This is a genomic window from Streptococcus sp. HMSC057G03 (genome assembly GCF_001808745.1).
Taxonomy (GTDB): Bacteria; Bacillota; Bacilli; order Lactobacillales; family Streptococcaceae; genus Streptococcus; species Streptococcus parasanguinis_Z.
In genome coordinates this window covers 1-51,360 of sequence record NZ_KV794423.1, presented here as the reverse complement: position 1 = coordinate 51,360, position 51,360 = coordinate 1, and the positions used below count along the sequence as shown (strand labels likewise).

Genomic DNA, 51,360 nt, shown 5'->3' with positions numbered 1-51,360 from the left:
CAGCGGAAAGTTTTTGTATTTTCTTGATTCATTCTAAAAATAGGAACTCATTTTTACTTACTTTTAGAATCGATTAACTTATTTTACTTTTAAATAGTTTGTCTCATTCTAAAGTTAACCGGTAAAGACTGGTTAGTTTTTTTGCTTGTCCTTGTGCTCTTGTTAGAAAAATGGCGGTGCTCCAAAAAGGAGGAACATTATCTTTTTTGCAAATACTGGAATTCATTTATGGAAAACAGGATTTCTGGTATGATAGTCGTAATTTCGAATAGGGAGGTTGGAGTCGCCATGAGTGATTTGAATCAGATAGTTGAATTTATTAAAGAAATCGAGAAATTAAAGTCAGTAACAAGGTTTAATAGAACTCTTGATGGACGGTTTGAAAATAGTGCCGAGCATTCCTGGCAGGGTGCGATAGCTGCGATGGTTCTGCAAGATTATTATCCCGAAAAATTGAATATGGAAAAGGTCATGTTTCTGTTATTGATTCATGATTTAGGTGAGGTTTATGCTGGAGATACTTGGGTGTTTGATGATGAAAAAAAGCTTCATTCTCATGATAGAGAGTTAGCATCTATAGAAAAAACAATGAGCCTCCTTCCAGAAGCAACCTATTTGAATATGAAAAATTCGTGGTTGGAGTTTGAAAAAGGGCAGAGTCCTGAGGCAAGATATGCAAGAGTGATTGACGCATTGGTACCACTGATTAATCACTTGGAAGTGTCAGAAGTCAATTATAATCCTGATCATATCCGTTCAGAGATGGTATTAGAAAAGAAAAAGTTCATAAAAAGTGAATCGGAAGAATTATGGAAACTGACAGAAGAGTTGGTTCAGGAAAGTGTGGAAAAGGGCTTATATTCATAAGATCCCCTGGCCATCAGTAGGAACCTTCAACCCAAGAGGAAGCCACCTGTTTTCACGGGTGGTTTTGACTGGCTTGATCTGTGGTATAATGGAACCAGATAATTTACACCCTTTGAAAGGGAAAAGGTTAGATTGTATGATTAAGTTGATTGCAACAGATATGGATGGAACCTTATTAGATGAGCGAGGAGAGGTAGATCTTCCGCGCCTGGAAAGGCTATTGGACCACTTGGATCAAAAAGGGATTCGCTTTGTCATTGCGACGGGAAATGAAATCCATCGCATGCGCCAGCTCTTGGGTCCTTTGGTCAAACGGGTGACTCTAGTCGTCGCCAACGGAGCTCGGATTTTTGAAGATGATCAGATGATTCTAGGAAAATTCTGGGATCGAGAACTAGTAGAGGCGGTTCTTGCTTATTTTAAGGGGCGGGAAATTTCAGACCAGCTGGTTGTGTCAGCTGTCAATGGTGGCTTTGTCAAGGAAGGAACGGTCTTTACAGAAGTTGAGAAATTCATGCAGCCAGAAGTGATTGAAGCCTTGTACAAGCGGATGAAGTTTGTTCCGGAATTGACAGCAGATCTATTTGATCAGGTGCTTAAAATGAGCTTGGTGGTAGGCTTGGATCGTCTTGATCAAGTGAGCCAGGAAGTCCAACAAGCTTTTGGAGATCAGCTCATGGCGGTTTCGAGCGGTTTTGGCAGCATGGATCTCTTACAAGCTGGCATTCACAAGGCTTGGGGACTGGCTCAATTAATGGAGATGTGGCAGCTTAACGCCAGCCAGGTCATGGCCTTTGGTGATAGTGGAAACGACATCGAAATGCTTGAAATGGCAGGTCACTCCTATGCTGTAGCCAATGCAGAAGAAGCTGTCAAAGCTGTTGCCAAACACCTAGCACCGAGCCATCAAGAAGGTGGTGTCTACCAGGTGATCGAAGAGTATCTAGGATTGACCCCCTGGGAACAAGTGAAGGGAGAGAAATAGATGGCGGTACAACTGTTAGAAGACTGGCTCTTAAAGGAGCAGGAGAAAATCATAACAACCTATCGGGAACTCAATCAAGCCCCTCTGAAGGAGCCTGGTTTGATCTTTATCGGAGACTCCATCGTAGAGTATTTTCCCATTCATGAACTATTACAAAGTCCCAAGCACATGGTCAATCGAGGAGTGCGAGGCTATAAGACGGGTCTTCTTCGTGAGCATCTAGACGCCCATGTCTTTGGAACGGCGGTGGATCAGATCTTTCTCTTGATCGGGACCAATGATATCGGAAAAGAAATTCCTCAAAAGGAAACCCTAGACAATGTAGAAGCGGTCTTACAAGCAATTATGCGAGATTTTCCGCTGACCCACATCAACCTGATCTCGGTTTTACCGGTGAGTCAAGAAGAGCGCTACAAACAAAAGGTCTATGTGCAGACCAATGAAAAAATTCAGTCCCTCAACCAGGCCTATCGCGAATTGGCTCAGGCCTACCACCAGGTCAGCTATGTCGATGTGTATTCGTCTTTATTGGATGAAAAGGGGCAGTTGGCAGAAGCCTATACGACAGATGGCCTCCATTTAAGTGTGGCTGGTTACCGAGTTCTAGCCCAAGCTCTGCAGGAGACATTATAGAGACAAAATAGGGAGCGAAAAAGCCCAACTAGACAAATCTTCAAAGAAAAATTTCAGATTGAAGATAAAGTCTTCTTAAAAACTTTCCTTAGGTGAGTACGGACGTCAGCGAACTTCTTTGAAGTTCCATGACTTAGTTTTGGACCTAAGGTTCCAAAACTCCCGAGTGCTAGAAACAATAGTGTTTCTAGCACTTTTCTCACGGCGGAAAGTTTCAGGAAATATTTGAATGGTTCTTATAATTGAAATCAATTCTATTTCTTTTTAGATTTCTTTAGATGATTTTTTGTAAAAACAGATTGTCTACCTTCCTCTATTTCCAAGAGGAAATTTTTTTGTCTTTTTGGTTGACAAATGTAAATCTTAGGAGTAGAATAGCATCATAAGATTTACAAATGTAGATTTAGAAAGGAGAAGCCATGCAAATTTCCAATGCGGAATGGCGCATCATGAAAATTATCTGGATGGAAGGCAAGCAGACCAGCAGGGATTTGATCGCCGTCTTGTCCGAGCGCTTTGACTGGTCCAAGTCGACCATCAAGACCCTCTTGACGCGCTTGGTTGAAAAGGGCTGTCTGACCAGAGAAAAATCTGGCAAAGCCTTTGTCTACTCGGCTTTGTTGAAGCAGGACCAGAGTTTAGACTTGGTGGTTGAGGAGGTGAAAGACAAGGTTTGCTCAAAAAGAATTGTCCAGGTGCTTGAAAACTTGATTCAGGAGAGTGACTTTACGCTTGCAGATCTTAATCAGCTGCAGCAGGTCCTGGAAGAAAAGAAAGCAGAGGCTGTCGCAACAGTCCGCTGCAATTGTATGTAATAGAAAGAAGGAAATTCCATGTTTGGATTGTTAATTAGTATTGTTTGTTTACTTTTGGTTGCTTTTATTGCTTGGTGGTTCTTTGCAGAGCATGAAAAGGTAAGCGGCCACGCTCGTCAGAAATCAGGTTATCAAGAAATTGAAGTCGAAGTCATGGGGGGCTATTCGCCTGAAACCATTGTCCTGAAAAAAAATGTTCCAGCCCGGATCATCTTTAATCGCAAGGATCCATCTTCATGTCTGGCTCAAGTGATCTTTCCAGATTTTGGCGTTCATGAAGATTTGCCTTTAGGTGAAAAACATGTCATTGAAATTACGCCAGAAAAAGCGGGCGAATATGGGTATTCATGTGGAATGAACATGATGCATGGTCAAATGATTGTGGAATAAAGGAGTAGGTATGGTAGAAAAACAAAAAGCAGTTGTGGAAAACGGAGTGCAAAAGATCCGTATTACAGCAGAAAAGGGCTATAGTCCCAAAGAATTTCAACTTCAAAAAGGGATCCCTGCTGAAATCACCTTCCATCGGGTCAATCCTTCCGGCTGTTACAAGGAAATTTTGTTTGAAGATCAGGGGATTTTAGAGCCTTTGGAAGTCGGTGTGGATAAGGTGATATCCTTTACCCCGACAGAAACAGGGGACTTCGAGTTTTCATGTGGAATGAAGATGCAAAAGGGTTCCTACACGGTTGTGGAAAAACGCCGTCGTGTCTTAGGTTTACTGGGTCGCTTTTGGATTACTAGTATCTTTACTCTTCCTTTATTGATCTTGATGATCGGGATGATGGCAGGATTTGTATCCCATTCAGTCAGTCACTGGGGGACTTTTCTAGCGACAACACCGATCATGTTGGTAGCAGGAGTTCCTTTTATCAAGAGTGCCTGGGCCTCATTTAAGAAGCACCATTCCAATATGGATACCTTGGTAGCTCTTGGAACCCTGGTAGCCTATGTCTATAGTGTATTTGCCCTTTTTACTGGTCAGCCAGTATACTTTGAGGCTGCGGGTTTTATCATCTTCTTTATCCTTTTAGGACAAGTCTTTGAGGAACGGATGCGTAACAATGCCTCCGAGGCTGTGGAAAAGTTGTTGGATTTGCAGGCAAAAACGGCTCAAGTTCTCCGTGATGGGAACTATGTCGAGGTGGCGGCAGAAGATATCCAAATTGATGACTTGATTCGGGTCCGTCCTGGGGAAAAGATTGCGGTTGATGGGACGATTGTAGAAGGAAGTACGACCATTGATGAGTCGATGGTGACAGGTGAAAGCTTGCCTGTAGAAAAATCAGTTGGTGATGCAGTTATCGGCTCCACTATCAACAGCAATGGGACCATTCTCTTTAAGGCTGAAAAAGTCGGTAGTGAGACCCTCTTATCTCAAATTGTGGACTTTGTCAAAATGGCCCAATCCAGTCGTGCTCCCATTCAAGATTTGACGGATAAGATTTCAGGTATCTTTGTTCCAGTGGTGACGATTTTGGCCATTGCGACTTTCTGGGTTTGGTCCGTGCTTCTGGGCGCGTCGCTTCAAGAGGCCATGCTCTATGCAGTCTCTGTCCTCATTATTGCCTGTCCTTGTGCCCTTGGTTTAGCAACCCCAACAGCCCTGATGGTCGGAACCGGCCGTAGTGCCAAGATGGGGGTTCTGATTAAAAATGGAACAGTTCTTCAAGAAGTGCAAAAGATTCAAACCGTTGTGTTTGATAAGACAGGGACTATTACCATTGGCCAACCACTTGTAACCGATGTTGTAGGAGATGAAGCGCGTGTCTTGACACTGGCTGCTAGTCTTGAAACTTTTTCAGAACATCCACTAGCCCAAGCGGTGTTATCCCAAGCAGAAGAAAAAGGTTTGGTGTTATCCCCTGTGGAAAACTTCCAAGCGATTGAAGGAAAAGGGGTCCAAGGTCAGATCGACCAGCAGTTGGTGACCTTGGGAAATGGCAAACTTCATGACGGGACAGCGATGGATCCGGAGCTTGAAAAACGGATGGTAGAGTTGCAAGAGCAGGCCAAAACAGTGATCAGTTTGTCTGTGGATGGGCAAGTGATTGGCTTGATTGCCATTCAAGATGCTCCGAAGGCCAGCTCAAAAGAAGCGATCAAAAAGCTCAAAGAACGGGGCTTGAAAACGGTCATGTTAACGGGGGATAATGAACGGGTGGCCCAAGCTATTGCTAAGCAAGTGGGAATTGACACCGTCATTGCTGATGTCCTTCCTCAAGAAAAAGCTAGCGCCATCCAAAAACTGCAAGAAACTAGCAAGGTCGCCTTTGTTGGAGATGGGATCAATGATGCTCCAGCTCTCTCGATCGCGGATGTGGGGATCGCTATGGGATCTGGAACGGATATTGCGATTGAGTCCGGTGGCATCGTGCTCACGCAAAATGATTTGCTTGGCGTTGTGCGCGCCTTTGACATGAGTCAAAAGACCTTCCGCAGGATCTTACTCAATCTCTTCTGGGCCTCTATCTACAATATCCTTGGGATTCCAATTGCTGCTGGAGTCTTTGTAGGACTGGGATTGACCCTCAATCCAGAACTAGCAGGTCTTGCTATGGCCCTTAGTTCTTTGTCTGTTTTGACTAGCTCGCTGCTTCTCAATGTCGCGAAAATAGATTAACGAAAATAAGAAGTGGTACAGAATTCTGTATCACTCTTTTTCTCTTTTCCTTAGAGCGACGAGGGAAAAGAGGGAGTATGAAATTATAGTAAAATACCCTATTGTAGGATAGTTTGTGAAATTTTCTCAAAAAAGAGCATCTGTTATGGAATAGGGATTGAGCATCTCTGAGCAGATTCTTATACATGTGCATCTCTTTGTGATAAATTAATACTGTAATCGTTTTGTAAATCGTTTTCATGAGAAATGTCAGAAAAAACTCATTTTCAAAACGAAACCTGATCGCAAAGATGAAGTAGAAGCGCTATGCTACATTTTTAAAGGATCAAAATAGATTTAAAGGAGAGTTAGAATGACTCAAGGGAAAATTACTGCATCTGCAGCAATGCTTAACGTATTGAAAACATGGGGCGTAGATACCATCTACGGGATCCCATCAGGAACACTTAGCTCACTCATGGACGCTTTGGCTGAAGACAAAGATATCCGTTTCTTGCAAGTTCGCCACGAAGAAACAGGTGCTCTTGCAGCGGTTATGCAAGCTAAATTTGGTGGCTCTATCGGGGTTGCAGTTGGTTCAGGTGGACCTGGTGCAACTCACTTGATCAACGGTGTTTACGATGCAGCGATGGATAACACTCCATTCCTTGCTATCCTTGGATCACGTCCAGTTAACGAATTGAACATGGATGCCTTCCAAGAATTGAACCAAAACCCAATGTACAACGGTATCGCTGTTTACAACAAACGTGTAGCTTATGCAGAACAATTGCCAAAAGTGATCGACGAAGCTTGCCGTGCTGCCGTTTCTAAAAAGGGTCCAGCTGTCGTTGAAATTCCAGTAAACTTCGGTTTCCAAGAAATCGACGAAAACTCATACTATGGATCAGGTTCATACGAGCGTTCATTCATCGCTCCTGCCTTGAACGAAGTGGAAATCGATAAAGCTGTTGAAATCTTGAACAATGCTGAACGCCCAGTGATCTACGCTGGTTTCGGTGGAGTTGGTGCGGGTGATGTGATCACTGAATTGTCTCGTAAAATTAAAGCACCAATCATTACAACTGGTAAAAACTTCGAGGCCTTCGAATGGAACTACGAAGGTTTGACAGGTTCTGCATACCGTGTTGGTTGGAAACCAGCCAACGAAGTGGTCTTTGAAGCAGACACTGTTCTTTTCCTTGGTTCAAACTTCCCATTTGCTGAAGTTTACGAAGCCTTCAAGAACACTGAAAAATTCATCCAAGTCGATATCGACCCTTACAAACTTGGTAAACGTCATGCCCTAGACGCTTCAATTCTTGGTGATGCAGGTCAAGCAGCGAAAGCAATCCTTGATAAAGTGAATCCAGTTGAATCTACTCCATGGTGGCGTGCAAACGTGAAGAACAACCAAAACTGGCGTGATTACATGAACAAACTCGAAGGTAAAACTGAGGGTGAATTGCAATTGTATCAAGTTTACAATGCTATTAACAAATACGCTGACGAAGATGCTATCTACTCAATCGACGTCGGTGACACTACTCAAACATCTACTCGTCACCTTCACATGACACCTAAGAACATGTGGCGTACATCTCCACTCTTTGCGACAATGGGGATCGCCCTTCCTGGTGGTATTGCTGCTAAGAAAGACAATCCAGATCGCCAAGTATGGAACATCATGGGTGACGGTGCATTCAACATGTGCTACCCAGACGTTATCACAAACGTTCAATACGATCTTCCAGTTATCAACGTTGTCTTCTCAAATGGTAAATATGCCTTCATCAAGGACAAATACGAAGACACAAACAAACACTTGTTTGGTTGTGACTTCCCTAATGCTGACTATGCGAAAATCGCTGAAGCTCAAGGAGCTATTGGATTTACAGTTGACCGTATCGAAGACATCGACGCAGTCGTTGCAGAAGCTGTTAAATTGAACAAAGAAGGTAAGACAGTCGTGATCGATGCTCGCATCACTCAACACCGTCCACTTCCAGTAGAAGTTCTTGAGTTGGATCCAAAACAACACTCAGAAGAAGCTATCAAAGCCTTCAAGGAAAAATACGAAGCAGAAGAACTCGTACCATTCCGCCTCTTCTTGGAAGAAGAAGGGTTGCAATCACGCGCAATCAAATAATCCTGCTCGTCGAAAATCAAATGTAAACTGCGTTATCTTCACCTTGCCGTACTCCAGTACTGCCTGCGGTTCGATGCCTTGTTTATTCTTTGATTTTCTTAGAGCAGAACTTAAAAAGATCGGAGCAATCCGGTCTTTTTGTGGAGGATAAGAAATGAATTTAAATCAATTAGATATTATCGTTTCAGATGTTACCCAAGTTTGTGCTAGCTTGGAGCGTATTTTGGATAAAAAAGCCGATTATGTTGACGACAGTTTTGCTCAGTTCACGATTGGCAGTCATTGTCTCATGTTGTCTCAAAATCATTTGATTCCTTTGGAAGATTTTCAGTCAGGAATCATTCTTCATATCGAGGTTGAGGATCTAAATCAGAACTACCAACGGTTGAAAGAACTTGGTATCCAGGTTTTAAACGGTCCAGTTGTAACCGATTGGGGAACCGAAAGCCTGCTAGTTAAAGGCCCAGCTGGTTTAGTGATTGATTTTTATCGTATGAAATAGGACGCGTGATCATTTAACGTCAACCTTAGCTATTCTTAAAACAGAATTTGAGAAAATGAACTATTTAAAAGATCGGAGTCATCCGGTCTTTTTATGTTCCCAAGTGTAGGAGTTACCTTAGAATAGGTTCAGTTTTTCATAGGATCTTGTAGGATTTTTTGGAAAGAGAAGGGTATAATAGAACTATCAAATCAAGTGAGGTGGGGAGATGACCGACAAACTTCAATTTCCAGATGGTTTCCTTTGGGGTGGAGCGACGGCTGCTAACCAGTGTGAGGGAGCTTATACTGAAGATGGCCGTGGCTTGGCCAATGTGGATGTGGTGCCGATTGGGCCTGATCGTCACGCCATTATTACGGGTCAGAAAAAGATGTTCGATTTTGAAGAGGGCTATTTTTATCCGGCTAAGGATGGCATTGATATGTACCATCGCTACAAGGAAGACATTGCCCTCTTTGGGGAAATGGGCTTTAAAACCTATCGTTTGTCCATTGCCTGGTCTCGGATTTTCCCAAAAGGAGATGAACTAGAGCCAAACGAAGCAGGTCTACAGTTCTATGAAAACCTCTTTAAGGGGTGCCATAAGTATGGCATTGAACCCTTGGTGACCATTACCCACTTTGACTGTCCCATGCATTTGATTACCGAGTATGGAGGTTGGCGCAGTCGTAAGATGTTGGAATGTTATGAACGTCTCTGCCGGACCCTCTTCACTCGCTACAAGGGCTTGGTCAAATACTGGCTAACCTTTAATGAGATCAATATGATCCTTCATGCGCCTTTTATGGGAGCAGGTCTCTGCTTTGAAGAAGGGGAGAATGAGGAGCAGGTCAAATACCAGGCGGCTCACCATGAGTTGGTCGCTTCAGCCATTGCTACCAAGCTAGCCCATGAGATTGATCCCAACAATAAGGTGGGCTGTATGTTGGCAGCTGGGCAAAACTATCCGCATACCTGTGCTCCGCGAGATGTCTGGGCTGGTCTAGAAGAAGACCGCAAGAACTATTTCTTTATCGATGTGCAGGCGCGTGGGGAATACCCTAACTATGCCAAGAAAGAGTGGGAGCGTCAGGGGATCACGGTCGAGATGACGGAACAGGACCTTCAATTGTTGAAAGACCATACAGTTGACTTTATTTCCTTCTCCTACTATGCCAGTCGGGTCGCTTCAGGGGATCCAGCTGAAAGGGAAAAAACAGCGGGCAATATCTTTGCCTCTCTGAAGAATCCCTACCTAGAAAGCTCAGAATGGGGTTGGCAGATTGACCCTCTTGGTCTCCGCATTACGCTGAACACCATCTGGGATCGTTATCAAAAACCTCTCTTTATCGTAGAAAATGGACTAGGTGCCGTTGATACCCCAAATGAAGCCGGGGAGATTGAGGATGACTACCGGATTGATTACCTGGCTGCCCACATCAAGGCCATGCGGGAGGCCATCCATGAAGATGGTGTTGTCCTCTGGGGCTATACGACTTGGGGCTGTATTGACCTCGTCTCTGCCGGGACAGGAGAAATGAAGAAGCGCTACGGTTTTATCTATGTCGACCGGGACAACGAAGGCAAGGGAAGCTTGGCCCGCTCACGTAAGAAATCCTTCTATTGGTACAAAGAAGTCATTGCGACCAATGGGGCTTCTGTTGAATAAAAGTTTTCGGTACTTGCTGGCCGACTTTCTCCTCTCAACGAAAAAGCTTAGAATCCCAACCACAAGCTGGGGTCCTAAGCTTTTTGTATGTAGTTTAGCCAAGTCATTACGGATTTACTGGTCGTAATCTAAGACATTGTTCTCGATGACAAACTTAGATTCAGCGGAAATGTTGGCTGCTCCTAGTTGCAACTGAGAACTTCCGTCTGGCTTCATGATGTGCCACTGACCGTCCTTGTGGCAAAGATAGCCTGAAATGTGACGTTATCACTCTTGTCTCGAATAGGTAGAACAAATGCTTGATCAGTATTCTCTAAAAGGATTTCTTCCTTTTTTTCAAAGTTATAGATATAAAATTGCCCAGCTCTTTGCCCCAAACCATGAAGTTCATCGACTTTTTGCCAGTTCTCAAACTTATTCCGAACAAGGGATTCATTATAAATCTTGTTGAAGGTTTCGTTGCGTTTCTTCGTTTCTTCCTCGTCTAGTGTTTTCTGAAACTCTGCAACCTTTTTAGTCGTTTGAATGGTTTGTCTGTTTTGCTCCCTGATTTGCTGGCGGTGGATGACTCGCATCATTCTTGCAGCAACGCCCAGGATGACGAGAACGGATACAAGGCTGATTTTAGTTTTAGCATGATTTTTCATAGATGAGTCTCCCTATTCTATCATTGGTCCTATTATACCTTTTGAAAGAAAGGATCGTCAAGTTCATCTTGTGATGACCTAACATGCAGATTTGCAGGGGTACTATAGGATTTTATCAGATTTTCATTGACGAAGGTCCCTTTATTTGATAGGCTAGAGGAATAGAAATGATTTGGAGTTCAAAGGAAAAAGGAGTGAGGCAAGTGGCACGGGTTTTATTAATCGAGGATAATAATGATATCCAAGAAATTTTATACAGTCTCTTAGGTGAAGAACATGAGGTCCTTCAGGCTTTTTCAGGTACAGAAGGGCTGCGGGTCTTCCAGCAAGAAGCCATTGATTTGGTCCTTCTCGATATCATGCTTCCTGGGAAAAATGGGGATCAGGTCCTGGAGGAGATCCGTTTGCAGGGTCAGGTGCCAGTCATCATGATGACCGCTCTTGGAGACAAACACCTCATTAGCCAGTATCTCCTTGCAGGTGCTAATGATTATATCGTCAAGCCCTTTAATCTGGACGAAGTGGCAGCTCGGGTAACGGTGCAGCTGAGAAATAACAACACTCCGGCACAGGAACCTCCATCATCGAAAAAGCTGACTTTTAAAAATCTGGTCCTGAACCCAGAAACCTTTGAACTGGAATCTGGAGAACAGACGCTTCGCTTGGGCAAAAAAGAATTTCAAATTTTTGAGACCTTACTGGCGCATCCAAAGAAGATTTTTACCAAGGAAGAGTTGTATGAAGCAGTCTGGGAAGAAGTTTATCTGCCTGGAGACAATACGCTCAATGCCCAGTTGAGCAACCTCCGAAAGAAAATTGCTCAGCTCGATCCAGATGAGGACTATATTGAAACCGTCTGGGGCTTGGGAGTTCGCTTGAAAGGAGACAAGTAATGTGGGGATTGGTTCTAGTTCTAGTCGTCCTTGTCCTTCTCTTGGGACTAGGTTACCTTCGCCTACTCTCTGCCCTCAAAGATTTGCAGGAGCAAATTCAAAAGAAGCTCCAAAATGGGAGTGGGGTACGGTTGACCTCTCAGGTCTCAAAAAAAGAATTGGTCGCCTTGACCAAGCAGGTCAGTGATCTGTTTGAACAGATCGAGCGGACCAATCGGATTGCCTTTCAAGAGAAGAAAACCTTGGATATGGCCATCAGTAATATTGCTCACGATATCCGGACGCCTTTGACCATTGCTTCGGGCTATACCCAACAAATCATCAAAGGAGGGACGCAGGAAGAGGAAAAGCTGAAGAAAATTGCTTCCAATCTTCAAGTCGTCTCCAAACGCTTGGAATCTCTCTTGGAGTACAGACGCTTGATGGAGGGAGCCATCCTGCCTCGGATTTCAGACGTTCATCTCAGCCAAGTGCTAACCCAGCAGTTATTCCAGTATTATGATAGCTTGTCTGAGGCGGGGATTGCCTTAGAGGTAGAGCTAGAAGAGCATCTCCATTATGCTACCGATCCTGAGCTTTGGGAGCGCCTCTTGCAAAATATGCTCAGCAATGTCCTCAAGCATGGAAAGGAGCAGGCCCGTTTGACCTTGACCTCAGACGCGGACACGATTCGAGTCGAGCTGCGCAATATTGTGCAACAACCGATCCAGCACTTAGACCAATTGGCTAGTCGATTCTACTCTGAAAATCTCTCGGATACAGAAGAGTCATCTGGCTTGGGTCTCTATATCATTCAAAATTTTGTAGAGATCTTAGGCGGGGACTTGCAACTGGCAACGGAGGCAGACTGGTTTATCTTGACCATTACACTAAGAAAAAAGGCTTGAGCACTGCTCAAGTCTTTTTGTTATAAATCTTTGTGTTTAAAAGTAGCCAGTCCTAGGAAGCCGAAAACAAGGATGAATCCAAGGGCGATCGAGAGGGTGTTGGTTGTTGCTGTTGTGCTCTGTACCATGGAATATTGGAATTCCAAGTTTAGATAGTGGAGAATATCAATATCTTTAAGGAAGAGCGCAGGAAGGCTTAAGAGGATATTTCCAATGAAGTAGCCAACGAAGGCTAGGGTGATGGATTGGCTGGCATAAAGAAGGAAGGAAATGATGCTGACCCAAGCCAAGGTGGAAAGGAACTGAATCAGCACGGTCAGTCCAAAATGAGCAAGGAAGTGCTCTGGCATGGTGCCAAGTCCATTGTAGAGCGTCGCGATCAAGAAGACGAGACCATAAGAAACAAGAAATTGGAAGAGAGCAATGGTCAGAACAACGGCGCTTTTGGCAAAGTAGTAACTGGTGCGCGAAACGCCATAGGCCAGACTATTCTTGTATAAGTTTTGCGTTAAGTCTGTTCCCAGGACCAAGGTGATGACAATAATGGTAAAGAGGATAGTCACACTGATGCTGGAAGAGTAGTTGGTCAAAGCTTTAAAGCCTGTCCAAACTTCGGTCGCTTGGGGCAATTTGGATTCCGTATTGACGCCGACGTGGCCAGTAGCTCCAAAGATGACTCCAGACAGGATGTTGAGAACGAGAATGGCTTCTGTAATCCAAAAACCTTTGGAGCGAAAAAGTCTGTAAAAATCTGCTTGAATGGTATGCAACATGATAAATCTCCTAAATGAAATATGTGGGATAGGTAATAGAGGAAGACGGTGATTGGACTAGTCTACCAAGTCCGTAAAGAATTTTTCCAGATCTTGGCGGGCATAGTAGATTTCGTCCACGTCAATATCGGCTTGAACGAGGGCTTTGACAATGACTTTAATATCGTGAGTCTGTCCGAAGATATGGATTTCTCCATCCTTATCGATGACCTTGATGCGGTGATGGAGTTGATCCTGGATCAGTTGACTGGCAAGGGCTAGCTGACTTGTCTTGAGGATGATGTAGTCTTCTCCTTGTTCTTCGAATTCAGCCTTGCTAATTTCTTTGATCAGGCGTCCTTGGTCGACAATGCCAAAGCGATTGGCAACCAGATAGAGTTCGGAGAGGATGTGACTGGAAATGAGGATGGTCATGCCGAGTTCATCATTGAGGCGTTTGATCATCTGACGGAATTCCTTGATTCCGACTGGATCAAGGCCATTGATGGGTTCGTCCAGAATAAGGAAATCTGGCTTAGCAATGAGAGCAATCGCAATTCCCAACCGTTGTTTCATCCCGAGTGAAAAATCACGGAATTTCTTCTTACCCGTATTATTCAGGCCAACATAGTTCAAGGTTTCTTTGATGACCTGGTCGGGATTGGGAATATGGCGAGCCTTGCAATAGTAGACCAGGTTTTGATAGGCGGTCATATGCTTGTGAGCCACGGGACTTTCAATGACAGATCCAACCCGTTTAAGCGCTTGGGTCCACTGGGAGCGATTTGTAGAAGCAAAGAGAGAGACGCTTCCGTCAGTTTCCTGAATTAGTTGGGTGATGACCTTGATGAGGGTGGTTTTCCCAGCCCCGTTCTTACCGATGAGTCCGTAGACGTCGCCTTTGCGAATGGTGAGATTCACATCATTTAAGGCGTATTGTTGACCGAACTTTTTACTCAAATGGGAAATTTCTAATACTTTTTCCATGGTTTTCTCCTTCGTCCAAATGACTAGTTATTTTCTTTACACTCTTAGTATACAGCTTGCTTTTCAAATAACTATCAAGCAATTCTCAAATATTTCTAAAAAAACGACTAACCTTTTAAAAGTTAGCCGTGACTTTAAGAATAAGTTTTCTTAGAGGCTTTCCTTAGGTGAGTACGGACGTCAGCGAACTTCGAAGAAGTTCCATGACTTAGTTTTGGACCTAAGGTTCCAAAACTCCCGAGTGCCTGAAACAATTGTGTTTCAGGCACTTTTCTCACGGCGGGAAGCCTCAAGGTATTCATGAGTAAGTTTAAAAAATAAACATTTCTTTAAACTTCTTGATTTTTTAAGTTATGTAACATGAAATAATACTTTATCTACATTAAGAGCAACTGTTTTTTTAGTTAGTCTCTTCATTTTTAAATTCACCAACAAACTCCTTGAAGGCTTGCGCGAGTTCATAGGGTTTCTCTGTATTGAGTAGATGGCCTCCGTCTGCGATTTCTTGATAGCGACCTTTGGGCAGGAGTTTTGCCAACTTCTTAGAAGAAGACTGATTGGCCCAATCTTTGCTGCCACAAATCACCAAGCTAGGGAGAGAGCAAGCTTTAGCAGTATCGGTTAGATTGAGTCCTTTTAATTCGGTCAAGATTTGAAGCATCTGTTGTTTATTGGCATCTTGCTTTTCAAAGACATGCTTGGGAAGCAGACGAAAAAGGAGAATCTGGAGCCGATAGAGGGGATTGGTGTTGAGTTTGTATTGAGTTCCCGCAAGGACCAAGCCCTTGAGTTGCGGGAAGTCTTGTCTGGAGAGATCAAGAGCAAGCACACCACCTAGTGAAAGTCCTACCAGAATAAAGGGTTCGCTCTCTTGCTGGAGGCGCTCCATCAACCTTTCTTTGACTTCCTGATAGCTTTCTTTTGGATGGGAGAAAATATCAAAAGTTTTGGAGTGCAAGGGTGAAAGTGCAAATTGGACTCCTTGCCAAGAGAGGACATCTTGCCCTAGTCCATGTAAAAAAATAAGTTTCATCAGGAATCCTTTCTTTGAAAATCAAGTTCGTAGAGACCACGAATAGCATTGCAGGCATAAATACGATCGGCGTCTGTTAAATCGTTCAGAGTTAAGAGTTTTTCTTCAACCTGCTGGGTCTCAAGAAGATGGCGGCGGTAAATCCCGTCGAGTAAGGGGAGGTGAGCCGGTGGGGTATAGAGTTGTCCCTCTATCTCCAGCACCAGATTGCCAATCGTCGTCTCTAGCAAGCTTCCATCTGGCAGATGGAAAATTTGCTCGTGATCTGACTGGCTGAGATGGTCTCTCTGACTCGTTTTGAAATAAGTAAATGGCGTCGCTAAATCAAGCTTTTGCTCGGTCAGTTGGGCCTGTAGATAGCTAGCGGGCAAGTCTGTCAGCTCCGTGATTACTAGGTGAAAGGTCCCGTTTTTTTGCAAGGCGATCCGACAACGGTAGTCAAGGCTAGGATCTACATGGGCGAGCTCTTCTTGAAGTTCGTTCAGGAGTTTTGGCTCATTAAAAGGATAGGCAAAGTAGCGGCTGGCCTCTCTCAAACGGGTCAGGTGTTGCTCTAGGAAGGTCAGTTCTCCTTGATGGATGCGACCGGTCGTCAAAAGCTCAAATCGAGGCTCTTGCCGGTAAAGGACAGCTGATTTTTGCTTGGTTTCCTGGTATTCACTTTCCCATTTACTGTCCCAAGTGATGCCTCCTCCCACGCCATAGATGGCTTGATCCCCCTGCATTTGAAGGGTCCGGATGGCTACATTAAAAATCCGTTTCCCTTTTGGAAGAAGGATGCCGATCGTTCCACAGTAGACACCTCGAGGAGACTTCTCCGTCTTTTGGATGATTTCCATAGTGGAGATCTTCGGTGCTCCTGTAATCGAGCCACAAGGAAAGAGAGCTCGGAAGGTTTGGATCAGGTCGATTTCAGCTCGTAAGCGACTTTCAATGGTCGAGGTCATCTGCCAAACAGTGGAGTATTGCTCGACTTGGCAGAGATGGGTCACCTGCTCACTTCCAATCTCCGAAATCCGGTTCATGTCATTGCGGAGGAGGTCGACGATCATCATGTTTTCTGCTCGATTTTTCGGGTCGGCTTCTAGCCAAGCAGCCTCTTGAAGATCCTCTTGGTTGGTGAGACCACGGTGCGTCGTTCCTTTCATGGGGCGCGTGGTCAGTAGCCGGTCGTCTTGCTCAAAAAAGAGCTCAGGACTGATGGAGAGGATGGAGACATCATCGTGCTGGATGAAGGCATTGTAATGGGCTTTCTGCTCTACCACCAAGCGATTGTATATAGCCAAAGGATCTGCTTTTAGCTCTTGAGAAAGCTGGACAGTGTAGTTGACCTGGTAGGTATCTCCCTGGCGGATATGGTGATGGATGGTCTCGATGGCTTCTTGATAAGCAGGTGCCTCTACCTCTTCCTTCCAATTGGCTGGAAGATCCACAGCTTCATAGTGCTCTGGGAAAGGAAGGGTTTCGACCTCCTCGTGGATCGTAAAATAGAGGAGATACTCTCCCATAAGAGGTGCTGGATGGACAGCAAACTTCTTCTCAAAAGCAGGAGCAGCCTCATAGCTGACATAGCCAACAGCATAAAAGCCTTGCTCCTGGTAGGCTTCGACTTCTCTAAGAAGATCCTCTACCTGGTCGAGGTTTCTAGTTTTTAATTCCTTTATGGGCTTGGTGAAAAGGTATCGCAATCCAAGCTCTTTAAAATCAATAATGGTTTGTTTATGCATGCTTTGAGTATATCAAAAATAGAGGAAAAAAGGTAGATAAGGATGTAAGATTCCTTGCTTGGCCTTCCCTTTCATGCTAAAATAACCATAGAAACTGCTTTGGGCAAGGAGTAGGACTATGCAAAAGAATCCCCTCTATAACACCTCTAGTATCAGCTTTTTTCAATACCTCTTTGCGATTGCAGTGATTTTGGTGCATAGTGGTCGCTTGACCTCTTATGAGCCACTGCATTTTGGTCTCAAGAGTATGCTCGGCCGGCTAGCGGTGCCATTTTTTATCGTCTGTGCCAGCTTTTTCCTCAAACACTCCCTAGGGAATTCTAAGAAAATGAAGGCCTATCTGGTCAAAATCGTAAAAAACTATTTGTTTTGGAGTTTCGTTTACCTCCCTTATGCCTGGCTCTTTTTCTCTAGTCTCCATCTTCCTGTTTATCTCTTTCCAGCAGGAATCTTGATTGCTCTGGTCTACTTGGGAATGTGCTACCAACTCTGGTATATTCCTGCTTTTTTGCTGGGCTTGTTTTTGGTCAATCAATTGGTCAAACGCCTAGGTATGGTTTGGACGGGGTTGATCACCTTTCTTCTTTACTGCTGGGGCTTGATCGAGACCTATTCGGCTTATCTGGATACCACAAGTCTTCTCAAGGGTTACCAGCTCTACAGCAACCTATTTTTTACAGCGCGAAATGGTCTCTTTTACACGCCCATTTTTATTTATATGGGTTATTATCTGTATGACCATTTTCATGCACAAACTTTTAGAATTCACCGTTGGCAAAAGCTAGCTCTTGCCTTTGGATTGCTCTGTCTAGAAGGGATCATTATTTTTCAACACCAAGGAATTGATAAGAACTTTTTCTTTCTTCTTCCCTTTGTGACCGTTTATTTGGTCAATGCCTGCCTGCGATCGTCCTTTTTGAAAAGCTATGATTTACAGTATTTAAAGCAAATGAGTATAGCCCTTTACTTTTCGCATCCGATCTTTATCGAGTGGGCTCGCTATGGCTTTAGCAGCCTCCCTCTCTCTTATCCAGACAGGGGCAAGCTGATTTTTGTGACTGCCTTGTTTGGTAGTCACCTTTTTGGACTAGCTATGCTGTGGGTACGAGAGAGAAGGGAAAAACAAAAGATTCCTTCAAATGGTGAAGAGTTAGATAAAATAATCAACCTAGGGTGTACAAAACTCAAGCAGATGTGTTTGAGTTTTTTTGTATGAAGAAAATCAAGGAAGAATAAGAATTGGCAGACTGCTCCTCCTTGTTTATAAATGTTTTATTTTCTTGCCCTTGGATAGAAGAAAGGGGAAATCAGTACCAGATAGTGATTTATAATATAGACATCATTGCAAATAATGTCTATATTATTGAATAGTGATGATTTAATTTGAAAAGCAAAGGATATTTTAAAAAATAAGTGATAAAATTAAAGGGAGGGCCTTTTGGAAGGCTAACAAAAGTAAAGGAGATAAGACATGAAAAAGCTTCGTTCATTATGGAAAGACTTTTTGAAAAAAGGTTTTGCCATTTTAACAATTTTCATGATGCTAGGCCAGCTTGGTCAAGGGGCGATCACAGCCTTTGCCAATGAGCTAGCAGTCGGGGATAATGGGGCCTTGGATGTTACCCTTATGTATGGGGATAAACAGAACCATCCAGATGGGATGTCCTATTACACAGGGGATACCATGTCTGGTTATATCCAGATCACCCCTAAGAATTTGACAACGGATATTAATGAAGTAACGGTGACCTTGAAGGTTCCTGGAAAGTACTTACGAGAAGTTAGTTTCCCTGACTTCAATAGTGCTTCAGAGCATGACAAACCAACGGTTACAAAAGTTGGAGATGATTATCAAGTCACACTTCACTTTAACAATTACCAAAAGTCAGAGGTCCTAACTCTGCCATTTATTGGAAAATTTAAAGTTGGTTATGCACCGACAAATTATTCATTGGATATTACGGGGACCCTGAACATCAATGGGCAAGAAACAAAGCTCAATGATATCATTTGGAAACCGAAATACAACGACTATCGCTTCACCAAGTACATCAACCAAAACTTGAACGAAGCCATGTCTAAGGACTATGCGGAAGCAATGCCAGGTATTGTCAAAGGTGCGGATGGTAAGAACTATATTGAAACACCAACTTCTGTCCCATTTGCCTTCCAATTGGACGGAATGCGTGGTCAATACGGTGGTCAATACCGTCAGTTAGAATCAGCAACGATCACTGATAAGTTACCAACCTATACAGATAAGAGTGGGAAGACTCGCACAGCTGTTCTTGATACAACCAAGTCTGAAGGCTGGGTAGACAATGGAGATGGTACAGTTACGAAGACTTTCAAGGCGGATGCAAACGACAATCCAGCAGCTTATCACCAAGAATTTATGACCAAAATCAAGGATACAAGTTACCTCTACTTGAAATTCCCTGATTTGGTCTTAGAAAAAGACCAAACCCTTAAGGACGTTCTTAGTAAGGATTTGACCAATACTGGTAGCATCGTAGGAATTCCTGCCAACCGTGGAGAGGGAGAACCAGATATTACTGCGGAAGATTCTCTTATTTTCCGTTTGACTTCACGTGACCTGGAAGGGGCTGGAAGCTTTGCTAAACAGGCGGATGGGGATGTTTATGACTCAACAGAATACAAGGCTGCTAATTATAAATGGCTCTTAAAATTTGCCAACAATACCCCTTCACCGCAGAAGAATTTCGTCTTTTATGATGAGACTGTGGACCCTCGCTTGAAGTTTACCAAGATCGGTTATAGTCGCCTGATGGAAGGAAACTATGGGATTGGGAAGCAAATCCATACCATTGTCAAACGAATTATCTTGACCATGGAAGATGGTAGCACCAAAGAAATCCAGTCAGAAGCAGATAAAGATGGAAACGGTCTAATTGATTTGACCAAGTATGGAACCGTTGTGGGCTGGCGGATGGAAATGAAGGATGATTTTGTCCTTCAATCTGGTCAGGGAATTTACCTCAATAGCTATACAAGCTTCAAGGATCCTGAAAAGACGCGTTACGATGAAAATGATGCGACCAAAAATGTCTACAAGAATACAGGCCGTGTGACTTATAAAACACAGTCAAACGTTGCCAAAGATCAGTCAGCAGATTGGAGCTTTAAGCTGATTCCTATGAAGGAAAGCTTTGAAATTGCAAAAACGACTGATTACAATGATGTTCGCTATACTGATGGACAAAATATTCGTTTTGGTTTGATGGCAACCAAAGTAGTTTTAGATCCTGATAAGGATTATGGAGACCTGCGAATCATTGATCTTTATGATCCAAATACCCTTAAAGTCGACTATAAAGATTTTGAGAGAAACCTTGCCTCTAATGAAAAAGGTATGAAATTCTTAAAGAGCTACGATGTCATTGAAAACTACCACAATTCTGGACGGACAGCTCTCATCATGCATTTGGATCAAAAAGAGTTTATTAAAGCTTCTCTTCAAGATCTTAATCGCGTGCGTCTACCATTTATCGTGGCCGATCTGAAAGGGAAAGACGATGGTGGGACCTTCACCAATAAAGTTTATGTCGCTGGAAATGGGATCCACGATCTTGAAAATGCCAACCCTGATCGGGTCACGGAAGACGTTTACGATCTGAATGGAAATGGTTCAACAACGGATAAAATCCCATATGCTCAATCAAACTATACGATTGTTGCGGCTGAAGGAATCTATGCACGCAAATATATCGCTAAAAATGATGACCTGTCAGACGCTTCGATTGTGACACGTACCTTCAAACCAGGTGAAACCTTTAACTACAAACTCACCATTAAAAATAATACGGATAAGGCAGTAGAAGACGGAGTCGTCTATGATGTCCTACCAAAAGTAAAAGACGTTAACACACTAGACGGATCTGGTCGGATGACAGAATACACGGTCAGCCTTCGTGGACCAGTGACAGCTCCAGAAGGATGGACGGTCTACTATACAACTGATACAGGCGTTACGACAGATACCATGGCGCAAGCTGCTGACAAGGATATCTGGACGACAGCTGTGGCTGATTACAGTCAAGTGACAGGTATCAAATTAGTCGCAAATCAGGGTGTTTCTATTTCTGCACGTGGCGAAGCCAGCTTTGGTGTTCCAGTTGTGAATCCAAGTGAATTGACAGATGAAGTCAAGGCCTTGATGCAAGAACGTACTAAAGATAATGAAGACAATGGTGGTCGTTCTGGTCTTGTTCAAGCCCATAATCAATTTGGATACAAGGCTAAAGGTCATGAAGGAAATCGTGAATCCAATACCGTAACTGCACAAATCTTCTCAGCCGCTTTCCAAGTCAAGAAAGTGGATAAGGAAGATTCTAAGAAAGTCCTTGAAGGCGCTGAATTTACCTTAACAGATGCAAATGGTGCGGTTGTTGCGACGGCAACTTCTGATAAAAAAGGGGAACTTTCCTTTAACACCTTAACAGAAGGAACCTATACGCTCAAAGAAACCAAAGCACCTGCAAACTATAAGTTGGATGAAACAGAACATGCTGTGGTTGTCACCTATAATGCGGACAAACAAATCTACCATGTCACGGTGGATGGAAAAGCGGTTGGCTCAAAAGCAGTCCCAGTTGAGATCGCTAATGAAGCAGATATCAAGTATATCGATCTTGAAGCTTCAAAAGTTTGGGATGACCAAGACAACCAAGAAGGACTTCGCCCATCAAGTGTGGAATTCCAACTCTACAAGAATGGCAAAGCTCAAGGAAAACCAGTCACGGTCTCCGCTGCAACAGACTGGAAAGCTCACTTTACAAATCTTCCAGATAAAGACGGTGATGGCAAGCTCATTACCTACACTGTCAAAGAAGTGAAAGTACCGACTCATTATACGGTCGATACAGAAGAAGCTAGCTTCACAGATGGAAAAGCCACCATCACCAACAAGCGCACTCCTGAGACCACGACGGTAACAGTCAAGAAAGTCTGGGATGACGCTCAAAACCAAGATGGTCTTCGCCCATCTACCATCAAAGTTCACCTCTTGGCAAATGGAACAGAGGTGCAAGCACTTGACCTGACTGGTGAAGGAGATGAATGGACTCATACCTTCACAGACCTACCCGTCTATAAAGATGGTCAAAAAGTTGTCTACACAGTGACAGAAGACAAAGTGGACAATTACACTACTAAGATTGATGGCACTACAATTACCAATACTTACAAACCAGGTAAGACAAGCCTGACTGTTACGAAAAACTGGAAGGATGCCAATAACCAAGATGGCCTTCGTCCAAAAACAATCAAGGTTCAATTGTATGCTGGTGATCAAAAGGTTGGTAAGGCTGTTGAATTGTCAGCAGATAACAAATGGACCCATACCTTCTCAAACCTAGACGAAAAGAAAGCTGGCCAAGTTATCAACTATACAGTCAAAGAAATCGATGTTCCAGAAGGCTACACACAAGCCGTCGAAGCAAGCAATCCAGGTCAAGTAGTCGTGACCAACACGCACGAACCAGAAAAGACCAAAGTAGAAGTGAGCAAGAAGTGGGAAGATGGAGACAACCAAGACGGCCTTCGTCCAGCCAGCATTCAAGTTCAATTGTACAAAGATGGTCTTGCGACCGATCAAGTATTAGAACTTTCAGCTGCGAATGACTGGAAAGGTGCATTTGAAAACCTTGATGCCAAGGCAGCTGGAAAAGCAATCACTTACACGGTGAAAGAAGTCGCTGTTCCAGATGGTTACAAGGTGACGGTAAATGATAAGGACAAGGCCAATGTTGTCTTGACCAATACGCATGAACCAGCTCTTACAGAGATGAAAGTCACGAAGAAATGGGAAGATGCCAACGACCAAGATGGTCTTCGTCCAAAATCGATCAAGGTTCAACTCTACGCTGGTGATGAAAAAGTAGGGGATCCAGTTGAATTGTCAGCGGACAATCAGTGGACTCATACCTTTAGTAAATTAGCTGAAAAGAAAGCTGGTCAAGCTATCAGCTACCGTGTGGAAGAAGTCTCTGTTCCTGAAGGCTACCAAGTCACTGCGGATACTTCTGACGCTGCTCACACGATCTTGACCAATACGCATACGCCAGCGGTGATCGATATTCCAGTGACCAAGATTTGGAATGACCAAGACAATCAAGATGGTCTTCGTCCAGCAAGTATCGTGGTGAATCTTCTTGCCAATGGTGAAAAAGTTGCTCAAAAAGAACTGACCAATGCGACAGATTGGAAAGAAAGCTTCACAGGTCTACCAAAATTCAAGGATGGAAAAGAAATCGTCTATACTCTTCAAGAAGAGAAGGTAGCTGAATATACGACTACAATTGATCAGGCTGCTTATACCATTACCAATACCCATGCACCTGGTAAGACAAGCGTCACGGTCACTAAGAAGTGGGATGATGAGAATGACAAGGATGGAATTCGTCCGAAGAGTATTCGCGTTCAACTCTATGCCAATGATCAAAAAGTCGGTCAAGAAGTAGAATTGTCAGCTGAAAACAAGTGGACCCATACCTTTGCAGATTTAGATGAAAAAGCAAATGGAAACACCATCACTTATACAGTAAGAGAAGTCAGTGTTCCAAAGGGCTATGAAGCTCGTAACGACGAGGATGGTAAAGGAAATGTTGTGATTACTAACAAGCATGTTCCAAAAGAAACTCCAAAACAACCAACTCCTCCAAGTTCATCTGAACCTAAAAAGCCGGGTCAACCTGAGCCTAAAAAACCAAGCCAACCTGAGCCAAAAAAACCAGGCAAAATCTTAGGATTCTTACCAAATACGGGTACGACGATCTCCATTATTAGCCTTGTTTTAGCCTTTGTCTTGGCAAGCATTGCAGCTTATATTTTGAAGAAAAAGAAAAAATAAGCTAGTGCTTCCTTTATAAAATGAAACAAACACCAGAGATGGTGTTTGTTTTTTTATAGTGGCCTCTTATTATTGTCTTGCGATCATTCTCATGGGCGCTTGCTCTATTTTTCAATTCCCGAACGTTTCCAAAAAAATTTCAGGAAATTCTTGACTTCTATGAAAATCGGAGTATGATTAGTTGTGAACTGTTGAACAATCATTTTCAAGAAAATCCCTGATGTCGACTAAGGGATCTGTGAAAGGAGAAGCGGTTCAAATCGAAAATCTATAGAGCGTTGCGTCCGAAAGTCTAAACAGACACGGCTCTTTAAAAACAAAAGGAGAAGATTATGAAAACAGAACCGATTCATCGTACCAGTATGTGGAAATTTAAGTTAAGTGCTGCCACCATGACTTTGATTCCCGCTGCCGTGGGGATTAACTATGTTGCCAAAGCCTTGGCGGAGGGGTTAAAGTTGCCCGTTTGGCTGGGGTCTTTGGGAACCTTTCTTGCCAGCATGTTGGCTGGGCCGGTTGCCGGTGCCATCAGTGGTTTCATCAACAACGTGATCTATGGGCTGACCTTATCGCCAATTTCAACCGTGTATGCGATTACCAGCATCGGAATTGGGATTGCTGTCGGAGTTTTGCACGCCAATGGGTGGTTCTCGTCAGCGCGACGAGTATTTGTTTCTGCTATTATTATTGCCATCGTTTCAGCTGCCATTTCAACGCCACTCAACGTCATCTTTTGGGGTGGTCAGACCGGTATCGCTTGGGGTGACTCATTGTTTGCGGTAATGGTCGCCAATCATGCACCAGTGTGGCTGGCCTCATTTACCGATGAGTTTGTCTTGGATATTTTGGATAAAGTCTGCGTGGCCTACCTGGCCTTCTTCATCTATCGTCAGCTGCCGAAGCGGATGGTGCACTTCTTTAGCGGTGATAAATGATGACTGATCAAACATTGATTTCTGGAGCGCCACGGGTCAAGCTCAAGTGGTACCAGGTGATCGATCCGATTACTAAGCTCTTGTTCATCGTGGACATGACGTTGTTGAGCTTTGCCAGTATGAATTTATTGCTTCAGGCCGGATTAATTCTTGTCGCAACACTGCTATTGTTATTTTCCAAATTGAGTTCTACCATCTTTAAGGCGCTGGGATTCAGCTTGTTTCTGATTTGCACCATGCTGATCATCCAAGGATTATTTTACAGTCGGAATCAAACTGTGCTGTTTTCTGTGCTTGGGGTGTCGTTCTACAAAGAAGGCCTGATTTACGCCACCACTCTGGGTTGTCGAGTATTGGTGATTATTTTGACCAGTGGCTTTTTTATGGTGACCACGAGTATTTCAGAAAACGCGGCCTATTTGGAACTGTCCGGATTGTCTTATAAAACCGTCTACGTTCTGATGTCGGTGTGTTATATTTTGCCGGAAATGATGCGCAATATGCGGAAAATCCAGCAGGCACAAAAAGTTCGCGGAACCAATCCGCAAAAAACGTTGATTCAGAAATTAAAGTCAGTCCTGCCGGTTCTAATTCCATTGGTGATTAAGACCTTGGATCAATCGATGGCGCGGTCGATTTCTCTCCAACTGAGAGGTTTTGATAATCCCAACCGGACTGTCAGAACCTCCCAGCGCGTGTATCGCCTGTCGCGGACGCTGCACATTGGTCTGACTGGATTGGCAATTTTATTGATTGGGTGGAAGATATGGACGAAGATAAACGGATTGTAATTGAAAATTTGACCACCCGTTATCCGGGTACTGAGCAACCACAACTGCGTCAGATTAACGCGGAGGTTCATACCGGCCAGGTGGTTGGGATTATCGGGAATAGCCACTCCGGCAAATCGACTTTGTGCCGTGTGCTGGCAGGGGTCATTCCCAAAATGGTGTCTGCTGAGATTGAGGGCGACTGGCACATGTTTGGCCAGCGAGTGTCCGACAATTGGCCCGTTTATAATGCCATGAATGGAGTTGTACTGCAAAATCCAGCTGGCCAACTAAGCGGGTTGGCAGACACGGTTGCCGATGAAATCTCCTTTGACTTGATTAATCAGGGAATGGCTGAAGGACTGATTCAAAAACGGGTTGAAGAAGTTGCCACGCAAATGGGGCTGATTGAACAGCTGAATTTGCGTCCCGAGAGCCTTTCCGGTGGTCAGAGCCAGCGGTTGGCAATTGCCACGGCGATTGTGGCTAACCCGGCTGTTTTGATTATGGATGATCCGACCAGTCAGATGGATCCCCTTGGCCGCCGACAATTTTTCCAATGGCTGGCCCAAGTCAAAGAGACGACTGTCTTCATTGTCACCAGTGAAATTGACGATTTGTGCGAAGTCGCCGACGTTGTGTGGGTGCTGCACGAGGGTCAAATGGTAGCCCAGGGCAGGCCGGGTGAGGTGTTTAATCATTTGGCAGCTGACTGGCAGATTCCAGCCCCGACAATCCAGCAACTTGCTCAAAAAATGGATTGGCACTTGGCTGATGGCCGGTATCCGGTGAATGACGCTGAACTGAAGGAGGTTCGTTATGTCCACAATTGAACTGAAACACCTGACGTTCACTTATCCGGAACGGTCCTTTAGCTTGGATGTTGAAGACAAACACTTCGCCGATCCGATGGTGGCGATTGTCGGCCAAAATGGTGCCGGCAAATCAACGCTCTTCAAATTGTTGACGGGCTTGCTGACACCACAAACCGGTGTGATTAAGATCGATGGAGAAAATTTTAATGATCTTAAACCAGTCGAAAAGTTACTGAAGGTTGGGATTACTTTTCAGAATCCTGACGATCAGCTTTTCAACCCGACCGTTCAACGAGAGGTGGAGTGGAGTGTCGCGCAGGTCATGGATGACCACGACACGATTACGAGGCGGGCTTTAGCGGCTCTAAAAAGAGTTGGCTTGGATGATAAAACAGCTGAAAGTCCATATGACCTGTCATTGTCGGAACGCAAGCTGTTAAGCGTTGCCACAGTTTTGGCAGTGGATCCGGCGATTTATTTATTTGATGAGCCGATGATGTCGCTTGATTGGGAAAGCCGGCGCAAGTTGACCGCAATTTTCCATCAGTTGGCTGATTCGGGCCACCAAGTTGTGACCATCACCCATGACATGGATTGGGTCGCCGCCGAGTTTGAGTCGGTGTATGTTATGGAACACGGGAAGTTTGGCTTCGCCGGCAGTCCACGGGAATTGTTCAGCGATCACGAACTTGTCCAGCGAGTGGGATTACTACCACCGCGGATTATGGACATAGCGGAGTCGCTGGGTGATTCACAGACATATTTATCGGTTAATGATTATTACCAGAAAAATCGAGATGTATAGAAAAAGTCACCTCTGCGGGTTTTCCAGGTTGAAGGATTAACTTCAGCTTCTGGCAAGAACTCACATGGGTGACTTTTGTGTTTAATAACGTTTCATGATCATCGGGTGCTTCCTCAGATCACTCGGTTTGGTTTTACTTTGTTTCATGGTCATAATCATATACCATTTCTTTTGGATCTTTTGTTTGACTAATACAAAATAGGTCTTCATAGGTCTTCGCATTTTTAGCGCCCATTAGGATCATCAGTATAATTTTCTGAATTAGGAGACTGTCCCATCACTATTCGAACTTCGTCTCCCAACTTACGCTGTTCCCATTCATCCGTGAATCCTTTAAATCGCAATTCTGGAACTTTCTTTTTAACTGAATCATCTATTTTCGCCATAGTCCCCACCATTTTATTGGTTTTTCTTGATTTACCTTATCAACAGTCTGGTTGGTTGGTACCAATGGACGAAAGCTGCTAAGAAGGGGTATTAGTGACAATTAATAAAATGCATGAGGTTGGGCATGTTGCCCCACCTCTTTTTATGATATACTAGAGTAGTTTTTGAGATTTGTAAAAAATGTTTTTTTTTAGTTCAAATTTAAAAAAGAAAAGGGGAGAACATGGACATCTTTTTGAAGAGCATATCAGGGATCCTGGTCATCCTGGGCATGATTTTAGTGGGCTTTGTCATTGGTGAAAAAGGTTGGTTTGACGACAAGTCACGTGGCCTACTCGCTAAATTGGTCACTCAAGTTGCTCTTCCCTGCTATATGCTCTACACCATTACGCAGCGCTTCACAGCAGCAGATCTACTTAAAATGTTGCCAGCCTTGCGATTTCCTGCCCTGTCTATGGTTATTTTACTTGGCATCGCGACAGGGGTAGCAAGGATCTTTGCAGTAAGACAGGACCGTCGTGGCCTCTTTATTTCCATTTTTTTTAACTCCAATACCATCTTCGTGGGACTCCCCATTAACCAAGCCCTCTTTGGAGATGCCAGTATTCCCTATGTTTTGATCTATTACATGTGTAATACGACCTTTTTCTGGACTTTGGGAACTTATCTCATTCAGCTAGATGGTGAGGGAGAAGCTCAGTTTGATCTCAAAACCAGTCTGAAAAAAGTCTTTTCTCCGCCCCTTATGGGCTTTCTCTTGGGACTAGTCTTGGTGATGCTACAGATCAAGTTGCCAGCCTTTCTAGCCAGTGATTTACAGTACCTGGGCAATTTAACAACCCCCTTATCCATGATATTCATCGGTTTGTCAGTGTCTCATGTAGGTGTGAAGCAGTTGGTTCTGGGAAAAGAGCAACTATTGATTCTACTAGGTCGCTTTCTGGTTGCCCCTCTCTTGATGGCCTCCATCGTCTACTGGGTGCCTCTTCCAAGTTTGATGAAGCAGGTCTTTATCATCCAGTCCGCTATGCCTGTGATGACCAATGCGCCAGTTGTTGCCAGACTCTATGGAGCTGATAGTGACTATGCAGCCGTCATGGTGACAGAAACGACCCTTGCAACCATGGTGGTGATCCCTATTCTCATGCTGTTGATGGCTTAATAAATAAAAAGAGCTCAAGTTTTTTGAAAACCTGAGCTTTTCTTATATGAGAGCTAATAAAATTGTAATCACCAGAGCGATGCCCATCCGAATCAGGTGGTGGACTGGGTGGAAGTTTCCTTTGTGTTTTCCATTCCAATAGGCTCCGTAGCAAATCAAACCACATCCGATCAGCCAAAGTGCTAGAGAGACAATCGGTAAAAAGAAGTAGAGGATGAGAGATAAGGTCGCAAGGCTACTTCCGATGAGGAGAAATGTATTTCCTAAAGTGTGATTTCCCTTTTTAAATTCTGAAAGGGAGGCCAATAAGTGAAGAAGAACAAAAGCAAGGGCAAAGAAGGCTGTAAAAAAGCCGAGAAGAATGGGGAAGAACATAGGGTTTCCTTTCTAAGATATGATTGCCTGAGTACTATTTTTTATGACTGATTTTATGAAGAATCATAAATGATACTACAAGATTTAAAATAATAACCAATAAGGTAAAAAGAGAGTAACCATAAAGTTTAATTGGAAATTCATTTTTGAGATTGCAAAGAGCAAACAAACTTGTTAAAATGCCCGTTAACAACCCAGGCACATATTTTCGAATAACGACTGTCTGAATCAGATGTCCGAACACATGGTAGATATAAGCGATTATGATGCTTGCGTAAATGCTATAGTTATTAAACTGGTAACTAAGATATAGCGACGTCATTAGGATGAGAAATTGTTCCAAGACAATAAAGTTGAAAGCAAAAGGAGTGTAATAAGTTAGGATTCGATTGTTTGGATACTGGATTGATATTTTTTTGACAAAGGATGGCATCCAAACGATTTCTTCGAGTTCGTGAAGCATGAAGAGTGATGGAAATAGAAAGTAAAATTGTACGCTGGTCATTGAAAATACTCCCTTCTAGTTCGACCCCACTTTTAAAATCTCCAAATAAAACTGGGTCACTTCTTGTTCGGTGTAGGACTTGCCTTTTTTCAACCACCAGCTGAGGGTTTCAATGAAGTTAGTAACGACAAGGTGCTTGAGATAAGAATGAGGAATAGTAGGATGAGTCTTGATCAGTTCATCAGCCACCATTGGATAGACATCATGTTCTAGCTCTTTTCGCAGTTGCCGGATAAAATAATCATTTTTAGAGAGCAAGAGACTGGTCACATGGTCTTGATTTTTTTTGAAATGCTGGAAGATATGGGCTAGGTAGTCTTGTGGAGAGAGGTGTTCAGCACGCTCAAAGAGATGGTGAAAGAGCTTTTGACAGAGTTCATCTAGCAATAATTCCTTACTTTCGTAATGGCTGTAAAAGGTTGATCGCCCCACATCGGCTAAGTCAATGATTTCCTGAACCGTGATGGCCTCGTAGTCTTTTTGGTTGAGTAATTGTAAAAAAGCTTGATAGATAGCTTTTCGAGTTTTGGTGATGCGACGATCCTGTGCTGTCATATGGACACTTAGAACAAACTGTTCAGTAACGGACACCCTAAACAGTTTGCTCCTATCCTTTCTGTTGTGAATGTTAGATAATGATAATGAACATGATGTTCATGAATCTATTATAACAAAGGATTAAGGATTATGAAGACAAAACATGCGGTCTGGATCGCTTTTTTCTTGAATTTGAGTTATGCCATTGTTGAGTTTATTGCAGGAGGGATTTTTGGATCCAGCGCTGTCCTTGCGGATTCGGTCCATGACTTGGGAGATGCGATTGCTATTGGGATCTCCGCCTTTCTGGAGAGTATTTCCAATCGTGAAGAAGACAGCCACTATACCTTGGGCTACAAGCGTTTTAGCCTTCTGGGTGCTATGGTAACAGCTGTGATTCTTATGACAGGGTCCGTTCTGGTTATTTTAGAAAATATAACGAAAATCTTTCACCCACAACCTGTCAACGATGAGGGCATCCTCTGGCTTGGAATAATAGCCGTCAGCATCAATGTGCTAGCGAGTTTCGTCATTCGCAAAGGGCAAACCAAGAACGAATCCATTCTCAGCCTGCATTTTTTGGAAGATACCCTGGGCTGGGTGGCTGTCATCCTAATGGCTATTGTTCTCCGATTTACCGACTGGTATATTCTGGATCCGCTCTTATCCCTTGCTATTTCCATCTTTATTCTGTCCAAAGCCATTCCACGTTTTTGGAGCACGCTCAAGATTTTCCTGGATGCCGTGCCAGAAGGAGTGGATATCCAGCAAGTCAAGAGTGATTTGGAGCAGTTGGAGCATGTGGCTAGTATCAATCAGCTTAATCTCTGGACCATGGATGGGCTGGAAAAGAACGCCATTGTCCATGTTTGTTTAGAGCATGTCAACCACATGGAGGTTTGTAAAGAAGCGATTCGTACCTTGCTCAAAGATTGTGGTTTTCAAAACGTCACCATTGAGGTTGATGAAGACCTGGCAACCCACCGAGCCCATAAACGCAAGATCGAAGAACTGGAAGTTGATCAAGGTCATGAACATGATCATCACCATTAATGACGACTTGGTATGAGCAGAAGCTCGATAAAAAGTGTATACTGTAGATAAGTAAGCAATAGAAAGTAGGTTGTTCCTATGAAGAAAACAGTCTATACAAAAGCTGGGCAAGTGGGTCTAGTAGAAGTAGAACGTCCACGCATCGAAGCGCCAGATGATGTTATTCTCCGCATCGTTCGCACCTGTGTCTGTGGATCCGATCTATGGAGCTACCGCAATCCGGATATTGAAGCAGGTCATCAAAATAGTGGCCACGAAGCGATTGGGATCGTCGAAGAAATCGGTGAGGCCATTATAACGGTCAAACCAGGAGACTTTGTCATCGCGCCTTTCACCCATGGTTGTGGGGAGTGTGACGCCTGTCGTGCTGGCTATGATGGGACTTGTGACCGCCATATTGGCACCAACTGGTCTGACGGGGTGCAAGCAGAGTATATCCGTTTCCACTTTGCCAATTGGGCCCTTGTGAAAATTCCAGGGCAACCATCTGATTATACAGAAGCCATGCTCAAATCCTTCTTGACGCTGGCTGATGTCATGCCGACGGGCTATCATGCAGCGCGTGTAGCTAATGTGCAAAAAGGTGACAAGGTTGTCGTTATTGGTGACGGTGCTGTTGGCCAATGTGCTGTCATTGCAGCTAAGATGCGTGGTGCATCGCAAATCGTCCTTATGAGTCGCCACCAAGACCGTCAACAAATGGCCTTGGAGTCAGGTGCGACAGCTGTTGTGGCTGAGCGTGGTGAAGAAGGGATTGCCAAGGTCCGTGAAATCCTTGGAGGCGGAGCAGATGCAGCTCTCGAATGTGTCGGTACAGAAGCAGCTGTTGAGCAAGCTCTCGGAGTCCTCCATAATGGAGGGCGCATGGGATTTGTGGGCGTTCCTCATTACAATAACCGTGCCCTTGGTTCGACCTTTGCTCAAAATATCTCAGTGGCAGGTGGAGCAGCCTCAGTTACTACTTATGACAAACAAGTTTTGTTAAAAGCGGTCCTTGATGGTGATATCAATCCGGGTCGTGTCTTTACCTCAAGCTATAAACTGGAAGATATCGACCAAGCTTATAAGGACATGGATGAACGTAAGACTATTAAGGCTATGATTGTACTTGACTAACAAAAAAATTCTAGTAGAGGCTGTCTACTAGAATTTTTTGTAGTGAAATAAAATCTTATTTCAAATCCGACATCACTTGTTTCTTGGTGAAGGTGCGCTCTTGTTTGTTGGCTAGGGCCTTGATGCGCGCATCAAGGAGAATAGCGCGACCTTCGGCACTTCGGGTATAGACGAGGTCATACTTACCCAGGCTCTTTCGGATTTGCGCCACAAAGGCTTGGGCATCTTCTTTTCGTTTGTCAAAGAGGCTTGGTACAGCGAAATATTCTGTCTGATCAGATACCTTTTCTTGTGCTTTTAGGATGTAACGTTGATTTTCAATGGGTGCAAAAAATTCGATCATGGTTTGCGAAAAGAGTTCTTTCTCCCGCATGGTTCCGCCCTTCAAATAAATCAACGTGTGGATGGCATCCTTTCTGTCTCGTACAACTTGGATGCGGCTCTCCTGGGTTTGAATCTGTCCAGAAGCTAATAAGGCTTGACGGACAGCCTCTCCAAATACTTCCATACGTTTATAAGGGCTCTTATAAAGATAGTAGCGGAGCCAGGCAAGGAGTGCGAGAACAGCTAGGAAGAATAGAAGAATAAGAGACCCTTTATTCCATCCTCCTCTATGTGAATAGTAAATAAAGTTGGCGAAAGCATCGGTCAAAGTGGCGGCCGTCAGCCAACGAGCTAGCTTTTTAGCGTCAAAAAATAGGGCCAAAGGTAGGAAGTGTTTATCCACTTGGACTTCATTTGCAATCTCCATATTCTCCAGAATCGGCAGGGCTTTTTGCCAGCCGTCTCGGAGTTCTTGACGATGGGTGGAGCGCTCTAAGGTTTCTTCATTGAGTTTTTGCAACTGTTTTTTGGTATAGCGGATATTGTCAAAGGCTAGACGTTCGATACCGGATTCGATGAAGGGCTCCTTGTAATGGAGACCTAAAAATTGCTTCATCCGTCTTTCTAAGAGCTCCAGATCAGGACTGTATTCTTTCAACTGATCAGTGATGGCTTCGATCTCTTCCTTTTCAAGATCGGACTTTTCATACCATTTCTTTAGGGAAAGGTTGATAGAGACTAGATGCCAGATATTACTGGTCTTGTCTGGATCCTCAGGCCACACTCGGATGGCACGACCTCGCATTTGGTTGCTGAGCATAAAGCTGCCGACAAAGCTCGCTAGGATCAGGGAATTGACACAAGGAGCATCCCAGCCTTCTCCTAGAAGAGACTTGGTTCCAATAACAACCTGGATGAGGCCCTCTTGAAAGAGCTGGGTCACAGCTGTCACCAAATCATGTTGAGAACCGACCAAACGAACCTTGAGAAAGTCATCAGGAGATAATTGGCCAACACTTTGATAAGTCAGTCTATTCCCTCCTAACAGCTCCTCTAGTCTTGGCTTAGCAACCGTCGGGATGATGACGATGCTACCGGTTAAGACAGCGATGGCAGGAGGAGTTGCTTGCTCTAAGCTTTCCCTGCGAATAGATTCGAAATAAGAGAGCACTCCCAATTGAGTAAATTGGGCGTCCTTATCTCCTAGATGAACTTCAAAATCTTGACGAATATAGTCTGTTAATACCAGTTGTCGTAGTTGGCTTCCAAGAGCCTGGTATTCGGCCTTGAAAATCTCTCGGACGGCATTAAGTTTTCCGAGGGATTGGTTGAGTAGAAGGTCTTGTTTTTTGTTGCGGACCAGTTTGACTTGTTTTCGATCGATCAAGCTGGCTGCTTTTAATTCATGAAGCAGTTGCTTCTCGTATTCCTCAGGTAGATTGTACCAGTGAGGCACCTGAAAGAGCAGACCTTGCAGGAGAATTTCAAGCCAGTCCAGGGTGAAAGCAGGTAGTTTCTTGGCTCCTAAAAGGTCCTGGAAACGTTTGGGAAAGTCAATTCCCTTGCTTCGAAGAAAGATCAGGGTAGCAGAGAGATACTTGGGCTCATTGAGCAATTCATCATCGCTAATCTGACCAGATAAGGCCTGGCAGGTTTGGAGGTATTGGCAAAAGAGGGGATCGGAAGTCAGTTGTTGCAAGAGAGCATTCTTTTGTTGGCTAAAAGCGTCCAACTGCTCTTGCTCTTCCTTGGTTGGAAAGGCAAAGTAGACATAGTCTTGGTGGGGACAAAGGGTATCTTCCTTGACCAATTCGGGAACCGTAATTTCCTCATCGATCTCACCACACATGCGGATATAGCGATCCCAAAGGGCAGGATCCCCTTCATAGGGCGGGGTGGCGGTAAGGGAGATCATCTTTAAGTCTGGGAAGGCCTGACGAAAGGCTTCCAAACTCTTCCACCATTCATTGCGCAGGTGATGACACTCATCTAAACAAAGGGTCCCGAGTGAGATGGATTTGAAAGTAGTAAAGATATCAAAGCCTTTGAAATCAAATGTTTCAATCTCTGCCTGGTCATCGGTATCCTCAGCTTGTGATTGACCGACGACTTGGTTCATGGCGCTGTGTAGGGCCTGATAGGTAGCCACTGTAATCAGCTTAGGATGTTTTAAGTCTTGTGAAATCAGTTGTTCTGCTTGGCTTTCATCACTCAAGAATGCCTGGATAATCCGGTCCACCCATTGTTGACGAATGGTGACCGTTGGAGCCAAGATCAGGGTTGGCTGGCCGAAGCGTCTGATAAATTCGATTCCCAGGGTTGTTTTTCCAGAGCCAGGAGCTGCTACCAAATGCAGGTGGCCATCCGCCATAAAAGCGTCACTCTTATCGAGAACGCGTTTTTGATAGTGTCTCCATTGGCCTGTAAAGGCTAGTTCTTGTAACATTGGTTTCCTCCCTTGTACTGTCCCCATTATATCATAGCGGAGGACAAGAATCTCTTGGTAGAAGTTGAAGATTTCCGCTTTCTAATGAAAATAGCAAAGGGGAAATTTTGAGTGATAAAAAGCCCAATCAACGGATTAGGCTTTTCATGTTAGTCTTTCTTTGTTTTACGAGAGAGGCCAAAGGCAGCACTCATGCTAAGAAGACCAAGGCCAAGAGTTGTCAAGGCAATTGAGGTCTTGCTTCCTGTATTTGGAAGACTTGCTTCTTTTTGAGGAAGAGCTGCAGGTGCGATATAGACTGCTGTTTTGGCAGGCTCGTTTTTAGCCGGTGTGAATACAGTCGGTTTCGCAGGGGTTACAACAGCCGGTTTTTGAGGGGTAGGGGTCGGTGTTGCAGGCGTTTGGATGCTAGGTGTTTGTGGTTTTGCTTTCGCCACACGATGAGTTTTTGAGATCAACTCATACTTGTCTGTTTGGACTTTGAAGACACGACCTTTTTGGACAGTTTCAACGACTTTATTGGCAAATTGAACGTTCAACAAGTCAGCAAAGTTTTTGTCGATATCTAGGTAGAGACCATTTGTTCCATTGACCAATGGATCAAAGTCTTTTTTTTCACGTGTTTCACCAACCACTGTCAAAGAGATACCAGCATTTTGAAGGGCTTTCAGTGTCGCTTCTTTTGTTGGTGTATCCTTTGTAAGATCAATGTCCTCATCTGTAATCAAGAAAGCAAAGCGATGGTTGTTTGCCCCAGTCCCCCAGTTGTAGTCTCCTGAAGTAGCGATATGATGCAATGGAACAGTAGCATTTTCATAGTAGCCATCAGTTTTGATGGTTTTCAGGGCGGAAATGAAGCTTTCTGGATCACTTGTGAACTTAGATCCATTGAAATCATGGTATTTGACTTCACTAGCTCTTTCGTATTCAACCAATCCTAAACGAGCTTGAATATTTTTGGCCGATAGATTGCGAACGAAGGTCTCGACATTCTTCATCGTATCCCTGATGTGAGAATCCATTGAAGTTGATTTGTCAATGACAAAGACGATGTCGGATGTTCCTTGAACTTCTTTTTTATTGACCACATCGGCTTCTTTTGTCACTTCGACTACAGTTGTTTTATTGACTGTTTCGGTTGTTGTCTCAGTGTAGTCAGCTGTCTCTTTGGTTGATGTAGCTGTCTTGGTAGAAGAGACTGGTTTTGAAGTGCCAACAGGTGTGTCTTGATCGGCTAAGCTAGTGGTTTTGATAGTTGCTGTTGAAGTAGTGGTTGTATCTGCACCGTCTGTTTTAGCAGATGGGCCAGTTTTCTTGACGTCCACAGCGATAACATCCCCAGTTTTTGCTTTATCAGCAGGAACAACTGGTGTATTGGCTTTGGCGTTGATTTCTTCTGTTGCAGCGGTGATAGGTGATTTTGCTGCTGTAGTAGCTGCAGGAGCAGCTTGGGTTGTGCTAGGTGCAACGTCATCAGCAGAAGCAATAGTCGTTCCTGTGAAGACAGTTCCTAAAACAACGGAAGCTAAAGTTAAAGTTTGTTTACGTGAAATAGTATATTTTTTCAAAATACGTCCCCTTTTTAATAAACTTTTTTCTATCATACAGGTTTTTGAAAAACTTGTCAATGGTATAATAATCAAGGGTTTTACCGACTTTTATATCCCTAATTATTGATAAAAAACTGAGTGAGAAAAATATACACAAAATAATTTAAATATACAAAGCGTGCAAAAGAAAATAGGATTCCCACAAATTTGCAGGAATCCTTATTTTATCGGTATTTCTACTATATTTTTTAGTCGTAAAAAATACTAGCTAGTCACTTTTTTTATGTTTCTGCATTAGCACTAAGAACAAAGGCTACGACTAGTTTAGTAATTTTTCAAAGAATTGGATGACCTCCGGTTTGAGATTACTTTCCTTCGGTTCAACTAGTGAAACGTAAAAACTAATCCGTTCATTTTCTGCCATCGGAATCGCGATCAGTTCTTCTTCATCATCTGTTAGTGCAAGATCTGCTAGTAAGCTAATTCCCACTTGTTTACGAAGGAGTTGTTTTAGAAGCTGAATATCATCCGTCTGAAAGAAGGGCGTAGCCTCATGGTGATAGCGCTCATTCAACTGTTCAAAGGCTTTTAAATGAACAAAGTGCTCATCTGGAATGATAAAATCTTCATCGATGACGTCTGAAAATTGTAATACTTTTTTTGAGGCTAGTGGATGGTTGTGATGAAGGATATAGAAGAGATCTCGTTTGGCCATTTCTCTTACCTGGAAGCGATGATCTTTAATCGGTTCTAAACTCCCTAAAAAACTAGCATCTAGTTCTCCTTTGGAAAGCATTTCTAAAAGTTCAACAGATCCTTCTTGGACAGGATGGATACTTTGAAGAGCTGCAACATTACTGATAAAGGCGGGTTGTTTTCGGACAAGATAGTCAATGATGATTGGTGGGAAACCAATCGTATTGAATTGAGAAAGACTCCGGAGGATCTCTTTTTTGGCCCCTTGAATCTCAGGTAAGACCTTTTGAATATGTCGTAGCAAGATTTCTCCTTGGGGCGTTAATTTGAAAGTACGATGAGAAGGATCGTGCGCGATTAATGGGCAGTGAAATTCCTTTTCTAGTCGTTTAATCGCATAGGATACGGATGGTTGACTGATCCCGTGTTTTTGGGCAACCCCAGTAAAGGATTGCTGTTGACTAAGATCAAGAAAATAATAAAAGTCCTTAAGATTCATTGGGCTCCCTCTTCTAAATAGACAGACATGGATAAGCAAAAATTATCCGTGATAGCTAATTTGACTATATGATTTTTTGTTTGTTACAATCTGAGGTGAGTCAGAGGACAATTAAAGGCTATCTAAAAGATCTTCGAAAATCGTTAGGATCTTCTCCCTTTTTCCAACTGGAAGTTGCTTAATTTTCATATTTACTCTCTTAAGTGAAAGGCTGTCGGTAGAATCTGAAGACGCTTCGAGTGAATCAAAATTGAAGAATTCTTCAGGCGTTAACTCAAGAGCGACAATGATTTTTTCAAGACTGTGAATGGTCAGATTCACGTTTTGATTTTCCAATTGATTGATGTATTTTAATCCAAGATCTGCCCGTTCCGATAGCTCCTCTTGACTCATGTTTTGTTTTTTTCGCAAATATTTGACCTTTTGCGCTATATACCGTTGTAAATAATGTTTTGTTTTCATGTAACCAGAATACAAGTTTTAAATGACAAAAATAACACCTTAAACAAAACAAAGTATTTTATAACAAACATATTTTAGATTTATTATCTATGGTTTTTATAGGTATTGATCATCATAAGTGGAAAAAAGAATACCTGAAAACAGTGGATCTTTTGATGAGAATAACCTTCTAAAAGGTGGAAAGGAACAGGCTTTTTTAAGAGATGACCGTGACTATCTAGGAAGTGATGGATAAACCTATTATTTTGTTATCTTTTGAAATCGCATCATTTTCGGTTGCATCGCCTGAACATTCATTGCCTGATTCATTCATATTGTATCATATACATAACAAAGTGTCATTTAAAGAAAATAAGTGTTATAATAGAATAAAATAAATAAGGAGGTCACATGATGACTGCACATGATATTTTAAACAACCCTTTCCTTAACAAGGGAACTGCCTTTACCTTAGAGGAACGTCAGAAACTAGGTCTCATTGGCCTCCTGCCACCTTACGTTCAAACCATTGAAGAACAAGCAGCGCAAACTTATGCGCAAATGCAAACAAAGGTTAACGATTTGGAAAAACGTTTGTTCCTAATGGAAATTTTTAATACCAACCGTACCCTTTTCTATTACCTGTTTGCTCAACATTTGGAAGAATTTAATCCCATTGTCTATGACCCAACCATTGCTGATACCATAGAAGGCTATAGCGACCTCTTTGTAGATCCACAATATGCGGCCTATCTTGACATCAATCACCCTGAAAATATCGAAGCGACTTTGAAAAATGCAGCGGGTGATCGTGAAATTCGTCTTATTGTTGTGACAGATGCAGAAGGTATTCTCGGTATTGGTGACTGGGGTACAAATGGTGTCGATATTTCTGTTGGGAAACTGATGGTCTATACTGGAGCTGCAGGAATTGATCCTTCAATGGTACTTCCTTTGGTCATTGACGCAGGTACCAATCGTGAAGAACTTCGTAACAATCCTAATTACTTGGGAAATCGCCACGAACGTGTGCGTGGTGATCGTTACTATGATTTTATCGATCAATTTGTCCAAACTGCAGAACGTCTTTTCCCTAAACTCTACCTTCACTGGGAAGATTTCGGTCGCTTAAATGCTGCCAACATCCTTGAAAAATATCGAAAACAAATCCCAACCTTTAACGATGATATCCAAGGAACTGGTATTGTAACCCTTGGTGGGATCTTTGGGGCATTGGATATTACAGGTGAAAAATTAACGGATCAAGTTTATCTCTGCTATGGTGGTGGGACTGCTGGTGCAGGGATTGCTTCTCGTGTCCTTCGTGAAATGGTTAGTGAAGGTCTGCCTGAAGAAGAAGCTTATAAACGCTTCTTTATGGTCGACAAACAAGGTCTCCTTTTTGATGATATGGATGACTTAACGCCGCAACAAAAACCATTTGCTAAGAAACGTTCTGATTTTGCCAATGCAGATCAGTTGACGGACCTTCTTGAAGTAGTGAAGACGGTTAAACCAACCATTCTTGTGGGAACTTCAACTCAGCCAAATACTTTCACAAAAGAAATTGTAGAAGCTATGTGTGAAAACACTGAACGTCCTATCATTTTCCCATTGTCAAACCCAACCAAACTAGCTGAAGCAAGTGCCAAAGATTTGATCGAATGGTCAGACGGAAAAGCGTTTGTTGCAACAGGAATTCCAGCTGGTACAGTTTCCTATAAAGGTGTGGACTACGTGATTGGTCAAGCGAATAATGCCCTGATTTATCCAGGTCTTGGACTTGGTATGCTGGCTTCTGAAGCGAGTCTGTTGACGGATGAAATGATTGGCGCTGCCGCACATTCATTGAGTGGTATTGTCAATCCAGGCGAACCAGGAGCACCAGTCTTACCTCCATTCAAGTATGTAGCTGATGTGTCTATCAAAGTAGCAGAAGCAGTTGCTAAAAAAGCGCAAGAACAAGGTCTTGCGCGTGCTCAAGAAACAGATATGGCTAAAGCGGTCCGTGATTTGAAATGGTACCCAGAATATAAATAAGTAAATGGGAATGGGGTGTACGAGTGCGACGGGATGCCTCGTACACCTTTTGTGTATGTCTTGTTAGATAGAAAGGGAGACTATGGAAATCTTTTTAACTTCAATTCAGAGTATTGTGCCCATTATCGTCATCATCATTCTTGGTTATTTCTTGCAAGTCCGTGGTTGGTTTCAAGAGAGCTTCGGAAATGACTTATCTAAACTGATTATGAACGTGGCCATGCCTGTTGCAATTTTTACCTCTGTTCTTAAATATTTAACTTTAGATAAATTGATTAGCTTGTCTGGCGGTTTGCTCTATACGTTTATCGCCTTCATTCTTGGTTACCTAGCGGCCTTTATCGCAGTGAAAGTTTTTAAAGTGCGCCCAGGACGCCGAGGAACCATGATTAATACCTTTGTTAATGCCAATACCATATTTATTGGTTTGCCTTTAAATATCGCTTTGTTTGGAAATCAAGCCCTTCCTTACTTCTTGGTTTATTATATTACAAATACAGTATCTACTTGGACATTAGGTGTCTATCTGATGACTTCTGATAGTAAAGAAGGGGCTTCAAAACAGGCTCAAAAATTTAATTGGAAGAAGCTTTTCCCAGCTCCTTTATTAGGTTTTCTCGTAGCCCTCGTCTTTTTGGTGTTACGTATTCCTGTTCCAAGTTTTGCGGAAAGTACCTTGACTTATATTGGTAGTTTAACAACGCCCTTATCTCTTGTCTATATCGGTATCGTCCTAGCTAAGGCAGGACTTAAGACAATTCGCTTTGATAAAGATACCATTATCACACTGGTTGGTCGTTTTATTCTTGCACCGGTCATCATGCTCTTGGTTCTGAAGTTCTTCTCTCCAAATATGGTGGCACCAGAATTTAGAACCTTTATGATTCAATCAGCAACACCAGCCTTGGCAGTTCTTCCTATCCTTGCCAATCAAGGTAAAGGCGATGTTGAGTTTTCAACGAATGTGGTCACTCTCAGCACAGTCTTATTTGTGATTGTGGTTCCAATTCTGCAGACATTGTTGGGATAGCATTTATATGAAAATGATGTAGTTTTAGTGCTATACATTCGTCAAAAAGGACGTCGGGTATTATACTCGACGTCCTTTTTAAACGGATGACTAGATCAACACATAGGTTTCAACCGCTTGCCCAGCCCCGTTTTCATTGTTGGTCTTTGTCACGACAGTCGCTTCCTCTTTCACTTCTTGAGGAGCGTTGCCCATAGCGACACCGATGCCTGCTTTTTTGAGCATAGGAAGGTCATTGAAGTTGTCCCCCATGGTGAGGACTTCTTCTAAGCTCAAGTGGTAGTGGTTGGCGAGTTCAACCAGAGCATCCTCTTTAGAGACGTGCTTAGCAGTAACTTCTAGGTAGTTGGCTTTGGAGAGATAAAAGGCGGTAGAAGGGAAGTCATCGGCAGAAATAGCACGATAGAGGGCTTGGATCTCTTCTGCATCTCCAATTAAGAGCAATTTGTGGAGGGGCTTTGTCATATCCAGCAAAGGATCCAATAGGGGAAGAATAAGAGGTTTTTCCCCTGTAATCCGGGCTTCCTCTCGGCTCCATTGGTCGAGATGATCGGTCATCCAGTCTTTTCCGCTATAGAGGTTGATCGAAACTTGAGGGAAGTGTTGGTTGGCCCAGTCGATAAACTGACGAGCTTCATTCTTGTCTAAGGGATGCTCAAACAGAACCTGCTCGCCTTTTTGAATCAAGGCCCCGTTGTAGCAGGCCATGGGGCAGTCTTCTATACCGAGTTCTTTGGCAATGGGTGCCATTCCTTTGGGGGAGCGAGCAGAGGCTAGCACGAAAGGGATCTCTTCACGCTTTAAATCTGGGATCAATGCTGCCAACTGTGGATCGATCTGATGGTGGTCATTTAAGATGGTACCATCGATGTCGCTGATGATGAGACGAATGTGAGTCATAAAGATTACCTCCTAATAGAGAATAGTGGTTTCGTTGCCGACTTGTTTAAGGATGTCAGGGCTTGGTTTTTGATCAGTAATCCAATAGTCAAATTGTTGGAGACGAGCGAGATAGTAGTTGGCATGTTGGTGGAACTTGGTACTTTCTGCCACCAGCACCTTGGTACGAGCTCGTTCAAAAACGAGAGACTTGACGGCAACGTCTTCAGCATCCTCAAAGGTGACTTCGCCATTGGCTAAGCTACTCGCTCCAAAAAAAGCGAGATCAAAGCGAAGATTGTCCAGTATTTGTGCTTGATTCGCGTCATAGTAGAAGCGGTTTTTAGGGTAGAATTTTCCTCCTAAAAGATGAAAGTCAACCTGGGAATGGCTACTGAGCTGGATGGTATTGTCAAGGGAATGCGAATAGACTGTGACTTCCTTATTAAGCAAGCCAGCAAGCAGGGTCATCGAGGTAGAAACGTCGAGAAAGATCACTTGGCCATCTTGGATCAATTGCAGGGCCTTTTGAGCCATAGCAGTCTTTTCCTTGTTGGCTTTCTGACTACGGTCTAGGTAAGAAGGGCCGGGTTCTTTGTTTAAGGGGAGGAGTCCACCATGGGTCCTGCGGACCAGCTGGCGCTGACTAAGGAGAGCGAAGTCTCGACGGATGGTATCTTTTGAGACCTTGAAATAGTCGACCATTTCTTTAGCCGATAGCTGTTTTCGCTCTTCTAAGAGTTCTAATATTTTTTCGAGTCGTTGTTCCTGATACATGAGCTCGCTCCTTGTTTCTGTTCTTGCCTATATTCTACATCATTTATTAAGTTAATGCAAGTGTTTTTAATTATTTTTAAGCATTTATGATCTTTTTCCTTGTAAAGCCTTATTCTGACGTTTGTTTTAAAGGGGAAATTCTGCTATAATATGTCAAAATAACGTGGAGGTTTCCTTATGGCCAGTGAATATGAAAAAATGATTGCGGGTGACTATTATAGACCTGCGGACCCTGAATTACGGGCTTTGGCAAAAGCCTCTCGGGAGAAACAAGAGGCCTTTAACCAAGAGGTGGATCCTAAAAAGGGGGCATCCATCATCAAAGAGTGGTTTGGATCAACCGGTGAAAACCTCTATCTCAATCGCCAGGTTCTTGTGGATTATGGGGTCAACATCCATCTGGGAGAAAATTTCTATGCCAATTACAACTTGACCATGTTGGACATTTGTCCTATCACGATTGGAAAGAATGCCATGATTGGTCCTAATTGCCAATTTTTGACCCCCTTACACCCACTGGATCCAGACGAGCGCAATTCTGGTCTCGAGTACGGGGCACCAATTACGATAGGAGACAACTTCTGGGCAGGAGGAGGTGTCACCATTCTTCCTGGTGTGACGCTGGGAAACAATGTGGTTGCTGGCGCAGGAGCAGTGGTCACCAAGTCCTTTGGAGACAATGTGGTCCTTGCAGGAAATCCAGCCCGTGTCATTAAAGAAATACCCGTCAAAAAGGAGAAGGAATGATCCATCGACATGAAATTCCCATTTTAGAGTTTGACGACAATCCACAGGCAGTCATTATGCCGACCCATGAGGGGTTAGACCTGCACCTACCTGAAAAATGTGTGTATGCTTTCTTGAAAGATGAGATTGATCGCTTTGCCAAAGCTGTTGGAGCCAAACAAGTAGCTAGCTTTGTCTCAGCGACTAAGACCTATCCGGTCTATGTTATGGAGCACCAAGGAGAGGAGATCGGCTTGGCCCAAGCGCCAGTTGGATCTGCAGCTGCTGCGCAATTCATGGATTGGTTGATTGGCTATGGAGTGAAGAAGATCATATCGGCAGGTAGCTGTGGGGTCTTGGTGGATATAGAAGAAAATGCCTTTTTAATCCCGACCAAGGCCTTGCGAGATGAAGGAGCCAGTTACCATTATGTAGCGCCTTCTCGTTATATCGAAGTGGACAGTCGTGCACTGACCGCCATTGAAACTGTCTTGAAAGGAAAAGATATTCCTTATCAAGAGGTCATGACCTGGTCGACGGACGGTTTTTATAGAGAAACACCTGACAAGGTGGCCTATCGCATTGAAGAAGGGTGTCGTGTTGTGGAGATGGAGTGTGCCTCACTTGCAGCAGTCGCCCAGCTTCGTGATGCAGTTTGGGGCTTGCTCCTATTTACCGCAGATTCTCTTGCAGACCTAGAAAATTATGACCAGCGTGACTGGGGGGCTGAAGCTTTTGAGAAGGCCCTAGAATTGTGCCTAGAGATGGTTCATCACTTGTAGGTCTTTTCACTTTTTATGATACAATGAAGCTATGTTAGTCAAATTATTTTTTAAACAATGGCAGGCCAAAATTAAAAGCCTGTCTCCGGCAAGGCGAATCTTTCTCAGCTTTGCCTTGGTTATCCTGGTGGGCTCGCTCTTATTGAGTCTGCCCTTTGTCCAGCAAGCGAGCTCAAAAGCAGGCTATATCGACCACCTCTTTACAGCGGTCTCCATGGTCTGTGTGACGGGGCTCTTTACCCAGTCGGTGGCTTCGACCTATAATGGTTTGGGGCAATTGATCTGTATGCTCTTGATCCAGATCGGAGGCCTAGGGATCTTGACCTTTATCGGTCTCTTCTTTATGGAAGGTCGTCAAAAGCTCAGCTACAAGGACCGACAGACCATCCGGGACAGCTTTAGCTTTAGCAATAACCAGAGCTTAGCCCGTTTTGTCCGCTCCATCTTCATTACCACCTTTACCATCGAAGGGGTGGGGGCCTTGCTCCTCATGACCCGCTTTATCCCTCGCTTTGGCTGGGGGCATGGGATCTTTAACTCCATCTTTGTTGCGGTCTCGGCCTTTTGTAATGCGGGCTTTGATAATTTTGGAGGCGATAGTATGATGAGCTTCCAGACCGATTGGTTGGTCAATCTGACCTTGTCTGCCCTTATTATTACTGGGGGCTTGGGCTTCATGGTCTGGTTTGACCTAGCCACCAAGGCCCGCAATCAATCAGGGCGGCGAACTCTTCGCTTCCATACCAAGGTGGTTCTCTGGTTAACGGCGGCGATCCTTCTCTTTGGGACAGTGACTAGTCTTATGACCGAGTTTAATAATCCAGCAACGATTGGGTCCCTTCCGTTAGGAGAGAAGATCTTGGTCAGCTTCTTCCAAACTGTCAGTATGCGGACGGCTGGTTTTGCCTCGTTGGATTATACAGCAGTCCGGCCAGTGACGCTCTTTATCTATCTCTTACAGATGTTCCTAGGTGGGGCACCAGGCGGGACAGCAGGGGGGATGAAGATCACCACCTTCTTGGTGCTGATTCTCTTAGCGCGCAAAGAGTTGCTCGGCTTGCCACATACCAACCTGGGTAAGCGCACCATCGCACCAGACTTGGTCCAACGCTCTTTGGGGACGGCAGTGATTTTCCAGTTGACTTTTCTCCTTGGACTCTTTGGCCTTTGTCTCGTGACTCCGGATGGTCAACGCTTTTTGTACCTGGTCTTTGAGGTAGTATCGGCTCTAGCGACAGTAGGCGTGACAGCCAATGTGACCTCGACCTTAAATGGAGCAGGGCTGGGGATCATCATGGTGCTTATGTTTATCGGTCGGATCGGCCCCTTGACCCTCATGGTCAGTTTGAACAATTACAAAGCTAAGAAGGCAGATGCCTTGCAATATGCTAAAGCAGACATCATTATCGGATAGGAGAAACTTATGGCAAATCGAACCATTGGAATTTTAGGATTAGGAATTTTTGGACAGAGTGTCCTGAAAACCCTGCAAGACCAGGATGTGGATATTGTTGCGATTGATGATCACGCAGATGTGATCAACCAATATGAATCCATGATTACGACTGGAATTGTTGGAGACATTACGGAGTTGGACCTCTTGGATGCAGCAGATATTGGGAACTGTGACACAGTCGTGATCGCGACGGGTGAAAACCTGGAGTCCAGTGTGCTGGCTGTCATGCACTGTAAGGCACTAGGTGTCGAGCACGTCATTGCCAAGGTCAAAAATGAAGTGACCAAAGAAATTCTGGAAAAGATTGGGGCTGATTTGGTCATCCTGCCAGAGGTAGAAGCAGGCATGTCCCTCGCCAAAATGGTTCTTTTCCAACACCGGATTGAAGTTTTCCAGTTGGATGAAGAAGTGGTAGTAGTCGAGTTTACGGTTCCATCCAGCTGGGTAGGAAAAAGTCTTCAGGACTTGGCTGTCAGAGAGGAGTACCATCTCAACATTATTGGTTATCGAGATGCGGAAGATCAACCGCTTCATATTCAGATTGCTCCCGACTTTATCTGGCCAGAAGGGGTGCGCGTGATGGCGGTGACAGACAACCAGTATCTGGATAGAATCCAAGACTTGTTAGACTAATCGTGTAATTGAGAGTGGGACAGAAATCGGTAATTCATTAGAATTCGATTTCGTCGTCCCACCTCCGCACAGTTGAGTAGGGCTGTAAAAGCTGATGAAATCAGCGTAGTAGAGCCCACTCAACCACTGCGTCTTGCTCAACAATCCAAAAACAATTCTGAGGCTAGGACTTTTGTCCCAGCCTCAGAATGTTGATCACCTATTTTTTAACTGAAATAGGTGAAATGATTCTGCAGAAAAATGATTTTTAATTTTTACTCCGCAGACGCCCTCTGTATCTTAATTTAGTCATAGAACTTCCTGGATTGCTGAAATCATCCACTGGATAATTTCACCTAACGTCCGTCCTCAAGGTCGTCAAGAATCTCTTGCCATTTTTCCTCATGCATGCCTTGGCAGATATGTTTGGATCGAGTCTCATGTATCTCTTGATTCATTGGGGAAGTTGATCTTATAAAATTTTAGGAAAGGCTCTGTCAGGTGTTGACAGGCCTTTTTTTGAGTGCTATAGTAAAATCGTAAACGTTTACACAGTAAGGCGAAGTAGATAAAAAGAGGAGGAAAGACAAATGGCAGGATCAGTGATACAGGGAGAGAACTACCGAATCTCCGTATTAACGGAATCTTTGGTGCGCTTGGAATACTCAGAGGATGGTGTTTTTGAGGATGGTCAGACGCAAGTTGTGCAAAATCGTGATTTTGGACCTGTAGCCTGTGAGGTCGTAGAGACAGAAGAGGTCCTCGATCTTCATACGGAGCATCTCCACCTCCATTTTGAAAAGGGACCTTTTACACCGGATCGGCTTTTTATCGAGCTCAAGGGTCAGTATGCAGTCTATGGGAGCCGGTGGCACTATGGAGATCAGCCGGAGACCTTAAAGGGGACCAGTCGGACACTTGACGAGGTCGATGGGGCTATGGAGTTGCAAGATGGGATCTTGAGCAAGGCCGGTTATGCTCTTTTAGACGATTCCGCTTCCTACTTGTATGATGTCGAAAGCGGATTTAGAGCACGGCCATGTCCAGAAGTGGATCTGTATTTCTTCGGTTATGGGCGCGATTATCTAGGCGCCTTAAAAGATTTTTACCATCTGACAGGACAGCCACCCCTCTTGCCACGTTATGCTCTGGGAAACTGGTGGAGTCGGTATTGGCCTTATACCAGTCAGGAGTATACAGATTTGATGGATCGTTTCAAAGCAGAAGGGGTGCCTCTTGCAGTCAGTGTGATCGATATGGACTGGCACAAGACGGCGATTCCTGCTCGCTTTGGAAGTGGTTGGACGGGCTATAGTTGGAACCGGGATTTGATTCCCGATCCAGCTGCCTTCTTAAATGGCCTGCATGAGCGTGGTTTAAAGGTGACCTTAAATGTCCATCCGGCAGATGGAATTCGCGCCTTTGAAGATGCTTATCCCATGGTCGCAAAACGCTTGGGACTGGATGCTGAAAAAGAAGAAGCGGCTAGCTTTGACTTTTATAGTCCAGCCTTTCGCGAAGCTTATTTCGAAGATGTCCACCATCCTTTGGAAGATCAAGGAGTGGACTTTTGGTGGATTGATTGGCAGCAAGGTAGTCATGGCAAGATGGATCCCCTTTGGTTGTTAAATCACTATCATTATGTAGATAATTGCCGAAAAGGCCAAGCTGGTCTCATCTTATCACGATATGGGGGTCCCGGCAGCCATCGGTATCCGATTGGTTTTTCAGGGGACACTATTGTGACTTGGGAATCCCTAGCCTTTCAACCCTATTTTACTAGCACAGCTTCCAATATCGGCTACACCTGGTGGAGTCATGATATCGGTGGCCATATGCGGGGCTACTATGATGAAGACTTGGCTCTTCGTTGGTTGCAGTTTGGGGTTTTTAGCCCGATCAATCGTCTTCATAGTTCTTGTAATGCCTTTAACAGCAAGGAACCGTGGTTTTACTCGTCTGAGACCTGTCGCTTGATGAAGCAGTATTTGCGCCTGCGCCATAGCTTACTGCCTTATCTCTACACCATGAATGTGGCGACGCACGAAGAAGGCCTGCCTTTGGTTCAACCTCTCTATTACCATTACCCAAACGAAGAAGAGGCTTATGAGGCTAAAAATCAATATTTCTATGGCAGTGAACTCATGGTGGCCCCAATTACAGAGGCTCTGGATCCTGTCTATCATAGTGCTTCTGTGAGTGTTTGGTTCCCAGACGGAGTTTGGTATGATTTCTTCCATGATTGGAAGTACGAAGGAAAAGGCAAGCTTACAGTCTTTAGAGCTAGCCAGGATATTCCGGTCTTTGCGCGTGCAGGAGCCATCATCCCTATGGATGCACAACCGCAGACAGGGGTAGAGCTCCCAGAAATGCTGGACTGGCATCTTTTCCCAGGTGACAATCGTTCCTTCGTACTCGTTGAAGGAGAAGGAGATAACAGGGTTGAAACCCGCCTAACTGTCAATTGGGATGAAAGAAAGATTAAGCTGGATTTAACAGGTGATCGAACGCTGCTTCCTGAAAAGAGACAGCACCGGTTCTTCCTCCATACCTTAGAGACAACCCCTATCTTAGTGGACAATCACAGTCAGGAGATTGCGATGGGTGAGCTGCAATCGCGTCCTACTGCAAAAGAAGATCGGATGTTTGAGTTCTTGAAATCTGCCAACCTGGCCTACGATAGGAAGAATGAATTATTTGCGGCTTGTTCAACAGCCAAGGATTGGAAACAGTTGATGAAGATCATTACGCCTTTAGAGGAAGGTTTGCGTCAACGTCTCTTTGAAGTGATTTATTCCAGTGAAGAGAATGAAGACTTGTAAATTCTTGCAATTTTACCCCTATTTTTGTATGATGAAAGTGATTTCACAATCATAAAGGAGAAGAAAAAATGGAACAAAAATGGTGGCATAATGCCGTAATTTACCAAGTTTATCCAAAGAGTTTCAAGGATAGTAATGGCGATGGCATCGGGGATCTCAAGGGGATCACGAGCAAGCTAGACTACTTGGAAAAATTAGGGATTACAGCGATCTGGCTCTCACCAGTCTACAAGAGTCCCATGGATGATAACGGCTATGACATCTCGGATTACGAGGATATTGCCTCCATCTTTGGTAGCATGGAAGATATGGAAGAATTGATCGCAGAAGGCCATAAACGCAAGATCAAAATCATTATGGACTTGGTAGTCAACCATACCTCTGATGAGCATGCTTGGTTTATCGAAGCACGTGAAAATCCAGACAGTCCAAAGCGGGATTTCTATATTTGGCGGGATGAGCCCAATGGCATTATTTCTGCTTTTAGTGGCTCTGCTTGGGAATTTGATGAAGCATCAGGCCAATACTACCTGCATAACTTCAGTAAGAAGCAACCAGACCTCAACTGGGAAAACGAGGAGCTTCGTCATCAGATCTATGACATGATGAATTTCTGGATTGACAAGGGAATTGGTGGCTTCCGTATGGATGTGATCGATATGATCGGTAAGATTCCAGATCAGGAAATCATCAGCAATGGTCCCATGCTCCATCCTTACTTGAAGGAAATGAATCAAGCGACCTTTGGTGATAAGGATCTGCTTACAGTGGGTGAAACTTGGGGGGCAACTCCAGAGATTGCCAAGCAATACTCCAATCCGAAAAATCAAGAATTGTCCATGGTCTTCCAATTTGAACACATCGGCCTTCAATACCAACCGGGTCAACCAAAGTGGTACTACGCCAAGGAATTGGATGTGCCTAAATTGAAGGAAATTTTCACCAAGTGGCAGACGGAATTAGGAGAAGAGGAAGGCTGGAATTCCCTCTTTTGGAACAACCACGATTTGCCACGGATTGTGTCCACTTGGGGGGATGATGGCGACTATCGTGTCAAATCTGCCAAGGCTTTAGCGATTCTGCTTCACTTGATGAAGGGAACCCCTTATATCTATCAAGGGGAAGAAATCGGGATGACCAATTATCCATTTAAGAGCCTTGAGGAAGTAGAAGATATTGAGTCGATCAACTATGCTCATGAAGCCATAGAAAAAGGGGTTCCGCTCGAAGTGATCATGGATCAAATCCGCCATATTGGTCGGGACAATGCACGGACACCGATGCAGTGGAATGATGAAGCAGAAGCCGGTTTTACGACAGGTCAACCATGGCTTGCTGTCAACCCAAACTACAAAGAGATCAATGTGGAGGCTGCCCTAGCAGATCCAGACTCTATTTTCTATACCTACCAAGCCCTCATTGCTTTGAGAAAAGAACACCCTTGGCTTGTGACTGCTGATTATGAATTGGTGGATGCAGCAGACAAGGTTTTTGCCTACAAGCGGGTAGAAGGAGAGCAAGCCTATCTGGTGGTTGTCAATCTCTCCAGTCAAGAGCAAGACTTACCGCTCGTTAATGGGGTTGAAGAGGTTCTCATCGCCAATACCAAGGTAGAACAAGTCCTCGAATCAGGCAAGTTGGCCCCTTGGGATGCCTTCTGTGTTAAATTAGCCTAATGAGGCAAATGAAAAAATAGGGGAAATTACTTCCTCGTAGAAGCAGGTCTTTCTCAGCAGAGAAGGCCTGTCAGAATGAGGACGAAGTCATCTAAAAAACTTTCCTTAGGTGAATACGGACGTCAGCGAACTTCGAAGAAGTTCCA

The 51,360-nt window shown here is 43.9% G+C and carries 44 protein-coding genes and 1 pseudogene; 29 read left to right on the top strand and 16 right to left on the bottom strand.

Features of this window, described 5'->3' with window-relative positions; all coding sequences use genetic code 11:
* Positions 1-288: 288 nt before the first annotated feature.
* The 9 genes from HMPREF2686_RS04360 to HMPREF2686_RS04320 all read left to right on the top strand — a co-directional run bounded on the left by HMPREF2686_RS04360 (position 289) and on the right by HMPREF2686_RS04320 (position 10,201).
* Positions 289-867, top strand: coding sequence for an HD domain-containing protein (locus HMPREF2686_RS04360; protein ID WP_070449510.1), 579 nt, complete (start codon positions 289-291; stop codon positions 865-867).
* Positions 868-1,003: 136 nt separating this feature from the next.
* On the top strand, positions 1,004-1,852 hold the full coding sequence (locus tag HMPREF2686_RS04355; protein ID WP_049523127.1) for an HAD family hydrolase: 849 nt from the start codon (positions 1,004-1,006) through the stop codon (positions 1,850-1,852).
* Entirely contained in the window at positions 1,853-2,485 is a 633-nt protein-coding gene (locus HMPREF2686_RS04350) for an SGNH/GDSL hydrolase family protein (RefSeq protein WP_070449357.1), read from the top strand.
* Positions 2,486-2,904: 419 nt separating this feature from the next.
* Entirely contained in the window at positions 2,905-3,300 is a 396-nt protein-coding gene (locus tag HMPREF2686_RS04345; protein WP_024056337.1) for a CopY/TcrY family copper transport repressor, read from the top strand.
* Positions 3,301-3,318: 18 nt separating this feature from the next.
* Positions 3,319-3,690: a cupredoxin domain-containing protein gene (locus HMPREF2686_RS04340; RefSeq protein ID WP_024056338.1), complete on the top strand. Its 372-nt coding sequence runs from the start codon at positions 3,319-3,321 to the stop codon at positions 3,688-3,690.
* A 10-nt stretch (positions 3,691-3,700) separates the two neighbouring features.
* A complete protein-coding gene (locus HMPREF2686_RS04335) occupies positions 3,701-5,923 on the top strand; it encodes a heavy metal translocating P-type ATPase (RefSeq protein ID WP_049486106.1) in 2,223 nt (740 codons plus the stop codon).
* A 352-nt stretch (positions 5,924-6,275) separates the two neighbouring features.
* Positions 6,276-8,051: a pyruvate oxidase gene (gene spxB / locus HMPREF2686_RS04330; RefSeq protein ID WP_070449356.1), complete on the top strand. Its 1,776-nt coding sequence runs from the start codon at positions 6,276-6,278 to the stop codon at positions 8,049-8,051.
* 154 nt (positions 8,052-8,205) lie between these two features.
* Positions 8,206-8,553 carry a VOC family protein gene (locus HMPREF2686_RS04325; RefSeq protein WP_070449353.1) on the top strand — a complete coding sequence of 116 codons (348 nt, stop codon included), beginning with the start codon at positions 8,206-8,208 and terminating at the stop codon, positions 8,551-8,553.
* Positions 8,554-8,761: 208 nt separating this feature from the next.
* On the top strand, positions 8,762-10,201 hold the full coding sequence (locus tag HMPREF2686_RS04320; protein ID WP_070449351.1) for a 6-phospho-beta-glucosidase: 1,440 nt from the start codon (positions 8,762-8,764) through the stop codon (positions 10,199-10,201).
* A 212-nt stretch (positions 10,202-10,413) separates the two neighbouring features.
* Here HMPREF2686_RS04320 and HMPREF2686_RS04315 read toward each other — a convergent pair whose 3' ends face one another.
* Positions 10,414-10,848 (bottom strand): hypothetical protein, encoded by a 435-nt coding sequence (locus tag HMPREF2686_RS04315; protein WP_261673668.1) that lies wholly within the window; start codon positions 10,846-10,848, stop codon positions 10,414-10,416.
* Between the two features lie 203 nt (positions 10,849-11,051).
* Between HMPREF2686_RS04315 and HMPREF2686_RS04310 the strand changes: the two genes are divergently transcribed.
* Together HMPREF2686_RS04310 and HMPREF2686_RS04305 are read left to right on the top strand one after the other, a co-directional pair.
* Positions 11,052-11,741 (top strand): response regulator transcription factor, encoded by a 690-nt coding sequence (locus tag HMPREF2686_RS04310; RefSeq protein WP_037615952.1) that lies wholly within the window; start codon positions 11,052-11,054, stop codon positions 11,739-11,741.
* Complete coding sequence (locus HMPREF2686_RS04305; RefSeq protein ID WP_049471878.1) at positions 11,741-12,628, top strand: sensor histidine kinase; 888 nt, start codon at positions 11,741-11,743, stop codon at positions 12,626-12,628. The genes HMPREF2686_RS04310 and HMPREF2686_RS04305 overlap by 1 nt, the downstream gene beginning before the upstream one ends.
* Positions 12,629-12,648: 20 nt before the next feature.
* Here the strand turns inward: HMPREF2686_RS04305 and HMPREF2686_RS04300 are convergent, their stop codons facing one another.
* From HMPREF2686_RS04300 to pabB, 4 genes are all read right to left on the bottom strand, one after another.
* Positions 12,649-13,401 carry an ABC transporter permease gene (locus tag HMPREF2686_RS04300; RefSeq protein WP_006595651.1) on the bottom strand — a complete coding sequence of 251 codons (753 nt, stop codon included), beginning with the start codon at positions 13,399-13,401 and terminating at the stop codon, positions 12,649-12,651.
* A gap of 57 nt (positions 13,402-13,458) precedes the next feature.
* Complete coding sequence (locus HMPREF2686_RS04295) at positions 13,459-14,367, bottom strand: ABC transporter ATP-binding protein (protein WP_049471876.1); 909 nt, start codon at positions 14,365-14,367, stop codon at positions 13,459-13,461.
* A 400-nt stretch (positions 14,368-14,767) separates the two neighbouring features.
* The gene (locus HMPREF2686_RS04290) at positions 14,768-15,400 is read right to left on the bottom strand and encodes an alpha/beta fold hydrolase (protein ID WP_070449349.1); all 633 of its coding nucleotides are present in this window, start codon (positions 15,398-15,400) and stop codon (positions 14,768-14,770) included.
* Complete coding sequence (gene pabB / locus HMPREF2686_RS04285; RefSeq protein ID WP_070449348.1) at positions 15,400-17,127, bottom strand: aminodeoxychorismate synthase component I; 1,728 nt, start codon at positions 17,125-17,127, stop codon at positions 15,400-15,402. Before pabB ends, HMPREF2686_RS04290 begins: the two co-directional genes overlap by 1 nt.
* Positions 17,128-17,245: 118 nt before the next feature.
* Here pabB and HMPREF2686_RS04280 point away from each other — a divergent pair, with 118 nt between their 5' ends.
* From HMPREF2686_RS04280 to HMPREF2686_RS04255, 6 genes are all read left to right on the top strand, one after another.
* Positions 17,246-18,343: an acyltransferase family protein gene (locus HMPREF2686_RS04280; protein WP_070449346.1), complete on the top strand. Its 1,098-nt coding sequence runs from the start codon at positions 17,246-17,248 to the stop codon at positions 18,341-18,343.
* Positions 18,344-18,598: 255 nt separating this feature from the next.
* Entirely contained in the window at positions 18,599-23,998 is a 5,400-nt protein-coding gene (locus HMPREF2686_RS04275; protein WP_070449344.1) for a Cna B-type domain-containing protein, read from the top strand.
* A gap of 332 nt (positions 23,999-24,330) precedes the next feature.
* Entirely contained in the window at positions 24,331-24,933 is a 603-nt protein-coding gene (locus HMPREF2686_RS04270; protein ID WP_023919079.1) for a hypothetical protein, read from the top strand.
* Positions 24,933-25,724: an energy-coupling factor transporter transmembrane component T gene (locus tag HMPREF2686_RS04265; RefSeq protein WP_173019373.1), complete on the top strand. Its 792-nt coding sequence runs from the start codon at positions 24,933-24,935 to the stop codon at positions 25,722-25,724. The genes HMPREF2686_RS04270 and HMPREF2686_RS04265 overlap by 1 nt, the downstream gene beginning before the upstream one ends.
* Positions 25,700-26,536 (top strand): ABC transporter ATP-binding protein, encoded by an 837-nt coding sequence (locus tag HMPREF2686_RS04260; protein ID WP_070449342.1) that lies wholly within the window; start codon positions 25,700-25,702, stop codon positions 26,534-26,536. The genes HMPREF2686_RS04265 and HMPREF2686_RS04260 overlap by 25 nt, the downstream gene beginning before the upstream one ends.
* The gene (locus HMPREF2686_RS04255) at positions 26,523-27,323 is read left to right on the top strand and encodes an energy-coupling factor ABC transporter ATP-binding protein (protein ID WP_070449340.1); all 801 of its coding nucleotides are present in this window, start codon (positions 26,523-26,525) and stop codon (positions 27,321-27,323) included. The genes HMPREF2686_RS04260 and HMPREF2686_RS04255 overlap by 14 nt, the downstream gene beginning before the upstream one ends.
* Positions 27,324-27,404: 81 nt before the next feature.
* On the opposite strand, the gene HMPREF2686_RS10645 is transcribed toward HMPREF2686_RS04255, so the two are convergent.
* Both HMPREF2686_RS10645 and HMPREF2686_RS10335 read right to left on the bottom strand, forming a co-directional pair.
* Positions 27,405-27,533, bottom strand: coding sequence for a hypothetical protein (locus HMPREF2686_RS10645; protein ID WP_014713855.1), 129 nt, complete (start codon positions 27,531-27,533; stop codon positions 27,405-27,407).
* A 14-nt stretch (positions 27,534-27,547) separates the two neighbouring features.
* On the bottom strand, positions 27,548-27,709 hold the full coding sequence (locus HMPREF2686_RS10335) for a hypothetical protein (RefSeq protein ID WP_001062367.1): 162 nt from the start codon (positions 27,707-27,709) through the stop codon (positions 27,548-27,550).
* 224 nt (positions 27,710-27,933) lie between these two features.
* Between HMPREF2686_RS10335 and HMPREF2686_RS04250 the strand changes: the two genes are divergently transcribed.
* The gene (locus HMPREF2686_RS04250; RefSeq protein ID WP_070449338.1) at positions 27,934-28,872 is read left to right on the top strand and encodes an AEC family transporter; all 939 of its coding nucleotides are present in this window, start codon (positions 27,934-27,936) and stop codon (positions 28,870-28,872) included.
* Between the two features lie 42 nt (positions 28,873-28,914).
* Here HMPREF2686_RS04250 and HMPREF2686_RS04245 read toward each other — a convergent pair whose 3' ends face one another.
* The 3 genes from HMPREF2686_RS04245 to HMPREF2686_RS04235 are packed head-to-tail and all read right to left on the bottom strand — an operon-like array spanning position 28,915 to position 30,307.
* Positions 28,915-29,247, bottom strand: a complete 333-nt coding sequence (locus HMPREF2686_RS04245; protein ID WP_049497946.1) for a hypothetical protein — start codon at positions 29,245-29,247, stop codon at positions 28,915-28,917.
* Positions 29,248-29,281: 34 nt separating this feature from the next.
* The gene (locus HMPREF2686_RS04240) at positions 29,282-29,752 is read right to left on the bottom strand and encodes an HXXEE domain-containing protein (protein ID WP_049497947.1); all 471 of its coding nucleotides are present in this window, start codon (positions 29,750-29,752) and stop codon (positions 29,282-29,284) included.
* A gap of 15 nt (positions 29,753-29,767) precedes the next feature.
* The gene (locus HMPREF2686_RS04235) at positions 29,768-30,307 is read right to left on the bottom strand and encodes a TetR/AcrR family transcriptional regulator (RefSeq protein WP_221761561.1); all 540 of its coding nucleotides are present in this window, start codon (positions 30,305-30,307) and stop codon (positions 29,768-29,770) included.
* Between the two features lie 132 nt (positions 30,308-30,439).
* On the opposite strand from HMPREF2686_RS04235, the gene HMPREF2686_RS04230 reads away from it, so the two are divergent.
* Together HMPREF2686_RS04230 and HMPREF2686_RS04225 are read left to right on the top strand one after the other, a co-directional pair.
* Complete coding sequence (locus HMPREF2686_RS04230; RefSeq protein WP_070449336.1) at positions 30,440-31,342, top strand: cation diffusion facilitator family transporter; 903 nt, start codon at positions 30,440-30,442, stop codon at positions 31,340-31,342.
* A gap of 78 nt (positions 31,343-31,420) precedes the next feature.
* Positions 31,421-32,458: a zinc-binding dehydrogenase gene (locus HMPREF2686_RS04225; RefSeq protein ID WP_070449334.1), complete on the top strand. Its 1,038-nt coding sequence runs from the start codon at positions 31,421-31,423 to the stop codon at positions 32,456-32,458.
* 55 nt (positions 32,459-32,513) lie between these two features.
* Here the strand turns inward: HMPREF2686_RS04225 and HMPREF2686_RS04220 are convergent, their stop codons facing one another.
* The 4 genes from HMPREF2686_RS04220 to HMPREF2686_RS04205 all read right to left on the bottom strand — a co-directional run bounded on the left by HMPREF2686_RS04220 (position 32,514) and on the right by HMPREF2686_RS04205 (position 38,435).
* Positions 32,514-35,228, bottom strand: a complete 2,715-nt coding sequence (locus tag HMPREF2686_RS04220; RefSeq protein WP_070449332.1) for a DEAD/DEAH box helicase family protein — start codon at positions 35,226-35,228, stop codon at positions 32,514-32,516.
* A gap of 149 nt (positions 35,229-35,377) precedes the next feature.
* A complete protein-coding gene (locus HMPREF2686_RS04215; RefSeq protein ID WP_240668800.1) occupies positions 35,378-36,796 on the bottom strand; it encodes a VWA domain-containing protein in 1,419 nt (472 codons plus the stop codon).
* 301 nt (positions 36,797-37,097) lie between these two features.
* A complete protein-coding gene (locus tag HMPREF2686_RS04210) occupies positions 37,098-37,973 on the bottom strand; it encodes a LysR family transcriptional regulator (protein WP_070449329.1) in 876 nt (291 codons plus the stop codon).
* Positions 37,974-38,084: 111 nt separating this feature from the next.
* Entirely contained in the window at positions 38,085-38,435 is a 351-nt protein-coding gene (locus tag HMPREF2686_RS04205; protein ID WP_070449508.1) for a helix-turn-helix domain-containing protein, read from the bottom strand.
* A 393-nt stretch (positions 38,436-38,828) separates the two neighbouring features.
* On the opposite strand from HMPREF2686_RS04205, the gene HMPREF2686_RS04200 reads away from it, so the two are divergent.
* Together HMPREF2686_RS04200 and HMPREF2686_RS04195 are read left to right on the top strand one after the other, a co-directional pair.
* Positions 38,829-40,454, top strand: coding sequence for a malolactic enzyme (locus HMPREF2686_RS04200; protein WP_070449506.1), 1,626 nt, complete (start codon positions 38,829-38,831; stop codon positions 40,452-40,454).
* Positions 40,455-40,536: 82 nt separating this feature from the next.
* Entirely contained in the window at positions 40,537-41,484 is a 948-nt protein-coding gene (locus HMPREF2686_RS04195) for an AEC family transporter (RefSeq protein ID WP_023919058.1), read from the top strand.
* 90 nt (positions 41,485-41,574) lie between these two features.
* On the opposite strand, the gene HMPREF2686_RS04190 is transcribed toward HMPREF2686_RS04195, so the two are convergent.
* Complete coding sequence (locus HMPREF2686_RS04190; protein WP_070449327.1) at positions 41,575-42,384, bottom strand: Cof-type HAD-IIB family hydrolase; 810 nt, start codon at positions 42,382-42,384, stop codon at positions 41,575-41,577.
* Positions 42,385-42,396: 12 nt separating this feature from the next.
* Positions 42,397-43,140, bottom strand: a complete 744-nt coding sequence (locus tag HMPREF2686_RS04185; protein WP_070449325.1) for a DeoR/GlpR family DNA-binding transcription regulator — start codon at positions 43,138-43,140, stop codon at positions 42,397-42,399.
* A 177-nt stretch (positions 43,141-43,317) separates the two neighbouring features.
* Here HMPREF2686_RS04185 and HMPREF2686_RS04180 point away from each other — a divergent pair, with 177 nt between their 5' ends.
* The 7 genes and pseudogenes from HMPREF2686_RS04180 (at position 43,318) to HMPREF2686_RS04155 (ending at position 51,214) form a co-directional block, all read left to right on the top strand.
* Positions 43,318-43,887, top strand: coding sequence for a sugar O-acetyltransferase (locus HMPREF2686_RS04180; RefSeq protein WP_070449322.1), 570 nt, complete (start codon positions 43,318-43,320; stop codon positions 43,885-43,887).
* On the top strand, positions 43,884-44,648 hold the full coding sequence (locus HMPREF2686_RS04175) for a nucleoside phosphorylase (protein WP_070449320.1): 765 nt from the start codon (positions 43,884-43,886) through the stop codon (positions 44,646-44,648). The genes HMPREF2686_RS04180 and HMPREF2686_RS04175 overlap by 4 nt, the downstream gene beginning before the upstream one ends.
* A 31-nt stretch (positions 44,649-44,679) precedes the next feature.
* Positions 44,680-46,062, top strand: coding sequence for a TrkH family potassium uptake protein (locus HMPREF2686_RS04170; protein WP_070449318.1), 1,383 nt, complete (start codon positions 44,680-44,682; stop codon positions 46,060-46,062).
* A gap of 9 nt (positions 46,063-46,071) precedes the next feature.
* Positions 46,072-46,737: a potassium channel family protein gene (locus HMPREF2686_RS04165; RefSeq protein WP_023919047.1), complete on the top strand. Its 666-nt coding sequence runs from the start codon at positions 46,072-46,074 to the stop codon at positions 46,735-46,737.
* 353 nt (positions 46,738-47,090) lie between these two features.
* A pseudogene (locus tag HMPREF2686_RS10640) lies at positions 47,091-47,186 on the top strand (CPBP family intramembrane glutamate endopeptidase); the annotation flags it as partial.
* 120 nt (positions 47,187-47,306) lie between these two features.
* Positions 47,307-49,538, top strand: a complete 2,232-nt coding sequence (locus tag HMPREF2686_RS04160; RefSeq protein ID WP_070449316.1) for a glycoside hydrolase family 31 protein — start codon at positions 47,307-47,309, stop codon at positions 49,536-49,538.
* A gap of 68 nt (positions 49,539-49,606) precedes the next feature.
* Positions 49,607-51,214, top strand: a complete 1,608-nt coding sequence (locus tag HMPREF2686_RS04155; RefSeq protein WP_070449314.1) for an alpha-glucosidase — start codon at positions 49,607-49,609, stop codon at positions 51,212-51,214.
* Positions 51,215-51,360 lie beyond the last annotated feature (146 nt).

Coding starts and splice junctions, on each gene's coding strand:
- HMPREF2686_RS04360 (WP_070449510.1), top strand. CDS start 289: ATGAGTGATTTGAATCAGATAGTTGAATTTATTAAAGAAATCGAGAAA.
- HMPREF2686_RS04355 (WP_049523127.1), top strand. CDS start 1,004: ATGATTAAGTTGATTGCAACAGATATGGATGGAACCTTATTAGATGAG.
- HMPREF2686_RS04350 (WP_070449357.1), top strand. CDS start 1,853: ATGGCGGTACAACTGTTAGAAGACTGGCTCTTAAAGGAGCAGGAGAAA.
- HMPREF2686_RS04345 (WP_024056337.1), top strand. CDS start 2,905: ATGCAAATTTCCAATGCGGAATGGCGCATCATGAAAATTATCTGGATG.
- HMPREF2686_RS04340 (WP_024056338.1), top strand. CDS start 3,319: ATGTTTGGATTGTTAATTAGTATTGTTTGTTTACTTTTGGTTGCTTTT.
- HMPREF2686_RS04335 (WP_049486106.1), top strand. CDS start 3,701: ATGGTAGAAAAACAAAAAGCAGTTGTGGAAAACGGAGTGCAAAAGATC.
- spxB (WP_070449356.1), top strand. CDS start 6,276: ATGACTCAAGGGAAAATTACTGCATCTGCAGCAATGCTTAACGTATTG.
- HMPREF2686_RS04325 (WP_070449353.1), top strand. CDS start 8,206: ATGAATTTAAATCAATTAGATATTATCGTTTCAGATGTTACCCAAGTT.
- HMPREF2686_RS04320 (WP_070449351.1), top strand. CDS start 8,762: ATGACCGACAAACTTCAATTTCCAGATGGTTTCCTTTGGGGTGGAGCG.
- HMPREF2686_RS04315 (WP_261673668.1), bottom strand. CDS start 10,848: ATGAAAAATCATGCTAAAACTAAAATCAGCCTTGTATCCGTTCTCGTC.
- HMPREF2686_RS04305 (WP_049471878.1), top strand. CDS start 11,741: ATGTGGGGATTGGTTCTAGTTCTAGTCGTCCTTGTCCTTCTCTTGGGA.
- HMPREF2686_RS04300 (WP_006595651.1), bottom strand. CDS start 13,401: ATGTTGCATACCATTCAAGCAGATTTTTACAGACTTTTTCGCTCCAAA.
- HMPREF2686_RS04295 (WP_049471876.1), bottom strand. CDS start 14,367: ATGGAAAAAGTATTAGAAATTTCCCATTTGAGTAAAAAGTTCGGTCAA.
- HMPREF2686_RS04290 (WP_070449349.1), bottom strand. CDS start 15,400: ATGAAACTTATTTTTTTACATGGACTAGGGCAAGATGTCCTCTCTTGG.
- pabB (WP_070449348.1), bottom strand. CDS start 17,127: ATGCATAAACAAACCATTATTGATTTTAAAGAGCTTGGATTGCGATAC.
- HMPREF2686_RS04280 (WP_070449346.1), top strand. CDS start 17,246: ATGCAAAAGAATCCCCTCTATAACACCTCTAGTATCAGCTTTTTTCAA.
- HMPREF2686_RS04275 (WP_070449344.1), top strand. CDS start 18,599: ATGAAAAAGCTTCGTTCATTATGGAAAGACTTTTTGAAAAAAGGTTTT.
- HMPREF2686_RS04270 (WP_023919079.1), top strand. CDS start 24,331: ATGAAAACAGAACCGATTCATCGTACCAGTATGTGGAAATTTAAGTTA.
- HMPREF2686_RS04265 (WP_173019373.1), top strand. CDS start 24,933: ATGACTGATCAAACATTGATTTCTGGAGCGCCACGGGTCAAGCTCAAG.
- HMPREF2686_RS04260 (WP_070449342.1), top strand. CDS start 25,700: ATGGACGAAGATAAACGGATTGTAATTGAAAATTTGACCACCCGTTAT.
- HMPREF2686_RS04255 (WP_070449340.1), top strand. CDS start 26,523: ATGTCCACAATTGAACTGAAACACCTGACGTTCACTTATCCGGAACGG.
- HMPREF2686_RS10645 (WP_014713855.1), bottom strand. CDS start 27,533: ATGAAGACCTATTTTGTATTAGTCAAACAAAAGATCCAAAAGAAATGG.
- HMPREF2686_RS10335 (WP_001062367.1), bottom strand. CDS start 27,709: ATGGCGAAAATAGATGATTCAGTTAAAAAGAAAGTTCCAGAATTGCGA.
- HMPREF2686_RS04250 (WP_070449338.1), top strand. CDS start 27,934: ATGGACATCTTTTTGAAGAGCATATCAGGGATCCTGGTCATCCTGGGC.
- HMPREF2686_RS04245 (WP_049497946.1), bottom strand. CDS start 29,247: ATGTTCTTCCCCATTCTTCTCGGCTTTTTTACAGCCTTCTTTGCCCTT.
- HMPREF2686_RS04240 (WP_049497947.1), bottom strand. CDS start 29,752: ATGACCAGCGTACAATTTTACTTTCTATTTCCATCACTCTTCATGCTT.
- HMPREF2686_RS04235 (WP_221761561.1), bottom strand. CDS start 30,307: ATGACAGCACAGGATCGTCGCATCACCAAAACTCGAAAAGCTATCTAT.
- HMPREF2686_RS04230 (WP_070449336.1), top strand. CDS start 30,440: ATGAAGACAAAACATGCGGTCTGGATCGCTTTTTTCTTGAATTTGAGT.
- HMPREF2686_RS04225 (WP_070449334.1), top strand. CDS start 31,421: ATGAAGAAAACAGTCTATACAAAAGCTGGGCAAGTGGGTCTAGTAGAA.
- HMPREF2686_RS04220 (WP_070449332.1), bottom strand. CDS start 35,228: ATGTTACAAGAACTAGCCTTTACAGGCCAATGGAGACACTATCAAAAA.
- HMPREF2686_RS04210 (WP_070449329.1), bottom strand. CDS start 37,973: ATGAATCTTAAGGACTTTTATTATTTTCTTGATCTTAGTCAACAGCAA.
- HMPREF2686_RS04205 (WP_070449508.1), bottom strand. CDS start 38,435: ATGAAAACAAAACATTATTTACAACGGTATATAGCGCAAAAGGTCAAA.
- HMPREF2686_RS04200 (WP_070449506.1), top strand. CDS start 38,829: ATGACTGCACATGATATTTTAAACAACCCTTTCCTTAACAAGGGAACT.
- HMPREF2686_RS04195 (WP_023919058.1), top strand. CDS start 40,537: ATGGAAATCTTTTTAACTTCAATTCAGAGTATTGTGCCCATTATCGTC.
- HMPREF2686_RS04190 (WP_070449327.1), bottom strand. CDS start 42,384: ATGACTCACATTCGTCTCATCATCAGCGACATCGATGGTACCATCTTA.
- HMPREF2686_RS04185 (WP_070449325.1), bottom strand. CDS start 43,140: ATGTATCAGGAACAACGACTCGAAAAAATATTAGAACTCTTAGAAGAG.
- HMPREF2686_RS04180 (WP_070449322.1), top strand. CDS start 43,318: ATGGCCAGTGAATATGAAAAAATGATTGCGGGTGACTATTATAGACCT.
- HMPREF2686_RS04175 (WP_070449320.1), top strand. CDS start 43,884: ATGATCCATCGACATGAAATTCCCATTTTAGAGTTTGACGACAATCCA.
- HMPREF2686_RS04170 (WP_070449318.1), top strand. CDS start 44,680: ATGTTAGTCAAATTATTTTTTAAACAATGGCAGGCCAAAATTAAAAGC.
- HMPREF2686_RS04165 (WP_023919047.1), top strand. CDS start 46,072: ATGGCAAATCGAACCATTGGAATTTTAGGATTAGGAATTTTTGGACAG.
- HMPREF2686_RS04160 (WP_070449316.1), top strand. CDS start 47,307: ATGGCAGGATCAGTGATACAGGGAGAGAACTACCGAATCTCCGTATTA.
- HMPREF2686_RS04155 (WP_070449314.1), top strand. CDS start 49,607: ATGGAACAAAAATGGTGGCATAATGCCGTAATTTACCAAGTTTATCCA.